Below are 57,671 nucleotides of genomic sequence, written 5' to 3'. Positions count from 1 at the left end.
ATTTTTCAATAGCAAGCATGATATTAAGCCTTTATCTTTTGATTGTCAATACATATGGGTGAAAATAATTCTCATTTCCGTTGACAATGAGAATTAAGTTGAAATACACTAACAACGTATCATTATACATTGAAGGGGAAACGCTGCATGTTATTAAAAACAAATCGAGCAAAATGGATTGGATTATTTGTTGGAATCATTGCAGTCGTTATTTGTATTTGGGGAAGTATTATTTTCGGGTATACAAATACGAGTTGGAAACTAGCATTGGATGCTTTTTTCCATTTTAACGGTTCCAATGAACATATTATTATTCAAAATGTACGTCTGCCTAGGGCGTTAATTGCAGCTAGTGTTGGTGCTAGTTTAGCCATTGCTGGTTGTCTTATGCAAACTTTAACTAAGAATCCACTTGCTTCTCCAGATTTTATTGGATTAAATTCAGGTGCTGCGTTCTTCATAGTTGTAGCAATTGTAATCTTTTCAGTAACATCATTATCAGCTTTCACATGGATTGCCTTTTTAGGAGCGGCGGTTGCAGCTGTACTTGTATTTGCTTCTAGTTCTTTAGGAAAAGAAAGAACTACTCCTCTTAAGTTAACGTTAGCAGGGGTCGCAATTAGTGCGTTATTTTCATCATTAACACAAGGATTACTTGTGTTAAATGAAAAAGCACTTGAAGAGGTATTATTTTGGCTTGCTGGATCTGTGCAAGGGAGAAAGTTAGAAATTTTACAATCTGTATTCCCATATTTATTAATAGGATGGATTGCATCTCTTATGATGGCAGGGAAAGTAAATACATTGATGATGGGAGAAGACGTCGCGAAAGGACTTGGACAACGAACAATTTTAATGAAATCATTCGTGTTACTTATTATTGTACTGTTGTCTGGTGGTTCGGTTGCGGTTGCTGGCCCAATTGGATTTATTGGAATTATTACTCCGCATTTTGCGAGATTTCTTGTTGGAGTTGACCACAGATGGAGAGTGCCTTATAGCGGATTGTTAGGTGCAATACTACTAATATTGGCTGATATAGCAGCAAGATATGTCATTATGCCACAAGAAGTACCAGTAGGAGTTATGACAGCATTTATTGGAGCTCCATTCTTTATTTATATTGCACGTAAGAGAGGGCTTAGCAAATGAAGAAATATATTCCGTTTCGTATAGGAAAAGGTGAGCTCTCGTTTTTAATGTATAAACGAGCTTGTCTCGTCTTGTTAAGTTTACTAGTTGTTTTAATAGGATTATTCTTTGCGAGCGCAGGTATGGGAGACATGAAAATTGCTCCTTATGACGTATGGCAAGCAATTACTGGAAATGGCGATGCGATGTCAAATATGGTTGTGAATAAGTTTCGTATGCCACGTATTTTAATTGCTATCCTCGTAGGAATTGCGCTTGCTGTAGCAGGATGTATTTTACAAGGTCTCGTTCGAAATCCACTTGCTTCTCCGGATATCATCGGGATTACGGGCGGGGCAAGTGTTGCAGTTGTATTGTTTTTAGCTATATTTAGTGATAAAAATAATGCGCTAACTGTAAGTATTCATTATATGCCGTTAGCAGCCTTTGTTGGGGCAACGATTGTGGCGCTTTTTGTATATTTATTTGCATGGAGAAATGACGGGTTATCGCCGATTAGTCTTGTTTTAATTGGTGTGGGGTTTTGGGCATTAACGAAAGCGGCAACGACTTTGTTTATGTTGTTAGCACCAATTTATCAAGCGAGTCAAGCGAATGTATGGATTACAGGTACTGTTTATGGTTCTTCATGGCAAAACGTTATGGTGCTTGCACCGTGGGTTCTCATTTTAACGGTAATATCATTTATAGCTGCTAGACATTTAAATGCGCAAGAGCTAGGGGATGATATTGCGGTAGGACTTGGTGTTCCTTTAACGAAGTCACGCGTATTCATGTTATTACTTAGTACGGCTTTAATTGGGGGAGCAGTTGCCTTCGCCGGAGGAATTGGATTTGTCGGTTTAATGGCACCTCATATTTCACGAAGGCTAGTTGGTTCTTTATACGGTGCATTACTCCCAGTTGCAGCTATTGTTGGTGCAATTCTAGTACTTGCTGCAGATTTAATTGGGCGTACAGTTTTCACACCACTTGAAATTCCAGCAGGGGTATTTACATCAGCAATTGGTGCACCTTATTTTATTTATTTACTTTATAAAAGTCGGAATTCATAAAGGGAGATGAATATGCAAAAAGCATTGGAGACGAAACGTTTGACGTTGTCTTATGGTGAAACAATTATTATCGATGAGTTGAATTTAGAAATTCCAAAAGGTGAAATTACAATCTTTATCGGTTCCAACGGTTGCGGGAAATCAACTTTATTACGTTCACTAGCTAGATTATTAAAGCCAACAACTGGTGACATTTTGTTAGATAATCAAGCTATTCAAAGTATGCAAACGAAGCAAATTGCTCGTCAAATGGCGATTTTACCGCAAGGACCGCAAGCACCTGAAGGGCTTACAGTATTGCAACTTGTAAAACAAGGACGCTATCCATATCAAACATGGCTGAAACAGTGGTCAGAAAAAGATGAGGAAATGGTACAGAAGGCACTTGCAGCAACAGGTATGACAGAATTTGCTGAGCGTGATGTGCATGCTCTTTCAGGTGGACAACGACAACGTGCTTGGATTGCAATGACGCTTGCACAAGATACAGATATTATTTTACTGGATGAGCCTACTACATATTTAGATATGACTCACCAAATTGAAGTGCTAGATTTATTATTCGAATTAAATGAAACAGAACAAAGAACAATTGTTATGGTATTACACGATTTAAATTTAGCATGTCGCTATGCAGATAACATTGTAGCCATTCAAGATAAACAAATATATGCACAAGGTAAACCTGAAGAAGTGGTAGATGAGAAACTAGTACGTGATGTATTCCGAATGGAGTGTCAAATTAGTACGGATCCGTTATTTGGAACACCGCTTTGTATACCTCACGGAAGAGGAAGACGTGTAGTTAAAGAAGTTGCTCAGGCAATGAGATAAAAAAACGATGAGTGATTCATCGTTTTTTTATTTGGTACAAGAAAATAAGAGGAAGAGAGGAATACGTAAGCGACGTTTATACTCTTCTTCATCTTGAAAATAGGTTGGATTTGGTGTAGCTTCTTTTAATGATGTAATGGTAAATCCGGCTTGCTGTAATAATGTGAAATAATCTTCCGTTGTACGATGATATTTAATAACTTCTTGGTCAATCCATGGTTCAACCCGTTTGCCTAGTTTAAAGTAATCATCGACGAGCCAACTCGTTCTTTTACCACTTGTTTGTAAGCTTTCAAACGAAGAAGTAATAATGGGATGTTGAACGCTAAAGGTAAAGGTGCCATTTGTTTTTAAAGTTTGAAACACATTTTGAAAAATGGCATCAAGATGTTCAATATAATGTAAGGCGAGTCTAGATGTTACTAAATCAAAAGTGGAAGAGGGGTAGGTATAATCTTTGAGGTTTAAAAAATGAACAGATCCATTTTTATTTTCTAGTTGTTTTTTAGCTTTTTCATACATAAGTTCGGAGCCTTCAATGCCGGTGTAAGAGTAGCATTCCTTTTCTAATAATTCCGCGCCAAACTTAGCATCACCACAGCCTAAATTGAGAATTTGTCTTCCTCGTACATGACCAATGAGCTGAAAGAATACTGGTTTTTCAATGGATTCATTTGGGCTATTTTCTCGGTATCTTCGTTTCATATATTGTTCGAAAAATGCTGTGTTATTGTATACATCAGATTCTGTAAATGCCATGTTTTAAACCTCCTGAAATATTTTTTTAATTCTATCAAATATGAAAAGTAAATAATAGATTTATTGTAATGAATCATATATAATCTAAAATTGTAAGCGGTTACTTTAAACTATTTTTCTATAATAAATTCTGAAAACGTGTTAAGCTAGTAGAGGGATTATTAGAACTATTAAGACAATAATCCGCTTACATGAACGATGGGAGGCTTCACGATGTCTAGTAAAACACTTGCGAAATTTTTAGAAGAAAATTTAGAGGATTTAAAATCAAAGGGGCTTTATAACGTAATTGATCCGCTTGAGAGTTCAAATGGACCGATCATTACAATTGGCGGAAAAGAATATATTAACTTATCTTCAAACAACTATCTTGGATTAGCAACAGATAGCCGTTTGCAAGAAGCAGCAATTGGTGCTATTCATAAGTACGGTGTTGGAGCAGGGGCTGTTCGTACAATTAACGGTACTTTAGATTTGCATATTAAGTTAGAAGAAACAATTGCAAAGTTTAAACATACAGAAGCAGCAATTGCTTATCAATCAGGATTTAACTGTAATATGGCAGCGATTTCAGCTGTTATGGATAAAAATGATGCAATTCTTTCAGACGAATTAAACCATGCTTCTATTATTGATGGTAGTCGTCTATCAAAAGCAAAAATTATTGTTTATAAACATTCGGATATGGAAGATTTACGCCAAAAAGCAATTGCGGCGAAAGAATCAGGTCTTTACAATAAATTAATGGTAATTACAGACGGTGTCTTTTCAATGGATGGAGATGTTGCAAAACTACCAGAAATTGTTGAGATTGCAGAAGAGTTAGATTTAATGACATACGTAGATGATGCACACGGTTCAGGTGTACTTGGAAAAGGTGCAGGAACTGTAAAGCACTTCGGTCTTTCTGATAAAGTTGATTTCCAGATTGGTACATTATCAAAAGCAATTGGGGTAATTGGTGGATATGTAGCAGGGAAACAAAACTTAATTGACTGGTTAAAAGTTCGTTCACGTCCATTCTTATTCTCTACAGCATTAACACCAGCTGATGCAGCAGCTTGCATGAGATCAATTGAAATCTTAATGGAAAGCACAGAGTTACACGATCGCTTATGGGAAAATGGCCGCTACTTGAAACAAGGATTAAAAGAACTTGGCTTTAACATTGGAGAAAGTGAAACGCCAATTACACCTTGTATCATTGGGGACGAAGTATTAACACAAGAATTTAGTAAACGTCTAAATGAAGAAGGGGTATACGCAAAATCTATCGTGTTCCCAACTGTAGCAAAAGGAACAGGGCGCGTTCGTAATATGCCTACAGCAGCTCATACGAAAGAAATGTTAGATGAAGCAATTCTTAAGTATGAAAAAGTAGGAAAAGAAATGGGCATCATTTAAGTAACGACATCTTTTGAATAGCTTGCAAATGAGGAGTGGGGAAAATGAAAAAAATTCTAGTAACCGGTTCTTTAGGGCAAATTGGTTCTGAACTAGTAATGAAACTTCGTGATGTATACGGCGCATCAAATGTTATTGCAACAGATATTCGTGAAACAGATAGTGAAGTAGTAACGTCTGGTCCATTTGAAACGTTAGATGTAACAGATGGACAAAAACTACATGATATCGCAAAGCGTAATGAAGTAGATACAATTATTCATTTAGCAGCTTTACTTTCAGCAACAGCAGAAAAAAATCCGTTATTCGCATGGAACTTAAATATGGGCGGACTTGTAAATGCATTAGAAGCAGCTCGTGAATTAAACTGTAAATTCTTCACGCCAAGTTCTATCGGTGCATTCGGTCCATCGACGCCAAAAGATAATACACCGCAAGATACAATTCAGCGTCCTACTACGATGTATGGGGTAAACAAAGTGGCAGGAGAATTACTGTGTGATTATTATCATCAAAAATTTGGCGTAGATACGCGCGGTGTCCGTTTCCCAGGTTTAATTTCTTACGTAGCTCCTCCAGGAGGCGGAACGACTGATTATGCAGTTGAAATTTATTATGAGGCGATTAAAAAAGGTGCATACACCTCATACATTGCTGAAGGAACGTACATGGACATGATGTATATGCCTGATGCTTTACAAGCGATCATTTCTTTAATGGAAGCTGATCCAAGTAAGCTAGTGCATAGAAATGCATTTAACATTACAGCAATGAGCTTCGAGCCAGAGCAAATTGCAGCGTCAATTCGTAAACACATTCCGACGTTTACAATGGATTATGCAGTAGATTCAGCTCGTCAAACAATCGCTGATAGCTGGCCAAACTCTATTGACGCAACTGCAGCAATGAAAGAGTGGGGCTTTAAAGCAGAATACGATTTAGACAAAATGACAACTGACATGCTGGCTAAGTTAAAAAAAAAGCTCACAGCTGAGTTAGTGATGAATTAATAGGAAGAGTCGATTCTTAGGAATCGGCTCTTCATTATTTTTGGGAGGAGAGAAGTCTTATGCAAAGAGTTGATGTCGTATACGCACTAATACATGACGAAGAAACAGATAAAATATTAGTGGTACATAATGTAGAACAAAACGTTTGGTCATTGCCAGGTGGGGCTGTGGAAAAAGGTGAAATATTAGAGGAAGCACTAATAAGAGAAGTGAAAGAAGAGACAGGTTTAACCGCCTTGGCTGGGGGGCTTGTTGCGGTCAATGAAAAATTCTTTGAAGAATCAGGGAATCATGCACTATTTTTTACATTCCGAGCGAATGTAGTAAAAGGGGAACTTATTGCGGAAGATGAAGGTGAAATTTCTGCAATAGAGTGGGTAGATCGAACAATTGCGAATGAGCGTTTCCCATACTATGACGGAGGATTTGAATCTTTATTAGAAGTAGCCATTCCATACAAGTTTCAACCAGAAACAAAGTAATTGAACGAAAAAACAGGAGCCACAAGGCTCCTATTTTCTATTCAATCGTCTTCAGTAATAGTTTTTTCAGCAATGGTTTAATCTTCAATCGTAAATCTTCAGCATGATTTGCAACTAAGAAGTGATGGTTATAAATGTTTTTCATCAATTGATAAGTTGCTTCTTTCGCTTCGCCTTCTTCGATGAAGATACCGATTACTTCCATACCACTTTTACGCGCGAGTTTAACAGCTTCATGCGTATCTAAAATTCCGTCTTGTTGATAGTCTAGCGCAGAAGGCTCACCGTCTGTGAAGACTAGTAAGAATTTATGTTTCTCAGGTCTTTTGGCAAGTTTTTCAGAAACGATACGAATAATATATCCGTCGCGGTTATCTTCTTCTTCACGAAGTTGCATAATTTCTGGACCAACGTTTGGCAACGTTGAATTTTTATAATTTACAACTTCATGGATAACGTTCGGCTTATCTTCAGGTTTAGCGCTAGAGGCATCTTCCCAAAATCCGCTAATAGCGTGCGGGATTTTTAAAGACTTTAAAGCTTCATGGAATAGTACAACACTCTTCTTCGTTTCTTCCATTTTGTTATACATAGAACCAGAACAGTCAACTAATAGTTGGAATGCAACATCGAGTTCTTGTGACTCTTGTCCTTTTTTATAAAACATACGCGGTTGTTTTTCGGTATAAATACGAAGGAATTTCTTACGAAGTCTTCCGTAATATTTATCACTATTCGCATTCGTTTTATTTTCAATTGTTTTTTCGATAATTTTCTTTAATTCTTTTACATCTTTATTGACGACTGATTTGATAGCTTGGTAATCTTTTTTCTCATCTGAGTTTGGTTTGCGAGCTTCTTTAAATGTATGAGAAGCACCTACATTATACTTACCGTATGCACCGTCGTGCTGGCTAGAAGCGTGTGAAGCCCTTGCTTCTTCTGTATCAGCGCCATCAAAGTTGGATTGTGTACTTTTTTGTGAGGTACCTTGTACAGAACCAAGTGCTTGGTCGCCATCTTCTGATTCACGGGCAGTATCACCCATCATATTAGTTTTTGTTCCGCTTTCTAATTCAAAGCGTAAAAAGTTCTCGTTTTCGTTATTTTTATTTTCACGATGCCATGTGGAGAAACTTTCATCCATTTTGTTTTTATTTTCATCGTCATCTATAAGCTGCGTATCATCATTTGCTAAATCTTCGACGCGACAGTTCTTTTCGTCTGCAAGGACAGATAAGTAAAGTGGAGCATGTCCGAAATAGTTGTTAAGCATATCGCTTTCAAGAAGCGCCTCTAAGCGATAGCGAATTTTCTCAACGATATACATAATATCTTCTGTATTACGTGCTTGGAATGTTTCATGTAAAATCGCTTCAATTTGCTCAAAATATTCATTATTAAACATTTCGTATTTATCGCTAGTTAATGAAAGATAGCATAGGCAAAATAGACGATCACCGTGATAATTACGAACACGGTTTATTTCATTTTGAGAGCCGAAATAATTGCGGTACATTTCTTTTCGACGTTTAAAAACATGCTTCGTGCCAGGACGTAAGTTCTTTACGATTTCCTCAACGCGTAAATCTTCTAATAGAACAAATAATTGTGTTAAAAACTTTTTTAGGGGCGATTCTTGCAATTCAATCGCATAAGAACGAATTAAAGTCATGTCCGAGTAATGTTTATTACCAAGTGCTTTTAAGAACACTTCGCTTTTTAATCCGATTACTGTATCTTCTTCTTTTCGATCATCCCAAAAGTGACTAATGACAACTTTCTTTTCAATTTCGTCGTAGTATGCTTTATAGCCATATTCAAGATAGGCATCGTCTTCTTTTAGAAGGGCATACATTAAGTTTTCCATTTGTAGAAACAGCGACGCATCAATTTTTTTGTCACTAAAAATTTGTCTCATAAATTATCCCTCAAAGAAATAACTTTCTGCTAATTCACGGACAGTCATTTGTTCTGTTTCATCATTAAGTTTTGCAATTATGCTTCGTTCAATCGCTCGCATAACAGGAATATATACACCTAAATCACATGCGTCGATAATACCACGAATACTTGCTGCTTCTTCACTTACACGTCCATCGCGAGCTAAAGGCATAAGGTCGCTTGCAAATGCAACAAACTTTTCAATTGTTGCAACATCATTTAATTTTGATTCTGCTAATAATAGTTCTTTTAATGTATCACCTTGAATGTAAGGAACTTCAATAATAACGAAACGGTTTTTTAACGCTTCATTTAGTTCACTTGTTCCAACGTAACCTTCGTTAATCGCAGCAATTACACGGTATTCGTCATCACCGTATACAACCTCTTGTGTAAATGGGTTTGTAATCATTTTACGGTAATCTAATGCGCCGTGAAGAAGTGGTAACGTTTCAGGTTTTGCCATATTGATTTCGTCAATATATAGGAAGTGACCGTTCTTCATTGCTTTCATAAGAGGACCGTTAACGAATGAAACTTCAGATGCACCATCTTTCGTTTGTAGTGTGTTGTATCCTAAAATACCCTCTACATCTAAGTCGACAGAGCAGTTAATGCTATGCATTGGTTTTTGGAATAGAGAAGAAAGAGTTTCCGCTAGTACTGTTTTACCACTACCAGTCGGTCCTTTTAATAGAATATTCTTGCCAAGAAGAAGTGCTGTAATCGCATCTTCAATAATGCTATTATCAGACGCTTTATATATTTTCGTTCCGATTAAATGTGCATTTTCACCAGCTTCTTGCTTATTCTTTTCATGAATCGTAGAAAGCTGTTGTTTTAAATCATCATGTATATGAAATTGTTCTAACATGTATTTCCCACCTAACATTATTTTCATAAAGTAATACATCTTATGATAACTTGTTTTAATATGGTATGCAAAGAAAAGGAAGGAGGATAAAGGGAAAAGAAAAAGCAATCAAGATGAAGTTGATTGCCTACAGTAAAGGAGAAATGAGCCTCATGAAAGACTCCAATATGCGTTTTTTTATACTTCTTTTTTGGAAAGAGTTCCATTTAATTTCAGTTGAATGTTTAAAATCTTCTTCAAAATCACGTTTAATGTCGTGAACTGTTTTTGATTCATAAAGCACGCTAATAATTTCGTAATTCAATTCAAAGCTACGTACATCCATGTTCGCTGTTCCAATAGTTGCAATTGTATCATCAACGAGTACAATTTTTGCATGCATAAAACCATCTTTATAACTGTAAATAGAAGCACCAGCTTTTAAAAGCGGAGTGAAATAGGATTGAGATGCTTGATCACTAATGATGCTATCACTTTTACCTGGATATAAAATCCGTACATCTATTCCGGCAATTGCACTTAAGCGTAATAATGTTAAAGTTTCTTGATCTGGAATAAAGTAGGGTGTAGCGATCCAAATGGATTTTTTTGCAGAGCCCATAACAGCTAATAATGTATTACGAATACTTTTATCATCGGAGCTTGGTCCGCTTGCTACGATTTGAACAGCACCTTCTGCATTTGAAATCTCTTTACCTGGGAAGTATTGTCTATTCATAAATTGATCCCAGGAATAAGTATTTAAACCACTAGAGGCATAGAGCCAGTCTTCTAGAAAGATTGCTTGTAATTTATATAATGCTTTTCCTTCTATTTTTAAATGACTATCACGCCAAACAGGAAATTTCTTGGAACGGCCAAGATATTCATCACCGACATTGAGTCCTCCGGTAAAACCAATTTTTCCATCTACAATAACAATTTTTCGATGGTTACGATAATTGACAGTTTCAAGTAACCAAGCTGAAAAAATAGGGTCAAATTCTACAATTTCAATCCCAGCTTCTTTCATAGGTTGCAAAAATCGTCGTCGTAACGTATTACTTCCAAGGCCATCATAAAGGAAGCGTACAATAACACCATCTTTTGCTTTTTGTATTAAAGCATCTCGAACTTTTGTACCAATTTCATCAGATTTATAAATGTAGTATTGAATATGTATATGATGCTTTGCCTGCTCTATAGCTCGCAAAATTTCTGAAAATGTTTGATCTCCGTTTGTTAAAAGTTTTGTAGTTGTTTTATCTGCGGCAGGACCACCTCCAAATTTTTGTATGACTTCTGTTAAATGTATGGAACGTTCATTTAGTGGGACTGTGAGTAATAACTCTAGTCTTCTTCCTTCTAATATTTCACGGAATAATTTTCTTTGTTCTTCTGAACGATGGAGATGTTTTTTTCTTCTCCAGCGGCTGCGTCCGAAAATAGCGTATAAAAGCACACCTATAATAGGAAGAAGTGCTAATACTAAAAACCATGCTAACGTACTTTGTGGAGATCTATTTTCTATAAAAATAACGAATGAAATTCCGACGATTGTGATGGACCATAGAGCACCGACAAATGTATATAACGAAATATACGATGTATTTAATAGGAACAGAACGATAGATACGATTGTAAATATTAATAGTAATTGAACGATAGGCTTTTTCATTTCTATATAATTCCCCTAATCTTTTTTCAATATAGACTTCTTAAATAGAAGATGTAATATGACATCTTTATTATAAGGTGTTTTGCTTTTTTTACAAAATATAGACATATCACCTATACTTTCCGCATTTGTCCTACATACAGTGTACTATCCCATTTTTTATCTCACTCTTAACGCATATGAAAATGAAAAAATCGAAAAGGAGCGGAGAAACATGAATTATATAGAAAACAATGGATTGTACTATCGGAATCATCATCATGGAGGACACAATCATGGTGGGCACAATCATAACGGTGGATATCATCACCATGGAGGACACAATCACTATGATCACCATCATCATCACGGAGGCGGATGGGGCTGGGGTGGTGGTAGTTCATGGGGAGGCGGATTTTTCCCTGGAAGCTTTGCAGGAGGAGTGTTAGGCGGACTGACAGCTGGTGCATTAACAGGTGCAACAAGTGGAGGATATTATCCGGCTCCATATCCAGTAGCTTATCCATCACCATACCCTGTAACGTATCCAATGCCATACCCAGGTTATCAGCAAATACCATATTCGTATTAAATTAAAAAAGAGGCTATCCTCTTTTTTAGTTTAATACAGTATTTATTTATAAAATAATTCCAAAGTTAAGGTAGAAATATGTTAATATTTTGTTATTGTAATTCAAAAACATACACATTAATGTAGATTTTCATATTATTATTCGTGAATAGTTATGTAGTATGATCTAATTTCTATTTCGTTATTAAAAACAAAGAGATCAGATATGAGTGGTATTAGTTGGAAACAAGGCTTGCATAGAGCTACTTAAAAGGATTGCGGTATAATAAGGCGCGAAGTAATTAGAGATATGGGAAGCTACCAGTTATAATTGAAACGGTATAATATTGCTTTTTATTACAAATAATATTATGTTATTTTAATCGGTTTATTTAAAAAGATAATTTATGTAAAGGGCTAGTATTAGAAAATGAAATATCTCTATTTCTATGAAGAGAAACAGGTTGTGTTTTAGTCAGATAGAAGCAAGGAGAGATGCGCATGCTAGAACAGAGAGGTCATGCATTATATGACTCTTCGTTGCGAGATTTAAAGTTAGCATTAGATGAGTCTTCAATTGTTGCAATTACAGATCGAAAAGGTCTTATTACATATGTAAATGATAAATTTTGTGAAATCTCTAAATACAAAAGAGAAGAATTAATTGGAAAAGATCACCGTATTTTAAATTCAGGTCATCATCCGAAAACCTTTTTTCAAAACTTATGGAAACGTATTTTGAATGGGAAAGTATGGACAGGTGAGATTCGGAATCGAGCAAAAGATGGTACATATTATTGGGTCAAAACAACAATTGTTCCATTTTTAAATGAAAAAGGAGAGCCTTACCAGTTTATCGCAATACGAAATGATATTAGTAGTAGAAAAGAAGCGGAACAGAGGTTGCGGCTAAGTGAAAGTCGTTATAGGGAACTTGCCTATCATGATGCTTTAACGAGTTTGCCGAACCGTTTGCAATTAATAACGACCGTTAATAAATTGATTGCAGATAAAAAAGAATTTGGTATGATTTACTTTGATTTGGACCGTTTTAAATTAGTAAATGATACGTTAGGTCATATGATAGGGGACTTACTTTTAAGCGAAGTCGCTTCAAGGTTGCATTATGTACTAGGAGAGAAAGATGTTCTGGCTAGGCTAGGTGGCGACGAATTTGTGCTGTTAACAAAAAATCATAGACAAGATGATATGAGGCAGTTAGCGACATCTGTGTTGTCATGTTTCCAGGCACCATTTATTCTTGAAGGCCATGAAGTATATATTTCAGCTAGTCTAGGACTTTGTTCTTATCCACAAGACGGACAAGACGTGGAAACATTATTGAAAAACTCCGACTTAGCTATGTATAGTGCAAAAGAACAGGGGAGAAATGCTGCATGTTTCTTTACAGATGAGCTACGCGCGAAAATAAATCGTAGAATGAAAGTTGAGTTTGCTTTGCAAAAGGCAATTCGTGATGAAGAGTTAGATGTAGTATTGCAGCCTATTATTGATTTGAAAACGAAGAGATATTCTGGTATAGAAGCTCTAGTACGCTGTATGACAGAAGACGGACCTATTTCACCAAACGAATTTATCCCGGTAGCTGAAGAGTCTGGACTTATTATAAAGCTAGGAGACTGGGTATTAGAAAAATCGTGCCGATTGTTTAAAACATTGCCCAATTATCAAGAAGGACTAAAGTTATCAGTGAATTTATCTATACAACAATTAATGCAGAAACGTTTTATTTTCTCTGTACGTAGCATTTTAAAGAGAACTGGTTTTCCTCCGAACCGTTTAATATTAGAAATAACGGAAAGCATAGCAGTCCGCCATTTTGATTATATTATTGCTACATTACAAGAATTAAGAAATATGGGTGTTTTAATTGCTTTGGATGATTTCGGAACTGGCTATTCTTCCTTATATTATTTAAAACAACTACCACTGGATATTGTAAAAATTGATCGTAATTTTATTCATGAATTTCATTATGATCACGCACAACCAGAACGAACGATTGTAAAATCCGTTATTGAAATTGCTCATAGTTTAAATTTAGCAGTAGTTGCTGAAGGAGTAGAAACAGTAGAGCAAGAGAGTTTGTTACAATCAATGAGCTGTGATTATGTACAGGGATTTTATTATGCGAAACCTTTATCTGTAGGAGAGCTAAAAGAAAAGTTAATTACAGATTTTTAATAAAAAAGAGAAGCCAGCAGCTTCTCTTTATTTAATCCGTTTTTTGTGAGTCTTTCATTAGTACTGGATAAAGAATAAGACCTAATACGAACAATCCAATTCCTAAGAAGAATGTTTTTAAATCAGCAGTTCCCGTTTTGATAACCCAAATAGAGTATACCAACGCTAATGTCGTAATGATTCCATCTTTTACTCGAGATCCGGGCAGTATATCATACGTTTCTCCTGTAATAACTAATTTTAATTGGTACAAGGTAGAAACAAGGTATGGAATTAAATAGGCTAATGTTGCTACGACGATAGCGAAACTATACGCTTCTGAAACAGTACCAGAAATCGTTGAAAATAAGAAAATTTGCGTCATTATATTTGTAATCAATAGTGATTTTGAAGGACTACCTTTTTTATTTGTTTTCCCGAAAAACTTAGGGAAAAGTCCATTTTTTGCTGCCTGGTAAGGTACTTCTGAACTAACAACAATCCAGCCAACTGTAGATCCAAATAAAGATATAAGAGCGAGTAAGGCCATTATATATGCACCTTTATTTCCAATTGCTAAATTTAATGCATCTACTAACGGTTTTTGAGACTCCTTTAAAGCATCTTGCGGAAGAGCTCCCATTGTAAGTAAAGTAATTGACATGTAAATAAGAAGAGCGATAATTAATCCGAAAATCGTAGCTTTTTTTACATCGCGCTGTGATTTTGCACGGTTAGAAAGCATAACCGCTGATTCAATACCGATAAATGCCCAGAGTGTTGCAATAGCAGCTGAATTGATTTGGCCACCTAACGAGATAGATTGTCCTGCTTCATTCATAAAGGTTTGACCGTCTCCGAAATTAGAAGCATTGAAAATGAATAATGTAATTACAATAAACATTGTAAATCCGATAATTTTTGCAATAGTAGCAAGTAGATTCATATTTCCAGCTCGATCAATATTTTGAGAAAGAATATATTGAATTCCCCATAGCATAAGGCTACATACAAGGAAAGTTAACCCTTTTCCGAGTTCTAGTGAAAATCCGTTTATTGAAAAAAGAATTTGCTTACTTTGTAAAACTGGAAAGAATGTTGATAAATATCCAGCAAAGGAAATAATAACAGATGCTGTTGCAGCCCAGTTAGCAGCCCAATATCCCCATGCCATACTATATCCTGCAACTTTACCAGCTTTTTTTGAAGGAAACATCGCTTGAGCATAGCTTTGTGGTCCAGCTTTTAATTCTGGTTTACGAATCGCTAAATTTCCAAATACAAGTGCAATCATAAATACGCCAAGGCCTGTAATACTCCATGCGAGTGTAGAACCCATTGGACCTGATACTTGTGCTAAATTTGCTGGAAGCATAAATACGCCACCGCCAACCATATTCCCGATAACAAATGCTGTTAAAACCCATAATCCCCATTTTTTCGTTTCCATTTTTGTTAACTCCTTTGTAGTAAGTTTTGCTTAAACATCATTTTTTACTAGCTTTTTGACAATAAAAAAAGAGCCATGTAGATAAAAAAATACCTACATGGCTCTTTTGCCAAAGCGTAGGTACAACGGGAATAACCCTTGTACCTACGCGTAATTTTTCCGCTAGGTTTCAAGGGTTACGTATGATGATGATGATGTTTTTGTGCAAATGTAACTACAGTTGTTGTATAAGTAAGCATAGTTCTTTGCTCCCTTTCTCCTCTGATTTTGAAGTTAGTATACTACATGTTTTTTTGAATGAAAAGAAAAATATAAAAATTTTTATAAAAATCCGTTTTAAAGATTAAATATTTACCTATATTTTTCTTGTACTGGAAAATAAGTGAGAGATTGGCAGAAGAGTGAAGCATGTTATAATACATATAGAATTAGAAGGTGACAAGGGGCTATTGTAGATGATGAGTAAGTATGAACAAATTTATACAGAAATCAGTAAATCTATTGATAATAAACAATTAAAAGAGGGATGCAAAATCCCATCAGAAACAGAATTAATGAAGCAGTATGAGGCAAGCCGAGGCACGGTGAGAAAAGCTGTAGATTTACTGCAAGAGCGTGGATATGTGCAAAAAATTCATGGAAAAGGTGTTTTTGTTTTAAAGCGAAAAAATATTGAATTTAATTTTGGCGGTATTGTAAGTTTTCAAGAAGAAAATGAACGTTTAGGACGTCATTGTATTACAGAAGTTGTGGAAATGGACAAAGAAAAAGCCACAAAAGAAATTGCAAAATTATTAAATGTAAAAGAAAAAACAGAGATTGACCATATTAAACGTGTACGAAATATTGATGGAGAAAAAGTAATTTTAGATATAAATCATTTTGTATCTGAGTTTGTTCCAGGATTAACGAAAGAAATTGCAACTGCATCGATTTATAAATACATCGAGAAAGAGCTTGGGCTACATATTAGTTATTCGCAGAGGGTAATTGAAGTACAGCCATGTACAGAGGATGACAGAAAGTATTTAGATTTAAATGGAACAGACTATGTTGTCGTTGTGAAAAACTTTACACATTTGTATGATGGAAGTCAGTTTGAATATACAGAATCACGCCACCGTTTAGATATTTTTCACTTTTCGGATGTGGCACGCAGGAAGTAAAGAGGTGGAACAAAATATTGTTTCATCTCTTTTTTTTATAAAAAAAACACAAACTCGTATATACGAGTGTTGACTAACTTATATATACGAGTTAATATGTAATTGTAAACGGTATCAAAAAAAGAAAAGAGGGACGGGAATATGGGGAAAGACTATCGTAAAACAGCAGAGGAAGTGTTGCAGTATATTGGTGGGAAAGACAATATTGAACAAGCTGCACATTGTGTGACGAGGCTCCGTATCGCTTTAAAAGATGAAAGTAAAATAGATAATGATAAATTACAGTCTGTTTCATTAGTGAAAGGAGCGTTTCATAACGCTGGTATATTTCAAGTTGTAATTGGTCCAGGAGATGTAGATCGTGTTTACGCTGAATTGATAACGCTTGCGGGTATGAAAGAATCGACTGTAGCTGACGTAAAAGACTCTGGAAATCAGAAGTTAAATCCAGCTCAAAAGTTTGTAAAAATATTTTCAGATGTATTTATGCCGATATTACCAGCGATCGTAACGGCTGGTTTACTAATGGGTATTAACAATCTATTAGGCGCAAAGGACTTATTTTTTGATGGGAAAAATTTATTAGATGTTTATCCGAACTTAGGCGGGCTTTGGGATTTAATTAATATGATGGCCAATACAGCATTCGTATTCTTACCAGCACTTGTCGGGTGGTCAGCAACGAAGCGTTTTGGTGGTAGTCCAATACTAGGGATTGTTATGGGATTAATGCTTGTGCACCCGGCCTTATTAAACGCTTGGGACTATGGAAAAGCAGCGACTGGTTTAGACGGACAAAAGATTGAGTACTTCGATATTTTAGGACTGTTCCAAATTGAAAAGGTAGGGTATCAAGGTCAAATCTTGCCGGTTTTAGTAGCTGCATTTGTGTTAAGTAAAGTAGAAATTTTCTTAAAGAAACATGTACCAAATGCAATTCAATTATTAGTTGTACCAATTACAACAATCGTTGTGACAGGTGTGTTAGCATTAGGAATTATTGGTCCGGTTACACGTCATATTGGAGATTTATTAACAGTAGGATTAGTAGGTGTATATGAAACAGTACCAGTAGTTGGAGCAGTATTATTTGGAGCGTTATATGCACCACTTGTAATTACAGGTATGCATCATATGTTTATTGCAATTGATTTACAATTGATTGCACAACATGGCGGTACATTTATTTGGCCGATGATTGCTCTTTCTAACATTGCGCAAGGTAGTGCGGCACTTGCGATGTTCTGGATTTCTAAAAATCAAAATGATAAAAGTATGGCATCAACATCAGCCATTTCAGCATACTTCGGTATTACAGAACCAGCAATGTTTGGTGTGAATTTACGAAATAAGTTCCCGTTTTATGCAGCGATTATAGGGTCTGCTGTGGCAGCGATATTCATTACATTAAATGGTGTATTAGCACCTGCTATCGGAATTGGGGGATTGCCAGCATTTATTTCTATCATTCCGAAATCGATTCCAATGTTTATTGTCGGAATGATTATTGCAGTTGTAATCCCATTTACTTTAACATGGTTATTTGCAAAAAGAGTGAAACAGAAGTAGGAGGAAGTTAAACATGAAGGATTGGCATAAAAGTGTAGTCTATCAAATTTATCCGAAGAGCTTTAATAGTTATTACAATAGAGAAACCGGTGATATAAAAGGGGTTACAGAGAAACTAGATTATTTAAAAGAACTCGGAGTGGATTATATTTGGTTAACACCGATATACCAATCACCACAAAATGATAATGGATATGATGTAAGTGATTATTACAGCATTGATCCATCTTACGGAACGATGGAAGAGTTTGAAGAACTTTTAGCAGAAGCGAAAGTACGTAACATTGAAATTATGCTTGATATTGTTGTAAATCATAGTTCGACTGAACATAAGTGGTTTAAAGAAGCGAAGGAAGATAAAAATAGTCCATATCGTAATTACTATATTTGGCGTGATGAAAAAAATAATTGGCAGTCTAAGTTTGGTGGATCTGCTTGGAAATATGATGAGAAGACGGAGCAATATTATTTACATCTATTTGATGAAACACAAGCTGATTTAAATTGGGAAAATGAAAAACTGCGTGAAGAAGTATATGATATGATGCGCTTTTGGCTGGATAAAGGGGTAACGGGATTCCGATTAGATGTCATTAATTTAATTTCAAAAGACCAATGCTTTTTAAACGATGAAGGTAGTACTGCGACAAGTGATGGACGCAAGTATTATACAGATGGCCCGCGTGTTCATGAATATTTACAAGAGATGAACCGAAATGTTTTTGCAGGAAAAGATGTCATTACAGTTGGAGAAATGTCATCTACGACAATTGATAATTGTATTAAATATTCTAATCCTGAGCGTAATGAATTAAGCATGACGTTTAGTTTCCATCATTTAAAAGTAGATTATCCGAATGGTGATAAGTGGACGAAAGCAGAGTTTGATTTTATTAAATTAAAAGAGATTATGTCTAACTGGCAAATTGAAATGCAAAAGGGCGGAGGATGGAATGCGTTATTTTGGTGTAATCATGACCAGCCTCGCATCGTGTCACGCTTTGGTGATGATGGAAAGTACCGAAACGAATCTGCAAAAATGTTAGCGACAGCCATGCACATGCTGCAAGGAACGCCTTATATTTATCAAGGGGAAGAAATCGGTATGACGAATCCTAAATTTGAGTCCATCGAGCAATATCGTGATGTAGAATCGTTAAATATATACGATATAAAGCTAAAAGAAGGGCTATCAAAAGAAGAGATTATAGGGATTTTAAAGCAAAAATCTCGTGACAACTCTCGCACTCCGATGCAGTGGAATGAAGAGATGAACAGTGGTTTTACAACAAGTACACCTTGGATTTCAGCGGCTGAAAATTTTAAAGAAATAAACGTAGAGAAAGCATTAGAAGATAAAGAGTCCGTATTTTATCATTATAAAAAGTTAATAGAGCTTAGAAAAACGTATGATGTAATTACAGAAGGAGAATATGCTATTTTGGATAAAAATGATCCTAAAATTTGGGCATATACTCGTACTACAGAAAGTGAAGTACTACTTGTTATAAATAACTTCTATGGAGAAGAAATAACGTATTCAGTACCAGCGCACGTTCAGTTAGATGGAATGAAACAAGAAGTACTACTGTCGAATTATAAAGATGCCAGCAAGGATATTGCAAAACTTAACTTAAGACCATATGAATCAATTGTGTATCGATATACGAAATAAAAAGGTTGTATGCCCGAGCGGCATACAACCTTTTTATTTTAAGACACCACTATACAAAATGCTTACTTCTACTTCAGGTTTGAATTTTACTTTTGCATAATCTTTATTCCAATTTTTTTTCTTCCATAAGTTAGGATGATAAGCGATAAGATGTCTTCCAATACCGAAAGCATCACAATTTGCTTTTTGTAGTTTTCGTGTTATTTTTTTCGCTTCTTTCGTGAGTTGTTTAGAAAGTTCTTTATTTAGTTTTTCTCTATCGTCCATTGTATACATATTATCTCTTGGAGATTCAAGTGCTATAACTTTTAATTGGAGCTTAATGTGAGCATAAACATTTCCTTTTTTATCTGTTGTTATTTTTAAGTCGCGTTTTAATTTTCGATTACTAATTTCCATTGTTAAATAATCAGATGTCTTCTCAGATTCATCACTAGTCAGTTTTTGGGTTATACGGGCACTTGTTCCCATTTTTCCGGTTAATAACACGAATAAAACAGATTGTTGCAAAGGTAAATGCCCAGTTAATTTATCATTGTTAAATAAAGCTAACCCGTTTGTAACTACTTCTTTTCCTTTTATTTTTATAGAAGGAAGGGTAAAGTCTTTACCGGGATCTAACATTTTTGTAGCAGCTGTTTCTAAAGTTTCTTTTGGAAATACACTCATATCTTCTAAGCTTTTCACTTTTTTCTTTAGAAAATCTCCAATTAGTAAATTTCCTATTTTCTTTTTTTCGAGTATCTCCGATGATTCACCATCTACTGCAATAAGTTTTACTAAAGCAGTTGGGTTTGTTGGATCTCGAAAGCTGACATCTAAATAGGGGAGTATACCCTTTTTTAGAATTTTGGTTCCGAGTAATTGAACACCATATTTAAAATAGCGAATATTCCCAGTCACATTTTTTTTTAGGGCATCGCCTGTATCCATTATGTTATGCCCGGTTGCTGAATATATTTCATTCTCAAATGAAGATTGCTCTCCGCTTGAACTTTTTACGAGCTCGATTGTTTGCTGGAGTTTATTCTCTTCCGTAATATCAGCTCCAACGCTATAAGCTAAACTTGCCTCCCTTAATGGTTCTTGATCCCAACAGCCAGAAAGGAGGGAACTAGCACATAATATTAAAAGTAATTTAACTCTTTTTGGGAACATACTGTTCTCCTTTCTTCTTTCTTATTATTGAATAAAGTAGAAATAAAAGAGGGAGAACAACGATGAAAATATAGGTGAACTTATCAGTGAAAGTTGAAATTACTTTTAATTCTTCAGGTGTATCTATAAATAAGGCTACACTAAAAGCAATAATACCAACGATTGGAACAGCCTTTTTATGATTAGCAAGGTTGAATATATGTCCAATTCCGATTGAAGCAGCGCAGTAATAACTAGCAATAGAAGCGACAACTGTTATCATCCAAATTGGGATGAAGATTAGGTCCGTTCGATCTATAATTCCAATATGCAAGGAGCGTAATAAGTAAGCAACTGGCTCTGGAATAAGCTCAATTTGCTTTGGACTAAATACGATAAAGCAAATCCAAACGGTAAAAGTATAAAAAAGAGTTACAAATCCATTGGCGATAGAAATGGCCTTCAGTTTTGCAATAGAACTCCCATTTACTTTTGGAAAAGCGATAAGAATAATTTCAAAACCATACATGGCTGTAATTGTTTCCTTGGATGCTTGAATTATATTCCACCATCCGGCTTCTGTAATAGGAAAAATATAAGAGAAATCAGCTCGTGAAAGCCCTAGGGCAATTAAAAGGGCCATTGGAATAATGAGAATAGAGGCCATGACATAAAATCGTACGATGACTTTAAATGTGTTATAAGCTACATAACAACAAGCTACTGTACATAATATGAGAATTGCAGACCACGGAGTTGCGTGTAAAACCCATACTTTAATGACGTTACAAGCATTCAACATAACCGTCATACCGATAAGGGTAAAATAAAAAACATAAGAAAAGCCCAATAGTTTTCCTAACTTATTACCAAATAGCATACAAACACTTTTATACATATCTGCATCAGGAAATCGTTTTAAGAAAAGCCACATAAGTAAAATAATAAGTTGAATGGCAAGCCCCGCAATGAGCGCAGAAATCCAACCACCACCTTTTGCTATCGGATGAAGCCGGTTAGGTAGAGATAGTATACCGACCCCAATTTGGCATTGAATAACGAAAAAGGTAAATTGAACAAGTGAAATTTTACTTTGCGTGTTTGTCACCGTCCTCATCCTCTCTCGTTACATGTTGGCGCTGCATTTTTTTCGGTTTTGGATCATGTGGTCTTTCCCAAAATGACCAAATTGGTAGTCTTATGAAAGAATCTTTCATATCTTTAATCCGCATCGGGGCAACAGGAGAAAGATATGGTGTATGAAATGAATGAAGCTGACATAAGTGAACGAAAGTTATAATGAGACCGAATGATATTCCTACATATCCGAATATGGCAGCAAGGAGCATTAATGGAAAACGAAGAATCCGAACTGCTGAACTCATATCGTTTGATGGAACGAGAAAAGATGAGATTGCAGTTAAAGCTACAACGATGATCATTGTGTAAGAAACGAGTCCAGCTTTTACAATTGCATCCCCAATTACTAAACCACCTACAATACCGATTGTTTGTCCAACGCGGCTCGGCAAGCGAATACCAGCTTCTCGTAATAACTCGAAAATTAACTCCATTAAGAGAGCTTCAAAAATAGGAGGAAGCGGTACTTTCTCTAATGAAGCTTTAATCGTATACACAAGTTCGAGCGGTAACACATCAGGATGAAAAGCAACAGTTGCAATATATAAAGCTGGTAAGAGAAAGGCAATTAAAAAACTTACTAAGCGAATCATTCGGACGAAAGAACCGACAATCCAACGGTTATTATAATCATCTGGTGATTGATAGAAAGCAAATAACGTAACAGGAACGATGAGTGCTGTTGGATCTCCATCAGATAAAATAGCAACACGCCCTTCCATTAAATTAGCAACAGTTCTATCTGGACGCTCTGTATTTAATTGCTGCGGAAATGGGGAGAAAGACGTATCCTCTATAAATTCTTGTATGTATCCTGGTGGCATAAGTGCATCCGTTTTAATGGTTTCCAATCTTCTTTTCACTTCTATAACTAAATCGTCATTCGCTATATTTTGCATATAAGTAATTGCCACTTTCGTGTGCATTTCTTCACCGAGTGTAAAATACTTAACAACTAAATTTGGACTCTTAATGAGTTTACGAATAGAGGTTAAATTAGTTGCTAGATCCTCTACAAAACCAGTATGTGGACCGCGCACAACTCCTTCATTATCAGGCTCTGCTATATCTCTCTTTAAAGATAAGGTTGTTTCGAAAATACAAAAACTGTCGACGTGTTCATGAAAATATAAGGATTTACCTTGTAATAAAAGTTGTATCCCATAATTTAAATTCGTTTCTTTTTTCATATTTAACGTAGAAAAAGATTTATCTAAAGATAAATCTGATCGCGTTAATAATGGCTCAAGGACTAACTGATGAATTAGATTTGGATCTGCTAAAGATTCGATATATAAGATTGCTCCTTTTCCGTTTTGAAAAGGGAGATCTAATTTTTTTATATCATCAGAATGAGAAAGTTTATTTTCAATGTAATTAATGTTCTCCGGAAGTGATGGAAACATATGCTTTTGTTTTTTACTCTCTTGTTGTTCTTTTTGCTCTGTCATAATTTCCACCTCTCTTAAAGTGCAATTGTTTCTGTTAATTTTTGTCGTTTGTGAGAAATTTATGCTTGAATTATTTAAAAAAAAGAGGATTGAAGGTTACGTTACATTGTCTTTTGTGCATTATTCAATTTCATAGCAGTACTTCTAACATTTGTGTCGAATTAAGAAGATATATAGGAGGGATATATATGGAAATAGCTGTAGAACGTGTTTTTACGAAAGAGATTTTAAAAAGAGCAGCGAATTTGTTTCATGTAACAGTGGAAGAAAAGCCACTTGGAGATTTTGAGAATTATATTTTTAAGGCGAAGGGTGATAATGATGAAGATTACGTATTACGTTTAACACATTCTTCTCATCGTTCTAAACAAGAGGTAGAGGCTGAACTAGATTTTTTACGATATGTTGCGGAGAATGGGGCAAAGGTAGCAGGACCTCTTTATTCAACGTCTCGAAATCTCGTAGAAGAAATCGTAGCAGAGGATGGAACGTTCTTTTCCGCTTCTTTATTTACATATGCAAAAGGTGAGCAAGTAAAAGGAGAGGAATCGCCTTATTGGGGCGAGCCTCTCTTTGAAGCATGGGGAAAAGCGATTGGGCAACTGCATCGCCTTACAATGGAATATCCTAAAACAGACTACCGTGATACGTGGGAAGAAGACGAAAGTGGAATTGTTAATGAATTAGAAGATGGTCAAGTGAAAAAGATTGCAGCGGTACTAATGGATGAAATTAAGGCCCTTCCAGTTGAAAGAGAAACGTTCGGTCTTATGCACGGTGATATCCATCAAGGTAATTTTCATTATGATGGTAAAGAGCTAACAATCTTTGATTTTGATGATGCGGCTTATAATTACTTTATACATGATTTAGCGATGGTTCTATACTACTCTGTTCTATTTACAACGTGGACAGCAGAAGAGAAGACAGATTTTGCTCGTAAACAGTTACAAGTGTTACGAAAAGGATATGAGTATGAGCACAGGCTGGCGGATAGTTGGTATGAATCGTTGCCACTATTTTTACGTTTACGTGATATAGGTTTATATGGAACGCTTCAGAAGAAGTTTAAAGGGAAAGATATGCCTGATAACTTCTTGAAATTATCAGAAGAGCTATACGAAAGAATTATTAAAAGAGAAGCAATTGTGAATATATAATACATTTAGTTCAAAACAAAGTATATAAAACAAATATATACTTTGTTTTTTTATACAAAAATATGTTTACTTTATTAAAATAATATTGTCCTAGATTCGGTATGCACTTATAATTTTATATATATTCTGAATATTCTTTATAAAGAAGGAGGGGGAATGTTGGAAACTTTCGTAAATTGGTTAAATAATATTGTTTGGAGTCCAGCACTTGTTTATTTATGTTTAGGAGTAGGTTTATATTTTTCTATTCGAACGAAGTTTTTACAAGTAAGGCATGTAGGAGAAATGGTGAAGCTGACATTTCAAGGAGAAAAATCAGAGGCTGGTGTTTCTTCATTCCAAGCGTTAGCACTTTCGTTATCAGGACGTGTTGGGACAGGGAATATCGCTGGGGTAGCAACAGCGGTTGCATTTGGTGGACCAGGAGCTGTATTTTGGATGTGGGCAGTAGCCTTTTTAGGGGCAGGATCAGCTTATGTAGAATCAACACTCGCGCAAATATATAAGACGAAACATCAAGGGCAGTTTCGTGGTGGACCTGCTTATTACATCGAAAAAGGTCTAGGAGTTAAATGGTATGCTTTAGTATTCGTTGCAGCGACAATTCTTGCAACAGGACTTTTACTACCAGGCGTACAAGCAAATAGTATTGCTGTAAGTTTAGAAACGGCTTTTGGTATTAATACTACCGCATCAGGGGCTATATTAGTTGTTGTATTAGCTCTTATCATTTTCGGTGGAGTAAAGCGAATTGTTAACGTAGCGCAAGTTGTCGTACCTTTTATGGCAATAGGCTATATTTTAGTAGCTTGCGTCATTGTTGCTATGAATATTGAAAAATTGCCAGAAGCATTTATGTTAATTATAAGAAGTGCATTTGCATTAGAAGCTGCTTTCGGTGGTATTATCGGTTTAGCAATCTCTTGGGGGGTAAAACGTGGTATTTATTCCAATGAAGCAGGACAAGGGACTGGACCACACGCAGCAGCAGCAGCCGAAGTATCACATCCAGCTAAGCAAGGTTTAGTGCAAGCATTTTCCGTTTACATTGATACATTATTTGTTTGTTCAGCAACAGCATTTATGATGATTATTACAGGTATGTATAACGTATTTGATGCAAGCGGAAAAAACTTTATCGTTAATAAACTAAATGGTGCTCAGCCAGGACCAGGATATACACAGGCGGCGGTAGAATCTGTTTTCCCTGGATTTGGAAACGGTTTCGTTGCAATCTCGTTATTATTCTTCGCGTTTACAACAATTATGGCGTATTACTACATTGCAGAAACGAATATTGCGTACTTAAATCGTGATAAAGACCGTCCTTGGATGTCTATGGTACTAAAGTTTGTATTTTTAGGAGCTGTATTCTATGGATGTATAAAAACAGCAGCAACGGCTTGGGCTTTAGGCGACATTGGGGTAGGAATTATGGCATGGGTAAATATCATTGCGATTTTACTATTACAAAAACCTGCATTAGTCGCATTAAAGGATTATGAAAAACAGAAAAAAGAAGGAAAAGATCCAGTATTCGATCCAGGGCCATTAGGAATTAAAAATGCTGATTTTTGGGAGCATGAATACGGGAAAGATAAGAAAGAAGAAGTATCTTAACAGAATAGAAATGAAGAAGCAAAGGGGAAACTCTTTGCTTTTTTTTATGGACAAATTGAAGCTAAAAGTTATTTTTGGGACTATTTTTGAATATAAAAAGAATGTACATGCATTGTTAGGGGAAGGGGGAGTATGTTGATAGAATTTCGTAATGTAAATAAATATTATGGTAACTTTCAAGTTTTGAAAAATATTAATGTGCAAGTGAAAAAAGGCGAAGTGGTAGTAGTTGTCGGGCCTTCAGGATCAGGAAAAAGTACATTGCTTCGATGTATAAATCAATTAGAGGCAATTACAGATGGAGAATTAATTGTACAAAATACAGAGGTACACAATAAAAAAACGGACATGAATGAATTGCGGCGAAATATTGGGATGGTCTTTCAACATTTTTATTTATATCCACATAAAACGGTTCTTCAAAATATTACATTAGCACCGATTAAAGTAAATAAAGTTTCCAAAGAAGAAGCAGAGAAAACAGCAATGCTTTATTTAGAGAAAGTAGGAATCCCAGAGAAGGCTAACGTATATCCACATCAATTATCCGGAGGACAACAGCAACGGGTGGCAATTGCTAGAGGACTTGCAATGCAGCCGGAAATTATGCTATTCGATGAGCCTACGTCTGCTCTTGATCCAGAGATGATTGGAGAGGTACTTGATGTTATGAAAGCACTGGCTAAAGAAGGGATGACAATGGTCGTTGTCACGCATGAAATGGGATTTGCTAGAGAGGTAGCAGATAGGATCTTATTTATGGATGATGGTCAAATTATTGAAGATACAACACCGGCGCACTTTTTTGCAAACCCTGAACAAGAAAGAGCTCGTTTATTTTTAAGTCGGGTGCTAAATCATTAGAGGAGGAATTTTATGCTTAAAATGAAAAAATTATTTACTTTAATCGTATTTTCATGTTTATTCGTGCTTGTTGTTGCTGGTTGCGGAAGTAAGAAAGATGAGGCAAAGGAAACAAATACGAAGCAAGGCGGGGCTGTTGAACAAATTAAGAAACGAGGGAAATTAGTAGTCGGGGTAAAGAATGATACGAATTTATTTGGATTAAAAAATCCTTCAACAGGGCAGGTAGAAGGATTCGATGTTGATGTCGCGAAGGCACTTGCGAAAAAGATTCTTGGAGATGAAAAGAAGCTAGAGCTGAAAGAAGTAACGTCTAAAACACGTATTCCAATGCTGAAAAATGGTGATATTGATGCAATTATTGCAACAATGACAATTACGGAAGAACGCAAAAAAGAAGTGGATTTTTCAGATGTATATTTTAAAGCAGGACAATCGTTACTTGTGAAAAAAGGAAGCAATATTAAGAGTGTCGATGATATAAAACAAGGCGTTAAAGTATTAGCTGTAAAAGGGTCAACATCTACAAATAACATTCGTCAAAAGTCACCAGAAGCGACTGTATTAGAGTTTGAAAATTATAGTGAGGCATTTACAGCGTTAAAGGCAGGTAAAGGTGATGTGTTAACGACAGATAATGCGATCCTTTACGGAATGGCAAAACAAGATTCTAATTATGAAGTAGTAGGAAAAATTTTCACAGATGAACCGTATGGAATTGCAGTGCAAAAAGGGGCAGATGATTTAACGAAAGAGATTAATACTTTAATTAAAGACATGAAAGCAAGCGGAGAGTATGACAAATTATATGAGAAATGGATTGGACAAAAACCAGAAAAGTAGATAGTAAAAGTGAGAGGATGAGAGTACTCATCCTCTTCTTGTAAAGAAAGAGGGGAGAATATGTGCCTGATTTTTCTATATTAACGAATAACATTGATATGTATTTAGAAGGATTTAAATATACAGTTATGTCTAGTGTAATTGCATTGATAGGTAGTTTTATTTTAGGAGTAATTTTGGCAGTAATGCGTATTGCACCTATTAGTATTTTAAATTGGATAGGATCAGCTTTTGTGGAGTTTGTAAGAAATATTCCACTCGTATTAATTGCATTTATATTCTATTTTGCTTTACCTGTAATAGGAATTACTTTAAATGGTTTTGTAGCAGGAACAGTTACGCTTACGGTATATACGGCAGCTTTTATTGCAGAAGTAATTCGCGCTGGTATTTTATCAGTTGCGAAAGGGCAAATGGAAGCTGCTCGCTCTTCAGGGCTAACGTATGTGCAGGCGATGTATTATGTTGTCTTACCACAAGCTGTGAAAATTGTAATTCCCCCTTTAGGAAACCAGTTTCTCAATTTAGTTAAAAACTCCTCAATACTTGGAATCATTGCTGGTGCTGATTTAATGTATCAAGGAGATTTAATTTCAACGAAGACGTTTGTTACGTTTGATGTTTATATATTTGTCGGGATGTTTTATTTAATATTAACAATTCCGCTCAGTATGCTAGTGCGTTATTTAGAAAAACGCTTAGCAAAGGAGGCGGTGTAAATGGATTTCAAGGGAGCAATTACAGGAGATCATATTCTATTTTTATTAAAAGGATTACTTATAACATTAGAGGTAGCGCTCATAGCAATTGTACTTAGTTTTATTATTGGAAGTGTAATCGGTATATTGCGCTACACGAAAATACCTGTCGTCTCACAAATATTAGGAGTTATAGTTGAAGTGATTCGAAACTTACCACTACTGTTAATTATATTTTTCACGTATTTTGCACTTCCAGAAGCAGGCTTGAAATTAGAAATTATAACAGCTGCAATTGTTGCTTTAACAATATTTGAGGCAGCAATGATATCTGAAATTGTTAGAAGTGGTTTATTGTCTATTGAAAAAGGGCAGGTTGAAGCCGCAAGATCTTCGGGATTAACTTATGTGCAAGCGCTGTGGCATATTATTTTGCCACAAGCATTAAGGAGAATGGTTCCGCCGCTTGTCAGTCAATTTATTTCATTGCTGAAGGATACGTCGCTAGCGGTTGTTATATCACTCCCTGAGCTTATGCATAATGCTCAAATTATTAGCGGGCAAAATGTGAATTACATGATTCCAACATTTATATTAGTAGCTTGTATGTACTTTATCGTAAATTATAGTTTATCAATTTTATCGAGAAGATTAGAACTTCGTTGACTCTTACAATATATGTAAGAGTTTTTTCCTTGTTTCTCCTTATTTTCCTCTAAATAGAATCTAAATCTTGCAATAATTCGATTTTTATATTATTTTATCAGAAAAGTTTTAATTTTATATAGAAAATGTAATCGCTTTCGTGTATATTTTTATTATCAGAAAATTTTAACAAGATATAGGGGTATTGGTAGGGGGAGGATTTAGATGCAGCAACCAACGAATGAGAAATTACATCGCACGATGAAGAGTAGACATTTATTTATGATCGCACTTGGTGGTGTAATCGGAACTGGTTTTTTCTTAGGTTCAGGTTACACTATTAATCAGGCTGGACCAGGGGGAGCCATCCTTTCATATTTAGTAGGCGGATTTATTATGTATTTAACAATGCTTTGTCTTGGAGAGTTAACGGTAGCTATGCCGGTTTCAGGATCTTTCCAAAAGTATGCAACGAAGTTTATTGGACCAGGAACGGGCTTTATGATTGGCTGGTTATACTGGCTTGGCTGGGCAGTAACAGTGGGGCTAGAATTAACGTCAATCGGTTTAATGATGAAAAGATGGTTTCCAAATGTTGATGTTTGGGTATGGTGCCTTGTATTCGGTGTTATTTTATATGCTTCAAACGCAATTTCGGCAAAAAGTTATGCTGAATTAGAATTTTGGTTTTCTAGTATTAAAGTAATTACAATCCTTGCATTTGTCGTTCTTGGTGGTAGTGCATTATTAGGATTTATATCATATGACGGAAAAGAAGCAGCACCTCTTTTCTCTAACTTTGTAAGCGATGGTGGGCTTTTCCCGAATGGACTAGCTGCCGTACTACTTACAATGATTACAGTTAACTTCTCATTCCAAGGAACAGAGTTAATCGGAATTGCAGCGGGAGAAAGTGAAAATCCAGAAAAAACAATTCCACGTGCGATCCGTAATACAGTATGGCGCATTATGTTATTCTTCATTTTAACAATGACGATTTTAGTAGGGTTAATTTCTTGGAAAGAAGCTGGCGTAATTGAAAGTCCATTCGTAGTCGTATTTGATAAAATCGGTATTCCGTATGCAGCTGATATTATGAATTTCGTTATTATTACAGCGTTACTATCTGTAGCGAATTCAGGATTATATGCGGCAACTCGTATACTATGGTCACTTGCAAATGAAGGAATGGCACCAAAGTCTTTCCAAAAAGTAAATAAACGTGGTATTCCAATTACAGCGTTAGTTGTAACAATTGCTGTAGCTGCTTTATCTTTATTAACAAGCTTCCTTGCAGAAGATACAGTATACATGTATTTATTATCGATAGCTGGTTTATCGGCTGTTTCAAGTTGGATCATTATTGCTCTATCGCAACTTCGCTTTAGAAGTCAGTATATAAAAGGCGGGGGAAAGTTAGAGGACTTAAAGTATAGAACACCACTATACCCGATTGTTCCAATTTTAGCTTTAATTACAAATAGCATCGTTGTTATTAGTTTAGCGTTTATTCCTGAACAAAGAATGGCGTTATACTGTGGTATTCCATTTATCATTTTCTGCTATATATATTATTATATTAGTAAGAAACGGCAGAAACCGATGAAAGTGGAGATGGAAAAAACAAATGAAACTAACAATCAAACACGATGATATAGAAGCAGATTTATTGTATGGTCAATTAGCGATTGGAAAAGAAAACGGTTATTCACCGTTACAATTACTCGTTTCTTCTATCGCAGGGTGTAGTGCAATTGTCTTTCGAACGATTTTAGAAAAGAAACGTATTCCATACGATACGTTTACAATCGAAACTGAAATTGGTAGAAGTGAAGCGTTATCGAAGCCAGTTGAAAGTGTTCATTTGCACTATAAAATTAAAGCGCAAAATATTACAGAAGAGCAGCTGGACAAGGCGCTGCAACTTGCAGTGAAAAATTGTACGATTGTTCAATCTGTAAAAGATAGTATAAAGGTTACGGAAACAATTGAACTAATAAAATGAAACATAAAAACGTGAGAATACGGCTCTCACGTTTTTATGTTTTTAATAAAGGAAGAAAGTATGATGGAATGTTTAGGTTGTAAATTAGCAAACGAAGAGGAAAAAATATATAAAATATATAAAGATGACTATGTAACTTGCTTTTTAGATCATGCGCCTTTCTACCCAGGACATACTTTAATTGTGCCAAAGCAACATGTTGTAGAAGTAGATGAATTAAATGATGTTGTAGCAAAATCCGTTATGGATGCTTCTAAGCTTATTGCAAAAGCGATTAAGATAGTATATAAACCTGACGGAGTTACAGTTTGTCAAAATGGTGGAGTATTTAACGAGTTAACACATTATCATATGCATGTCGTACCAAGATATAAAGAGCGTTCGTTTGCTGAGTTTTATATGGTACAACCGGGACAAAAGAAGAATCATAATTTGGAAGAAATAAAGACGTTGTTAAAAGAAGAGATAGAGAAAATACTGCACACTAAAAAGGCGTAAGAGAATTTCTCTTACGCCTTTTTAGTCTTCATACATATGTAAAACTTCTTTCGCACGCATACGTAAACCATCTATCAATTCTATCGGTTCTAAAACTTTTGCATCTTTTCCGAGTCTATAAAATAAAGGGGTAATAAAATTGATTTCTCCTTTATCAATTGTTGAATGTATATATCCTGTCCCGTTTTCGTTTGTTACAACGAATTCTTCAAGGTAAGGCACGCTTTTACATTGGCGTACGCCTTCTGTTGACAGTAAAACATGTAACTGAGTAGGATTATGTACTACGTGAGAGTTAGAGGCAAACCACTCTTCTAAATTCATGAATGTATCTTCATTTTCTTCCGTTGATAATATAGAAAGAATACGATCGACGCGATACAGTAATGTTTTTTCTACATTAAAATCATAAGCAGGTAAATACCATAAACCATCATGCGCATATACACCGATAGGATGAACGTGTTTTGTTTTGATCCTTGATTTAGATTCGTATTGAAAGTGTAAATTTTTATTTTCAATAGCCGCTGTTAACACTTCGTTTAAAAGTGGTGTCTCAATTGTTCTTTTCGGATTCCAAAAGGCGATATAAGAACGTATTTTGTCAACTTTAGCTTTCGCATCATGTTGTAGGGAGCTATATAGTTTATGTGTAACGGAATTTATTTCTGTGTTAAAAGGCAAGTCTCTGTAGTAGCTTAAAGATTGAAAGGCAAAAAAGATAGAGACTGCTTCTTCTTCGGTAAATAAAATAGGTGGAATTACTCTATTCGTTAATACTTTATATCCTCCGTTGCGACCTTGTTCAGCGTAAATGGGTAATCCCATATCACTTAAATCTAAAATGTATCTATGGACAGTACGAACAGAAATATTAAATTCATCGGCTATTTCTTGAGCTGTAAATGCTTTTTTCGCAGAAGCAAATATAAGAATATCTAATAAGCGTTTAGCTTTTGACAAATGTATCACCTTTTTTCTTTTTAAACATGACATAAATTGTCGTGTTTTATTGTTAGTATATTGTTTACATCATAATGTTATCAAGATGAGGTATAAGGAGGAAAAAATATGTCACGTGAAATAGTTTTATTTATTGCGGCGAGCTTAGATGGATATATTGCGAAAGAAGATGATGATTTACAGTGGTTAATGGAAACCGAAGGAGAGGGAGATAACGGTTATACAGAAATGTACGAAACTATTGATACAATAATTATGGGAAAAAGAACGTATGATTATGTAGTAGAGCATATAGAACCATTCCCGTATTTAGATAAAAAATGTTATGTTTTTTCTAACTCAGAAAAAGGTTCAAACGAACACGTGGAGTTTGTAAATGAAGATGTAGTGGAGTTTACAAAAAGGTTAAAAGCACAAGAAGGATCTAAAATATGGATGGTCGGTGGAGGGAGTCTCTTAAGAGAGTTCTTTAAGAATAATCTAATTGATGAATATGTTGTTACGATTACACCTCACATATTAGGTTCTGGAGTTCCGTTATTTCAAGACAAGAACCCGGAAATTAATTTAACTTTAACGGATACGAAACGTTTTGGGCAATTTGTAAATTTATATTATAAAGTAAAGTGATAAAAAACACGACTATTGATGATAGTCGTGTTTCTTTATGGATGGTAATGAAATTATAAAGCAAGACCCATAATCGACTTCGCTCGTTACAGTAATATTTCCGCCGTGTAGTTCTACAATTTCTTTTACGATAGATAGTCCTAAACCAGTTCCGCCTGTAGCTCGTGTTCTCGCTTTATCAACTCGATAAAAACGATCGAAAATGTGAGGGAGGTCTTCAGGCGGAATACCTTCGCCTTCATCTTCAATTGTAATGAAAATACGTCTATGTTCTTCTGTAACAGAAATGTTTATATGAGAATGTTCTTTTGAATGCCTATAAGCGTTATTTAAAATGTTTATTATAACTTGTTCAAATCGCTGTTCATCTAAGTTTACTACCAGTGTAGGAGGACAAGAGAAAGAAACTTTAATGTACCTTTCTTTATACATAGCGTTAACTTTTTCGGCTATGCGAGTAAGGAAGGTGTGTAAATGTACTTCCTTTACTTGAATAGAAAAGTTATGTTGTTCCATTTGTGCGAGTGAAAATAAATCTTGAACTAAGTTTGTAATGTAATCAGACTCATCTTTTATAATAGATAAATATCGCAAACGTTGCTCAGGAGATGTGGTCTCTTTTAAAGCAATGTCAGCGTAACCTCTTACGTATGTTAATGGTGTTCGTAATTCGTGAGCAACACTTGCTAGAAATTCACTTCGCTCTGTTTTCATATAATGTAAATCATTTGCGAGCGTTTGAATAGATGATGCTAGTTCACCAATTTCATCATTTCGAGTAGTCGTTAATGAAACGGACAAATCGCCTTTACTCATTTTTTCAGTTGCATGTTTCATGTGTAACAATGGTTTTGTTAATAAACGTGATAATAGGAAAATTGTGATGACTGTGAGTAGAAACGTGATGGCGCCAGCAATAATGAATTGTTTCGTTAATCCATTTACCAACTTTTCAATGGATTTTGTTCCAAGAAACATATACACATACCCTTCATGTTTTCCAGCTACTATGATAGGACTAACTGTACATATATAATTAGATGTTTTCCAATGATTTTCTATAATCGCTCCGTTATGGTCTGTTCGAGTCTGCATGCTACTAATGTGATTTTTTATAGTCGTGTTTATTTCGTTAGATTTAGCTAGCACTTCTTTATTTGTATTTGTAATAACGACAGTTGTTTCAGCTTCAGATTCCATTAATGCTACGTGAGAGATGGTTTGCTCATCGTAATATTTTTCAAGTACATCTCGATGACTATTTCCTCGCTTTAATAAAGCTGTCATTTCTTCATTTACTCTAGTGTTTACGAGACTATAATAGAGCAAAATAAAGAGAACACTTTCAATTAAAAGTGTAACAATTAAAAAATAAAATCCGAATTGAATTGAAATTCGTTTCATCGTTTTGCCCCTTACTGTTCAGTATCAACCCATCGATAACCTACTCCATACACGGTTTTTAAATGATGATCAATAGGGAAATTTGCTTTTCGCAATTTATCACGTAAATTACGAATATGCGAATCGACTGTGCGATCTTCTGTATTTGTGTTTAATCCCCAAATTCGTTCGATGAGCTGATCACGGTTTAGTACGTAGTTCACATGGCGTAAAAATAATCCGAGTAAAGAAAATTCAATTGGTGTGAGAAGGAGTTCTTCACTATGGACAGAAACGAAGTGTTTTGTTTCATCCCATACAATACCGTGATATTGGATTTGTTTATGTTCATTTGTACGTCTTAAAACGGCTTCAATTCTTGCGAAAAGTTCTTCTTCATGGAAAGGTTTCGTTACGTAATCATCGGCTCCAAGTTTTAATCCTTGAACGACATCTACTGTTTGATCACGAGCTGTAACCATAATAATAGGAATGTTACTAAAAGATCGGATTTTTTTGCACGTTTCCCATCCGTCCATCTTTGGCATCATAATATCGAGTAAAACAAATTTAAAGTTTCGATTTTCTATATGTAAAATAGCTTCTTCTCCTGAAGTCGCACATACGCAGTTATATCCAATTGGGGTAAGATAAAGCGTTAATAATTCAAGCATTCTCGGTTCATCGTCTACGAGCAGTATATCAATCATAGAGAGCCCTCCATATTTATAATCGTTACTTAAAGTGTAATGCAAAATCATGAAGAAATGGTGCAGATTATGATGCGTCTGCATAATTTCTTCAGAATTGCTTGTTATTGTGGAGTTGAAATTACATTTTAGGTAATCATATTGGCTCAAAAATGATTAATACGGAGGCGGTATAGTGAAAAAAATGACCCAAATTTTTGGGATAACAATAATTACAGCAGTTGGTCTTGCTGCATGCGGACAAACGAATACAGACCATAAAAACCATGAATCTACAAAAGAGAAGAAAACAGAGCAAAAGAAAATGAATCAGGAGGTAACGGCGCCAAAAGAAATGAACGAAGGTGCATCTAATGATTTATTAACGACAAGTCTAAAAAATGTGACGAGGTTAAATACAAATGACCCCCTAAAAATGGCAGTATTAACTTCGCAAACGATATGGCCAGCAACTCATAAGGAGAACCAGCCAGGTGCTGTTATTTTAGTACCAGCAAGCGAGTGGCAATTAGGTATTGCGAGTGCAGACCTTATTCATCATCCGAATAACGGGCCGATTTTATTTATAGAAAAAGAAAAGATACCGGAAATGACGTTAAAAGAAATAAAACGATTAAATCCAATCGGAACGAAAGACGGAACACAAATTATGGTGATGGGAGATGTAGGTACTAGCGCGCTTGAACAATTAAAAGGTTATAAAGTAAAACAAATAAAAGAAACGGACCCAGCTATATTTGCGAAGGATGTTGATAAGGAGTATGCCGATATAACAGGAAGCTACCCAAATAGTGTTATTATTGGTTCGTCTGCAGAAGAAGGCCGTTTATATACAACACCCGCTGTAAATTGGATTTCTCATATGCCGGAACCACTACTCTATACAGAAAAGAATAAAGTGCCAGAAGCGACAATAGAGGCATTAAAAATGAGAAAAGACAAAGCAAATATATATGTATTAGGGCCAGAAAAAATTGTTTCAAAAGAAGTGGAAAAAGAGCTGAGCAAATACGGGAAAGTAACGCGTATTAGTGGAGAGACTCCAACAGAAAATTCGGTTGCGTTTGCGAAATTTAAAGATGAAAAAACAAAATTTGGCTGGGGATTCACAAAACCTGGTCACGGTTTATCATTTGTTTCAAGCAAAACACCAGATTTAGCAGTTGCTGGGGCACCTTTTTCACATATGGGTAAACACGCACCTGCTGTCTTGTTAGAAGAAGGGAAAGCTTCACAACCAGTGTATGACTTCCTTGCAAGCATTCAGCCGAAGTTTAAAGATGATCCAACACTTGGACCATATAATCATGGCTTCTTATTAGGAAGTACGAGTGATATTTCATTTGAAACACAAGGAATACTAGATGAGAGGTTAGAAATTGTTCAGGAAAGTGGTCAAGGACACGGTGGACATTAATGAAATGAGCAAAGACGCTACTGATATAGCGTCTTTTTTTATTTTCCTCGACAAAATATGACAAAAAAGTTGTAACTGTTTCTGTTATGATAGTTTCGGAAATCTTACATTTTACATAATCGGAGGAAAAGAAATGTATAAAAAATTGGGTACTATTGCTTTAACAGGTGCACTTGCTTTTAGTTTATCTGCTTGTGGTGAAACTGAAGTTAAAGAAGTGAGTAAAAACGATGCTCCTAAACAGGCTGAAAAGAAAGATAAAAAGGAAAAAGCTGAAAGCAAGATTTATAAAATTGGAGATACGGTAGAAGTTAATGGCTTACAACTTACTTTCAGTTCAGCTAAATTCGTTGAGCCTAACGAATACGTAAAAGCTGAAAAAGGGAAAGTACTAGAAATCGCTTTTAATGCTAAAAATAATGGCAAAAAAGATATATATTTTGGAACTTCTGAATTAAAAATTGCTGATACTAACGGCAACCAATTCAAAGAGTACTTTGGTGGGGAAAATACGTTTATAAACGAAAATATTGCGCCAGGTAACCAAATTACAAACAAAATGTTATTTGATGTACCAGAAGGCGATAAGTTTGTTGGTACATTTAAACCTACATTTACATTTGACGAGAAATCAGTGAAATTTGAATTTGAAGTTGCTAAATAAGGAGAGATTAAAATGAAGAGAACAGCTGAATTTGTATTAGGTCTTATTGGAGGTATTTTTGGTATTATTTGTGCATTTGTTGCTTTATTGATCGGCGGTATGGGAGCTGCTTTTGAAGCTGATGGAGCGAATACTGTTATTGGTTTAGGTTGGGGAGCTGTGGCTCTATCAATCTTAGGAATTGTTGGATCTGTTATGGTAAGAAGTAAAGCGAAGGTTGGCGGTATTATGATGACTGTGGCTGCTATCGGTGGATTTATTTGTATTTCTATAATTTACTTATTACCAGGCGTATTATTATTAATCGGTGGGTTAATGGGCATATTCCGTAAGGATAAAGCAACTGTATCTGCATAAAATGAGCACTCGAAAGAGTGCTTTTACTAATTTCATTAAATTAGCATAAACTCCTCTAATCCTAAACCCTCAAAACTAAACCTCATATATGAAGTGGAAATATCTATAGAACTGTAAATGAATTTCCTTGGTAGCTAATATCTTGATCCTTGGACTATTCAATTAAATGAGCTGAATTACATGTGCATTTTGCATCCATCCAAACAAAGTTCTCTTCATTTGACATACGGTAGAATCCGAAATCATTGTACGATAAGTCAACAATAGGTAATAGTATATTTAAAGTCTTCCTGATATTCTCAGAAAAGAAGCTACGAAGGTAATATCTTTTTTAGGAAACTTTTACATAGTAAAAAATCTTCTACTCGTTATATAATAGCTTTCGTGCAGTCGGCTGATTTTCTTATGGAGAAAATCAAATGATAAAGGAGTAGAGGAGTGGTATTTTGTTTCAAACGATAAAAAATGATTGGTTTTCTAATGTGAGAGGGGACGTGTTATCAGGAATTGTCGTTGCTTTAGCATTAATTCCTGAAGCGATAGCCTTCTCTGTTATCGCTGGTGTGGATCCGACCGTTGGACTATACGCAGCCTTTTGTATTGCAGTTACCATTTCATTTGTTGGCGGAAGAACTGGGATGATTTCAGCTGCAACAGGTGCAATGGCATTATTAATGGTGACGCTCGTTAAAGATCATGGTTTGCAATATTTATTTGCTACAACAATATTAACAGGTATTGTCCAAATTATTTTTGGCGTGTTCAAACTGAGTTCATTTATGAAGTTTGTCCCTAAGTCAGTTATGAGTGGTTTTTTAAATGCCCTTGGAATTTTAGTTTTTACAGCGCAATTACCGCATTTTAAAAATGCAAATTGGCAAATGTATGCACTTGTCGCATTAGGTCTTGTAATTATATATGTATTTCCACGTGTTACGACGGCTGTCCCGTCTACACTGATTTCCATTATTATTGTGACGAGTATTGCACTTATGAGCGGATTACAGTTGAAAACAGTAGGGGATATGGGAAGCTTGCCGAAAGAATTACCATTCTTTAGCATTCCTGACGTGCCTTTTACAGTTGAGACATTAGGGATTATTTTACCGTATGCAGTTATGCTTGCAATTATCGGTTTACTAGAATCATTATTAACAGCTTCAGTTTTAGATGATATGACGCATACGGAAAGTAATAAGCATAAAGAGGCACGCGGTCAAGGAATCGCAAACATTGTTGCTGGTTTCTTCGGAGGAATGGCAGGTTGTGCAATGATCGGTCAATCTGTTATTAATATTAAATCAGGTGGACGAGGTCGCCTATCAACATTTGTAGCGGGCGGATTTTTAATCGTATTACTATTTGTTTTAGGAGATTATGTCGTTCATATTCCGATGGCAGCTTTAGTTGCAGTTATGATTATGGTTTCAATCGGAACGTTTGATTGGAACTCTGTAACAACAATTCATAAAGTACCAAAAGGAAACGCATTTGTTATGATCGTAACAGTTGTGATTGTCCTAATTACACATAATTTAGCATTAGGTGTAATTATCGGAACAGTAATTAGTGCGGTTTTATTTGCATTCAATATGGCAAAGATTCACGTGAAACATTTATATATTGAAAATAAGAAAATATACGAAATTCACGGTCAACTTTTTTTTGCATCTACAGCCGACTTTATAAATAATTTTTCATTTAATGAAGATGTAAAAGAAATCGAAATGAACTTTACTCATGCGCACGTATGGGATGATTCGGCAGTGGCATCAATTGATAAAGTTATCATGAAGTATGAACAAAGTGGTGTGAAAGTAACTATAACAGGATTAAATGAACGTAGTTCAAAACTTGTTGCAAATTTAGCTACTTATAATAAAAGAATTGCTAGTTAAAAGCCTCCTTTTTAGGGGGCTTTATTATATAATACGAATAGGATAACGAAAAGGGGATTCAGCATATGTACAAACAAATTATATTAGCATGTGACGGTTCTGAACATGCACTTCGAGCAGCGGAGCATGCAACCTATATTGCGAAATGTAGCGAAGAAACAAATGTTGAAGTTGTGTACGTAGTAGATAATAGAACGGCAAAATCAGATATTATACAAGGTCAAACAGATTTAGAAACAATATCGGCTAGTCGAAAAGATAAATTAAAAGAGATTGAAGGTTTATTAAAGAAAGAGAACATTTCTTATACAATTACGATATTACATGGTGATCCTGGAGATACAATTGTTCAATATGTAAATACAGGAGATATAGATCTTGTCATTGCTGGAAGTAGAGGGCTCAATACACTGCAAGAAATGGTGCTGGGAAGTGTAAGTCATAAAATAGCAAAGCGTGTGAAATGTCCAGTGATGATTGTAAAATGAAATAGAATGTAACGAAGACCTTAGTATAACTGAGGTCTTTTTTTATGTATAAATGACTCTTATTTGTGGAAATACTAGATATATAAGTTGAAAAGATGTTAACTTACAAATTTGTAAGTTAGTTGTTAGAGAAATCGATGTTATGAAATTTTTCCCATTGGTAAAATAAAAGTATCAAAGGGGAGATAGGGAGGATGGAAGCAATGAAATCATTTCAAAATTTGTCATATAGCCAAGGTGTCAGTCTTATTTGTTTAGGGGGATTTGCTGCATCTGTTACGTTAGCTGTTTTAATAAAGGTGTTTCATCAAATCTTTTAATCTTATAGTAGGGAAGGAATTGGTTGTTATCATTAGTAGGAACAGCAATGAAAATAAAAAATAGCTCTTAGCATGTATGTAAATGCTAAGAGCTATTTTTATGCTTGTTATATATTATTTAAGCTTGCTTTTGTTTTACTGACCCTGTATTTAAAGTAAGAGCAAGGAAGAACATTGCAAGTACACAAGATGCAAGTAATAAGATGAATCCGCCATCCCATCCGAATGCATCCACGATAAAGCCCATAGCTGCACTAGCGAAAGCGGCTCCGCCTAAGTAACCGAAGAATCCAGTTAAGCCTGCTGCAGTTCCAGCAGCTTTCTTTGGTGCTAAATCTAGAGCGTGTAGACCAATTAACATAACCGGTCCGTAAATTAAAAATCCAATTGCGACAAGTGCGATACTATCAACCATTGGATTACCAGGAGGGTTTAACCAGTAAACAAGAACTGCGATAAATACACCGACCATAAATAAAATACCAGCAGGTGCACGACGTCCTTTAAATAGTTTATCACTCATCCATCCGCAAAGAAGTGTACCTGGAATACCAGCCCATTCATATAGAGCGTAAGCAGTACGTGAGCTACTATGAGTAAAGCTTTTTTCTTCTACTAAATAAGTAGGAGCCCAGTCTACAACTCCGTAACGTACGAAATATACGAAAACGTTCGCAATAGCGATGTACCATAAAAACTTATTGTTTAATACGTATTTAAATAAAATTTCCTTTACTGAAAGCTCGCGTTCGCGATCTTTTACTTTTTCATCTGGTGGATATTCCCCAGTATGTTCTTCAATAGAAGGTAACCCACAAGATTGAGGCGTATCTTTCATCGTAATTAATACATAAATACCAACTAAAATTGAAAGAATACCTGGGAAGTAAAAAATACTTTTCCAGTCATCTGCGAAGAAGTATAAGCCTAATGTTACAAGTGAAGGCATAAGCGCTCCGCCAACATTATGAGCGACGTTCCAAATAGACATTTTTGTACCACGTTCGCTAATAGAGAACCAGTGAACCATCGTACGACCACAAGGAGGCCATCCCATACCTTGTACCCATCCATTTAAAAACTGAAGTACAAACATAAGTATAATGCTCGTTGTAATGAAAGAAAATGAGCCGAAAATAATATTAATGATACCTGATAAAAATAGCCCAGCTGCTAAAAAGTAGCGAGGATTACAACGATCGGATACGATACCCATAAGAAATTTACTTAATCCGTAAGCGATAGAAACTGCTGAAAGGATAACCCCAAGTTCCCCTTTACTAAAGCCTTGCTCGATTAAGTATGGCATTGCTAGTGAAAAGTTTTTTCGAACAAAGTAGTAACCTGCATAACCGATGAAGATACCTAAGAATACTTGTAAACGTAATTTACGGTATTCGCTATCAACGCGATCAGCTGGTAAGCGTTCCGCATGGGGCGCAGGTTTAAATAATTGTGTGAAAAACATAAAATGAAAATCCTCCCCTAATTAATTCGAAGCGTTTTAAGACAGAGAACATAAAAAGGCCATGAAATATAAAAAAGTTTCCTCTTTTATGATTCATAGCCGTGTACTCCGTTTCTCCGTGACTGTCAATATTAACTTCGTCGAAAATTATACAACTTTGTGACAAAAATGTAAACGTTTTTATGAATAAAAGTATTGACGGATTTTGTTCGTGGGATTAATATTTAAATACATTAAATATTTTATTGTTTAAATAAGAGGTGGATAACATGCCAAATGATATGACGCATATCGATAAAATTCAAGCTCTTGCCTTTTCGATTGGAAAGAAAATGCAGACGGAGTTATTAGAACAAATGCAAGCGACAGGACTTACACCACCGCAGTTTTATATTTTAAAGATTTTAGATCATTATGGGGCTTCAAGAGCGACAACATTAGCGAAAAAGATGTATGTGAAGCCTAGCGCGATTACAGTGATGATTGATCGTCTAATCGATCAAGAACTTGTAGAACGCTATCACGACAAAGATGACCGTCGCGTTGTCATCATCGAGTTAACAAAAAAGGGGAAAGCTAGAGTAGAAGAGGCAATGACAGCTCGTAACGAGCATATTGCAAAATACTTTTCACATTTAGAGTTGCAAGAAAGAGAAGATTTATTACGTCTCTTTGAGAAGTTAGAAACCATTATTTGCGGGACACAAGAGAAAAAAGAGAATAACTAAGAGGAATTGAGGAGATTACATGGGGCAACAAGAAAATCAAAATAGAAAGTTGTTGTTAATCGGTTTAATTATCGCGATGCTATTTGCTGCATTAGATGGAACAATTGTTGGTACAGCAATGCCACGTATCGTCGGTGACCTAGGTGGATTAAGTTTAATGACATGGTTAACAACAGCTTATATGTTAACATCAACGACAGTTGTACCAATTGCAGGTAAATTAGCGGATTTACTTGGTCGTCGTAACGTATATATAACAGGGCTAGTTATTTTCATGATTGGTTCGGCGTTATGTGGTATGGCAAATGGTATGACAGAATTAATTATTTTCCGTGGTATTCAAGGTCTTGGTGGCGGTATTATGATGCCAATGGCTATGATTATTATTGGAGATATGTTCACGGGGAAAGAACGTGCAAAATGGCAAGGTATTTTTGGTGCGTTATACGGCCTTGCTTCTGTAATTGGACCACAAGTTGGTGGTTGGATTGTAGATGCAGTGAACTGGAGATGGGTATTCTACATTAACTTACCGGTTGGTATTTTAGCAACAATCTTTATTGCAATGGGATTAAAATCGCATAAACAAACAGGACCAATTAAAATTGATATCGCTGGAATCTTTACGATGATTCTCGGTGTTGTAAGTTTATTACTTGCGCTAACGTTTGGCGGAAAAGATTATGCATGGGATTCTTGGCAAATTATCGGTTTATTTGCACTAGCTGTAATTGGTATCGTTAGCTTTGTTATCGTTGAAACGAAAGCTGAAGAGCCAATTTTACCAATGCATTTCTTTAAAAATCGCACATTTACAATACTGAATGCGATTGGATTCTTTATGAGTATTGGAATGTTCGGCGCGATTATGTTCGTACCATTCTTCATGCAAGGTATTGTAGGAGTAAGTGCTGCTGAATCAGGAACAATTATGACTCCAATGATGATTACAATGATTGTGATGAGTATTATCGGTGGGCAACTTGTATTAAAAGTTGGTGTAAAACCACAAATTATCGCAGGTATGCTTATTATGGCCGGTGGTTTCTGGTTATTAACAACGATGGATATGCACACAACGAAGCTTACAGCTACTTCTTATATGATGGTTATCGGTTTAGGAATGGGTCTTGTAATGCCGACATTAACATTAGCGTTACAAGAAAGCTTCCCGAAAAAAGACCTTGGTGTTGTAACATCATCAAGTCAGTTCTTCCGACAAATCGGTGGTACATTTGGTATTACAATTTTAGGATCAATTATGAATAACACTTCAGGTACGACATTAACAAAGAATTTAGTACCTGTATTAGATACATTCCCGAAAGAAGCGGGACAAATGGTAACGAAATTTAAAGATATGATTCACACAGATCCACAAGGTTTATATTCAATGCTATTTAGCCCAGAGGCATTAAAACAAATGCCAGAAGCGTTCGCTAACAGTATTGTACCTATTTTGAAAAACTCTTTAGTAGACTCGCTTCATACTGTATTCTTAACAGGATTAGTATTTATCGTAGTAGGTGCTATCTTTACGATTTTCTTACAAAAAATTAAATTATCAGATCGTAAAAAAGATGCTAAAGAGCCTGTTGTAGAAGAAAAAGAAAAAACTGTATCATACTCGTAATGAAGAAGCATCGCCTTATGGCGGTGCTTTTTTGAGTATAACCTTAAAAGCTTTTTAGTGAGAAATGATTGACGTATTTTTAGAAATACGTTATATTATTTTCTGTAAACGGTTACATGAAATGAGGAGAAAAGAGAATGAGTACGATCAAAGACGTTGCGAAATTAGCGGGAGTATCTGTTGCGACCGTTTCCAGAGTTCTAAATAAAAATGGATATGTTCACGAAGATACATTAAAAAAGGTAGAACGTGCAATTGAGATGTTAGATTATAAGCCTAGTACAGTAGCGCGTTCACTGTATAATAAAAAGTCTCGTTTAATTGGCTTAGTTGTTCCAAATATCGTGAATCCATTCTTTCCGGAAGTTGCACGTGCCGTAGAAGATGTAGCACATAAACAAGGTTACACAGTTGTCCTTTGTAACTCTGATGAAAGTTTAGAAAAAGAGAAACAATATATTGATGTGCTTAGACAAAATAATGTAGATGGATTTATTGTAGCAACGAATCCACAAAATAGTGTTAATTACATGAATGTATCTGTTCCAGTTGTTGCGATTGACCGTATGTTTAATGAGCGTATTCCTACTGTATATGCAGATAACTATGCAGGAAGTCAGGCTGCGACAAAGTTGTTACTAGATAAAGGATGTAAACATATTGCACATATTCGCGGTCCACGTGATGTGAGTACTGCAAATGAACGCTTTGAAGGTTTTGTAGACGTTATTACGCAAAATAATCTTTCGTATATGATTGCAGAGAGTACGTTTGATCCAGCAAATAGTGAGCTTGTAGCGATGGAATTATTAGAAGAATACCCGCATATTGATGGTATTGTTGCTGGGAATGATTTAATTGCGATCGGTATTGTAAAGGCTGCACTTCAAAAGGGGATTGTCATTCCAAATGATTTACAAATTATCGGATTTGATGGCATTTCTTTAACGGAAATGATGTATCCATCTATTACAACAGTTGCACAACCGATATATGAAATGGGGAAAATTGCAACAGAGTTGTTGTTAGAGCAAATGGAAGGAAATACATTAGAAGAGAAACATTATCGTTTGCCGATTGAAATTATAGAACGAAATACAACGAAGTAAGGAGATGAAACAGATGCCAAATATTGCAGTAGTAGGGAGCATTTCAATGGACTTAGTGGCTGTTTCAAAAAAACGGCCGAAAGCAGGAGAAACAGTAATTGGTGAAGCGTTTCATACAATTCCAGGAGGGAAAGGAGCAAACCAAGCAGTTGCTGCAGCTAGATTAGGAGCAAATGTAGCAATGGTTGGAGCGGTAGGAAATGATGATTATGGAACAGTAGTTAGAAAAAATCTAGAGAACGAACGCATTTTTATCGATTATGTGGTACCGGTTACAGATAGAACGACAGGAATTGCTCATATCGTTTTAGCAGAAGAAGATAACAGTATTGTTGTCGTACAAGGGGCGAATGCTCTTGTAAATAAGTCAGTTGTAGATCGCTCCAAAGACCTTCTTGTAAAAGCGGATATGGTTGTTCTTCAACTAGAAATTCCACTTGAAACAGTAAAATATGTATTGGCTATTTGTGAGGAACATAATATTCCTGTTATGTTGAATCCAGCGCCAGCACAAGTTTTATCAGAAGAAATTTTAGAAAAAGCGACTTATATTACGCCAAATGAACATGAGTGCCGCATCGTATTAGATGATTTTACATCACCAATTGAAGATTTATTGGCGAAGTATCCCAATAAATTATTGATGACAGAAGGTTCTAACGGTGTTCGTTTCCATAATGGCACGGAGATTGTACATGTTCCTAGCATTGCTGTTGATGTAGTGGATACAACTGGAGCTGGTGATACATTTAATGGTGCGTTAGCAGTTGCACTTTCTGAAGGAGAGACACTTCAAAAAGCAATTCGTTTCGCGAATATTGCCGGTGGTCTTTCTGTAACGAAACTTGGGGCGCAAGGCGGCATGCCAACGAGAGATAAAGTACGTGAAGTGCAGGTGATTGTTGGATGAAGAAACACGGCGTATTAAACAGTGAGATTGCATCAATCCTTGCTTTACTTGGGCATACGGATACGATTGTAATTGCTGATTGCGGTTTACCAATTCCTGACGGAGTAAAAAGAATTGATTTAGCTGTTGAAATTGGAAAACCTAGCTTTTTAGATGTATTGCAAGTGGTAGCTGATGATATGGCAATCGAAAAAGTGACGTTAGCAGAAGAAGTCATTATAAATAATGCGGAAGTAAATAAAGAAATAGAGCAGAAATTAATAGAGCCAGCATTTGAGTATGTATCTCATGAGCAATTTAAAGAGCATACAAAGAAAGCGAAGGCGATTATTCGTACAGGCGAGGCTACGCCTTATGCAAATGTAATTTTACATGCAGGCGTGATTTTTTAATAAAGGGAAGTGATGGGAATGCATATTGAAATGAAAAACATTTCAAAGGCGTTCAATGGAAATCCTGTTTTGAAGAATGCACAGTTTATGATTGAAACAGGAGAAGTCCATGCATTGATGGGGGAAAATGGAGCGGGTAAATCAACGCTCATGAAGATTTTAACAGGTGTATACAAAAAAGATGGTGGGACAATCACAATTGATGGGCAAGAGCGCACCTTTAAAAATGCGAAAGAAGCTGAAGAGTACGGCATCGCATTTATACATCAAGAACTAAACATATTGCCGAATTTAACAGTAGCTGAAAATATGTTTCTCGGTAAAGAGTTAATGTATGGGAAAACAGGTATTTTACGCACTCGACAAATGAATGCGATTGCGCAGCAGCAACTAGCGGAGTTAGGGTTGCATGTAAGAGGCGCTATGTTAGCAGAGGAATTATCGGTTGGACAACAGCAAATTATCGAAATTGCGAAAGCATTAATGACAAACGCGAGCGTTATTATTATGGATGAGCCTACTGCGGCACTGACGGATCGTGAAATCGAAACGCTCTTTACAGTAATCAATAAGTTACGTAAAGAAGGTGTTTCATTCGTGTACATTTCGCATCGTATGGAAGAGATTTTCTCAATATGTGATGCTATTACGATTTTGCGTGATGGAGAATACGTCGGAAAGAGATTAATTCCAGAAACATCATTTGATGAAGTAGTGAGTATGATGGTGGGGCGCAGCATTGGTGAACGTTATCCAGAGCGAAATAGTCAAATTGGTGATGTCATTTTTGAAATGCGTAACGGAACGAAGAAAGGGAAATTTGAAAATGTTTCGTTTCAAGTGAGGAAAGGTGAAATCCTTGGTGTAGCTGGTTTGATGGGGGCTGGTCGCACTGATATTATGAAAGCGATATTTGGTTATGAACCTTTAGACTCTGGACAAATTTTTATAAATGGACAAGAAGTAAAGATTGATAGTCCAATAGATGCAATTAGACAAAGAATTGCTTTTATTACAGAAGATAGAAAGTCTGAAGGATTAGTGTTAGATTTTTCAATTCGAGAAAATTTAGCTTTACCGAATTTAGAAAGTCTTTCAAAGGGAAGTATTCTAAGCAACGAGCTAGAACAACAGTTTACAGAGGATATGATGAAGCTTCTTAATGTGAAAGCATCTAGCGGAGAGCAGGCAGTGAAATCTCTTTCTGGTGGAAATCAGCAAAAGATTGTAATCGCAAAATGGCTAGGCATTCATCCGCAATTACTCATTTTAGATGAGCCAACAAGAGGTGTTGATGTTGGAGCGAAAAAAGAAATTTACTCTATTATGAATAAGCTTACAGAGCAAGGCGATGCCGTTATTATGGTATCATCTGAGCTTCCGGAAGTTTTAGGGATGAGTGATCGAGTTCTTGTTATTCATGAAGGAAAAGTCGGCGGAATTTTAGGGAAAGATGAGGCATCACAAGAGTCTATTATGGCACTAGCTACAGGAGGAGAGTAAGGATGGCTAAGAAGGGGAATGTATTACAACAACTCGGTTCTTTAATCGGTTTAGTATTAATTATCGTCGTAATTACAGCTTTAAATCCAGCGTTTATTGAAATTCCAAATTTATTTAATATACTGCGTCAAGTATCGATTAATGCGCTTATTGCATTCGGAATGACCTTCGTAATTTTAACAGGGGGTATTGACTTATCGGTAGGTTCTATTTTAGCATTATCAAGTGCACTTGTTGCTGGAATGATGGCAAGTGGCATGGATCCGTTCCTTGCAATGGCAGTTGGATTATTAGCAGGTCTTGTAATGGGAATTGTAAACGGTATCATCATTGCGAAAGGAAAAGTAGCTCCATTTATTGCAACTTTGGCAACAATGACTATTTTTCGTGGGTTGACGCTTGTTTATATGGACGGACGTCCGATCACTGGTCTTGGTGATCATTTAATGTTCCAAATGTTTGGCCGCGGTTATTTTCTTGGTATTCCGGTACCAGCTGTTACAATGATGATCGCTTTCGCAGTACTGTACTTCATTTTGAAGAAAACGACATTTGGTCGCCGTACATTTGCAATTGGTGGAAATGAAGAAGCAGCAGCACTATCAGGTATTAATGTTACGAGAATTAAAGTAATGATTTACGGTCTTTCCGGAATTTTGGCAGCGCTTGCAGGTATTGTCTTAACATCACGATTAGATTCTGCACAGCCGACTGCAGGTACTTCTTATGAATTAGATGCAATTGCAGCAGTTGTATTAGGTGGAACAAGTCTTTCTGGGGGAAGAGGATGGATTGTTGGTACATTCATCGGTGTACTTATTATCGGTGTATTAAATAACGGTTTAAATTTATTAGGTGTATCTTCTTTCTTCCAACAAGTTGTAAAAGGACTTGTAATCTTACTAGCTGTATTAATTGATCGCAGAAAAGAAGCGTAATGGAGGGACAGTTCATGAAGAAATGGTTACTTATACTCGTTGCATGTATTATGGTCATTACTGCTGGTTGTTCAATGGAACCGCCAGAATGGGCAAAGGATTCTAGCGATAAAGGTCGAAATAAAACTATTAAAGTTGGATTCTCTGTTTCAACTTTAAATAATCCCTTTTTTGTAACTTTGAAAAAGGGTGCAGAAAAGAAAGCGAAAGATAGTGGCATTGAATTAATTGCTGTTGATGCACAAAATGATGCAGCAAAGCAAACGAACGATGTTGAAGATTTAATTCAAAAGGGTGTCGATGTAGTTGTTATTAATCCGACCGATTCAGATGCTGTTGCTTCAGCAGTAAGTGCGGCAAATGCAGCAAATGTTCCTGTTATTACAGTAGACCGCGTTGCGAATTCAGGTAAGGTTGTTTCTCACATTGCTTCTAACAATATCGAAGGTGGTCAAATGGCTAGTGATTACATTCGTGAATTAGTTGGCGAAGGAGCAAACGTTGCTGAGTTAGAAGGAATCCCTGGATCTTCCGCTGCTCGTGAACGTGGGAAAGGATTCCATAACGTAGCCGATAAGTCTTTAAAAGTAGTTGCAAAACAAGCAGCTGATTTTGATAGAGCGAAAGGATTATCTGTTATGGAAAACATTTTGCAAGCAAATGGTGATATTAAAGCCGTGTTTGCGCATAACGATGAGATGGCATTAGGTGCACTTGAAGCATTGAAGTCTGCTGGAAAAACAGATGTAGTCGTTGTTGGATTTGATGCAACAGACGATGCAGTGAAAGCGGTTAACGATGGGCGTATGGCTGCAACAGTTGCTCAAAAACCGGAATTAATCGGGGAGAAGGCGATGCAAACAGCAAAAGAGATAACACAAGGTAAAAAAGTGGACAAATCTATTCCGATTGAATTAGAGCTTATTAAGAAAAATAAATAAATATAAAATGAAAATTAGGAAGGAAGAACAACAAATGAAATTCTTTATTGATACAGCAAACGTTAACGAAATTAAAGAGGCAAATGAATTAGGTGTATTAGCTGGAGTAACGACAAATCCATCACTTGTAGCAAAAGAAGGCGTAGATTTCCACGAACGCATTCGTGAAATTTGCAACGTTGTAGAAGGACCTGTAAGTGCAGAAGTAATTAGCTTAGAAGCTGATAAGATGATTGAAGAAGGAAAAGAACTAGCGAAGATTGCTCCAAACGTTGTAGTAAAAGTTCCAATGACAACAGAAGGTTTAAAAGCAGTAAAAGCGTTCTCTGATTTAGGAATTCGTACAAACGTTACATTAGTGTTCTCAGCAGTTCAAGCATTACTTGCGGCTCGTGCTGGTGCAACATACGTTTCACCATTCTTAGGTCGCTTAGACGATATCGGTCATAACGGTATGGATTTAATTCGTCAAATCGCAGAAATCTTTGCAATTCATGGCATCGAAACAGAAATCATTGCAGCATCTGTACGTCACAGTGTTCACGTAACTGATGCAGCATTAAACGGTGCACATATTGCAACAATCCCAGCAAACGTAATTGCTTCATTAGTGAAGCACCCATTAACAGATCAAGGAATTGAGAAATTCTTAGCTGATTGGGAAAAAACACAAGAGAAATAATAGAAAAGCAAGAATCCTAGTTTAATTGACTAGGATTCTTTTTTTTATTTAAAAGAATTTTCATGCAATTTTGCATATTGTCTTTTAAATTTGTTATATAAGATATTTAATATATATCACATAACTCTTTATTTTTCATATTTCGACATAAAGTGAAACTTTAATCAGTGGGGGCTTTGTTCATCCCCCCACTGATTATTAATTGAACCAAGGGATAAAAAGATAGAGGGTCTGACCAGAAAACTGGAGGGCATGATTCTATAACAAAAAGCTTAATGTTTATAGAATTATGTCTTTTTATATAGGGAGGGTAGTAAACAGAGATTTTGACAAAAATGCACCAATTTATCTGAATTTTAAGTTTTATAAAAGGGGAGAAATGGAATGAGAAGAAAAGCACCATTTAAAGTGTTGTCATCATTAGCAATTGCGGCAATTATCGGATGTACATCTGTAATGAGTGCTCCGTTAGCATATGCAGAAACGGCAGCAAAAAAGAAAGATAATGTATCTACAACACCAATTGATTACAATTTAATTCAAGAAGATCGTTTAGCGGAAGCACTGAAAGAAAGAGGAACAATTAATCCATCATCTTCTAAAGAAGAGACGAAAAAAGCTGTTGAGCAATATATTGAAAAGAAACAAGGAGATCAGGCGAATAAAGAAATTCTTCCAGATGCTCACTCACAAGAAACGTCTGATTTCACAAAAAAAGTAAAAGAGAAAAAGATGGAAGAAAAGGAAAATGTAAAAAAGGCTGAAAAAAATGTTAGCCTTGAGCAAAAGCCAGAACCAAATAAAAATCAATTGAATGGGCAAGTTCCAACTTCAAAAGCAAAGCAAGCTCCATATAAGGGATCTGTTCGATCGGATAAAGTATTAGTGCTACTCGTTGAATTTAGTGATTATAAACATAATAATATTGATCAAACACCAGGTTATATGTATTCGAAAGACTTTAGTAGAGAACATTATCAAAAGATGTTGTTCGGTAATGAGCCTTATACTTTATTTGATGGTTCAAAAGTAAAAACGTTTAAACAATACTATGAAGAGCAGTCTGGTGGTAGTTATACGACAGATGGATATGTAACGGAGTGGCTAACTGTTCCAGGAAAAGCATCTGATTATGGAGCTGATGGTAGCAGTGGTCACGATAATAAAGGTCCGAAAGGTGCACGTGATTTAGTGAAAGAAGCTTTGCATGCAGCTGCTGAGAAAGGACTAGATTTATCCCAGTTTGATCAATTTGATAGATATGATACAAACGGGGACGGGAATCAAAATGAACCTGACGGTGTAATTGATCATTTAATGGTAATCCATGCTGGTGTTGGTCAAGAAGCTGGTGGCGGTAAATTAGGTGATGATGCGATCTGGTCACATCGTTCAAAATTAGCAGTAGATCCAGTAGCGATTGAAGGTACGAAATCAAAGGTAGATTACTTTGGTGGTAAAGTAGCAGCACATGATTACACAATTGAACCAGAAGATGGAGCTGTAGGTGTGTTTGCACATGAATTTGGACATGATCTTGGATTACCAGATGAATATGACACGAAATATACTGGAAATGGTTCACCAGTCGAAGCTTGGTCATTAATGAGTGGAGGTAGTTGGACAGGGAAAATCGCAGGAACAGAGCCGACTAGTTTTTCACCACAAAATAAAGACTTCTTACAAAAGAATATGGGTGGCAACTGGGCAAAAATATTAGAAGTAGATTACGATAAAATTAAGAGTGGTGTGGGAGTTCCTACCTATATTGATCAAAGTGTTACGAAATCAAATCGTCCAGGCGTTGTACGTGTTAACTTACCAGGTAAAAGTGTTGAAACGATTAAACCGGAGTTTGGAAAGCATGCATATTATAGTACAAGAGGCGATGATATGCATACAACGTTAGAGACACCATTCTTTGATTTAACAAAGGGAACAAATGCAAAATTCGATTATAAAGCAAATTATGAGTTAGAAGCAGAGTGCGATTTCGTCGAAGTACATGCAGTAACAGAAGATGGAACGAAGACGTTAATTGATAGACTTGGAGAAAAAGTAGTCCAAGGAGATAAAGATACAACAGATGGGAAATGGATTGATAAATCATATGATTTAAGTCAATTTAAAGGCAAAAAAGTGAAACTACAATTCAACTATATTACAGATCCGGCTGTAACATATAAAGGTTTTGCGATGGATAATGTAAATGTAACTGTTGATGGACAAGTTGTATTTTCTGATGATGCAGAAGGAAATCCTAAAATGAATTTAAATGGTTTTGTTGTTTCTGATGGGACAGAGAAGAAAGCTCATTATTACTACTTAGAATGGAGAAACTATGCGGGATCAGATAATGGATTAAAAGCAGGAAAAGGTCCAGTGTACAATACAGGTCTTGTCGTTTGGTATGCAGATGATAGCTTTAAAGATAACTGGGTTGGGATGCATCCAGGTGAAGGATTCCTTGGTGTTGTTGACTCTCATCCAGAAGCGCTAGTTGGTAATTTAAACGGGAAACCAGCATACGGTAATACGGGCATGCAAATTGCAGATGCTGCATTTTCATTTGATAAAACACCAGCATGGAGTGTAAATTCATTAACACGTGGTCAGTTTAACTATTCTGGATTACAAGGTGTTACAACTTTTGATGATTCAAAAGTATATAGTAACAAGCAAATTGCAGACGCAGGAAGAAAAGTTCCAAACCTTGGACTTAAATTCCAAGTTGTTGGACAGGCAGAAGATAAATCGGCAGGTGCTGTTTGGATTAAACGTTAATAACATAAAAGCACATTCTTCATATGAAGAGTGTGCTTTTTAATTTGTACAGTAAGTTATTATTTTAGTTTATGTAATACAAGTTTTTATTCATGTGTAGTGTATCAAATTATGTGGGGAAAGGAAATATTTCCGAGGAAATTGTCGAAGTATCGTCAGTATTTATAAACTTTCTGTTTAAAAGAAGAGATGTATTATTGCCTTTACGGCTCAATTTATTTACATTGTTATTTGGTTATACACAAAAGTAATATATTCGGCAGTAAAAGAGCGCTATTGGATAGTGTTCTTTTTGTAGATAGAAAGGAGTTGAGTTAAATGAAAGAAATAATTGAATGTCCACAGTGTGAAGGAGAGATTACTGCGCAACATATTATTGATCTCCCACATCCTTTTTCATTCAGATGTCCACACTGCAAGGTGAGGTTAAAAGAAATGAGGATCACACCGTGCTTAATATTAGCAGCAATTTGTATCATTCCACTGTTTATTATAATTGGAGAGAGTATTAAGGAATTACTAGTAAAATATTTTTCTATTATAGATGATGTACCAACTGTACTTATTTTCTTCTTATTTTGTTATCCATTGTATTATTTCTATGAAAAATATAATGCTATATTGTTTATTAAATACGGCTTATTGAAAGTTAAAAGTTGAATTGAATAGGAGATTATCATAATGCTTTGGAAAATATATTTAGTTATTGTAGCAATGTTAGCTATTATTTCGTTAGTAAGGGGCATGTTTCAAACACCAATTCAAAAGTTTGACTTTGTAGTTTCTATTATTACGTGGATAGGGCTCTTTGGTTTTGTATTTGATATACAAATATTAACCTCAATTGTTTGGAAATGTATCTTCTTGTTTAGCGTCATTTGGACTTTAACTGCAGTTTTTGTTTTTCGTTTATATGAAGAGCGAGATGAGCCGTTACCTTTTATATTTAAATTAATTGGCATTATTCCAACGCTTCCATTATATTACGGATTATATCAATATGCATTTTAAAAAAGACAATGATGGATTATCCCATCATTGTCTTTTTTACTTTGCTTCTTACATAAATCATCCCAGCAAATGTTAATAAAAATGCTGTCCCGATAATGAAGCTGATGCTAGGTGATGCTCCGATTGCGCCGACTGTAAAGGAGCCAGCAACAACTCCTAATGAGAAGAAGGCATAAAATAATCCGAATGCCTTTCCGCGATTATCGTCTGTAGTATTTTCAACAAGTAAAGCGTTAATAGACGGGAAGAGGATTGCGAATCCAATTCCATAAATCATCATTACGATAAAGAGCATACCTTTTGTAGCAAATAATCCGAGTAAAGATAATGCGAATGCCATAACTGCAATTCCGATTAGCATTAGTTTCGAACGATTAAATCGATCGTAAATACGATTTGTTGGAAGCAAGAAGAAGAGGATAGCAGTTATACCAAATACACTTAACATCATGCCTGTTGTGGATGCTTTAAGCGCTAATGCCTCAACTTTTACTGGTAACATATAAGTGACAATTCCTTGTGAAAACATTAATGTGAAAGCACCAATATATGCTTGTAATAACGGTTCTGATTTTAAAAGTTCAACCATATCTTCTTTGTTCATTATTTGCGTTCTTGATGTATCTTTTCTTGATACGTTATTTGGTAAGAAGAATAGAGATACGATCGTACCAAGAGCCATTAAAATAGAAATAGTAATGAAGACCCATTCTACGCCAGCTGTTGCTTTCATAATACCGCTGAAAGCCGGTCCTACGATTGCGGCTGTTCCAACAGCAGCACCAGACAGAGCCATTGCTTTTCCTTGTCTTTTTGCATTTGTTTGTTTTGATAAAAATGTAAAGGCAGCAGGAATTAAAAAGCCATCACTAAATCCATGCATAAAGCGAACAACTAATAGTTGTTCACCACTTTGAACAACGGTGTATAACAAGACTATGAAACTCGTAATTCCCATGCTTATATAAAGGATTTTTTTTGCACCAAATTTATCGACAGCTGCTCCAGCAATAATATTCCCGATCATATTAGCGAATGAGTACATACCGACAACTAGCCCGATAATAAGAGGGGTTCCTCCAAGGCTTTGAGCGAAAGTACTCATAATAGGTAATTGTGAAAATGTATCTAAAAATGCCACGATAACGATAAAGTAAATAAAATATTTCAAGCGATATTCACCTCTCCTATGCTATTATGGCACAATGCTAATTTCACCTGCAATGAAATTGAATTAACAGATGTGGAAAAAAGTACAAAGTGACAAAATATTGAACGTTATTTGTAAAAAATTAGTAGAGATACGATTGTTTTTTTGAAATATATGGATAGAAGTATTATAATAGAATTGTAAACTTCACCAGGTTAAGTATATACATAGAGAGGGATGTATAAAATGAAAGCACTACTTTGGCATAATCAACGTGATGTACGAGTAGAAGAAGTACCAGAACCAACAGTAAAACCAGGAACAGTGAAAATCAAAGTTAAATGGTGTGGTATTTGTGGGACAGACTTGCATGAATATTTAGCAGGGCCTATTTTTATTCCAACAGAAGAACATCCATTAACACATGTGAAAGCACCTGTTATTTTAGGTCATGAGTTTAGTGGTGAGGTAATAGAGATTGGTGAAGGAGTTACATCTCATAAAGTGGGAGACCGCGTTGTTGTAGAACCAATTTATTCTTGTGGTAAATGTGAAGCTTGTAAACATGGACATTACAATGTTTGTGAACAACTTGTTTTCCACGGTCTTGGCGGAGAAGGCGGCGGTTTCTCTGAATATACAGTAGTACCAGAAGATATGGTTCATCACATTCCAGATGAAATGACGTATGAACAAGGTGCGCTTGTAGAACCAGCAGCAGTAGCAGTTCATGCAGTACGTCAAAGTAAATTAAAAGAAGGGGAAGCTGTAGCAGTATTTGGTTGCGGTCCAATTGGACTTCTTGTTATCCAAGCAGCTAAAGCAGCAGGAGCAACTCCTGTTATTGCAGTTGAACTTTCTAAAGAACGTCAAGAGTTAGCGAAATTAGCAGGTGCGGATTATGTATTAAATCCAGCAACTCAAGATGTGTTAGCTGAAATTCGTAACTTAACAAATGGTTTAGGTGTAAATGTTAGCTTTGAAGTAACAGGTGTTGAAGTTGTACTACGCCAAGCGATTGAAAGTACAAGCTTCGAAGGACAAACTGTAATTGTTAGTGTATGGGAAAAAGACGCAACAATTACTCCAAATAACTTAGTATTAAAAGAAAAAGAAGTTATTGGTATTTTAGGATACCGTCACATCTTCCCAGCTGTTATTAAATTAATTAGCTCTGGTCAAATTCAAGCAGAGAAATTAATTACGAAAAAAATTACAGTCGATCAAGTTGTTGAAGAAGGATTTGAAGCACTTGTAAAAGATAAAACACAAGTGAAAATTCTTGTTTCACCTAAATAAGATAGAATTGAATAGAGTAGCCCTTTTCTAGAAATAGAAGAGGGCTACTTTTTTTCTATACTGAAAGGTGATAGACTTTCCTTTGACTAAATGTATTTTTGTTTGGAAGGGAGAATCTAATGCTTTCATTTTTGTTAACTTTAAAGCGAATGTTAAGAGCCTGTTTACGAGCGTGGAAAGATAAAGAATTTCAAGTATTATTCGTATTAACAATTTTGACTTTAATATCGGGTACGATTTTTTATAGTACAGTTGAAGAATTACGTCCTATTGACGCTTTATATTTTAGTGTGGTCACGTTGACGACTGTCGGTGATGGGAATTTTAGTCCGCAAACTGATTTCGGAAAGATATTTACAATCTTATACATATTTATTGGGATTGGATTAGTGTTTGGATTTATTCATAAGTTAGCAGTTAATGTACAATTGCCAAGTATATTATCGAATAGAAAAAAAGAGTAAAGC

General features: G+C 35.7%; 54 protein-coding genes. 41 read left to right on the top strand and 13 right to left on the bottom strand.

Annotated features, from left to right (window positions below; translation table 11 throughout):
* Positions 1-147 precede the first annotated feature (147 nt).
* The 3 genes from ACQGS6_RS01960 to ACQGS6_RS01950 are packed head-to-tail and all read left to right on the top strand — an operon-like array spanning position 148 to position 3,041.
* Positions 148-1,152 carry a FecCD family ABC transporter permease gene (locus tag ACQGS6_RS01960; protein ID WP_426964862.1) on the top strand — a complete coding sequence of 335 codons (1,005 nt, stop codon included), beginning with the start codon at positions 148-150 and terminating at the stop codon, positions 1,150-1,152.
* Positions 1,149-2,207, top strand: coding sequence for a FecCD family ABC transporter permease (locus ACQGS6_RS01955; RefSeq protein WP_000760054.1), 1,059 nt, complete (start codon positions 1,149-1,151; stop codon positions 2,205-2,207). Before ACQGS6_RS01960 ends, ACQGS6_RS01955 begins: the two co-directional genes overlap by 4 nt.
* Positions 2,208-2,219: 12 nt before the next feature.
* Positions 2,220-3,041: an ABC transporter ATP-binding protein gene (locus tag ACQGS6_RS01950; protein WP_001167962.1), complete on the top strand. Its 822-nt coding sequence runs from the start codon at positions 2,220-2,222 to the stop codon at positions 3,039-3,041.
* Between the two features lie 27 nt (positions 3,042-3,068).
* On the opposite strand, the gene ACQGS6_RS01945 is transcribed toward ACQGS6_RS01950, so the two are convergent.
* Positions 3,069-3,800, bottom strand: coding sequence for a class I SAM-dependent DNA methyltransferase (locus ACQGS6_RS01945; RefSeq protein ID WP_426964861.1), 732 nt, complete (start codon positions 3,798-3,800; stop codon positions 3,069-3,071).
* A gap of 213 nt (positions 3,801-4,013) precedes the next feature.
* Here ACQGS6_RS01945 and ACQGS6_RS01940 point away from each other — a divergent pair, with 213 nt between their 5' ends.
* From ACQGS6_RS01940 to ACQGS6_RS01930, 3 genes are read left to right on the top strand one after another with little or no spacing between them, the layout of a single operon-like run.
* Positions 4,014-5,204: a glycine C-acetyltransferase gene (locus tag ACQGS6_RS01940; RefSeq protein WP_000095905.1), complete on the top strand. Its 1,191-nt coding sequence runs from the start codon at positions 4,014-4,016 to the stop codon at positions 5,202-5,204.
* Between the two features lie 44 nt (positions 5,205-5,248).
* On the top strand, positions 5,249-6,214 hold the full coding sequence (locus ACQGS6_RS01935; protein ID WP_000723129.1) for an L-threonine 3-dehydrogenase: 966 nt from the start codon (positions 5,249-5,251) through the stop codon (positions 6,212-6,214).
* A gap of 59 nt (positions 6,215-6,273) precedes the next feature.
* Positions 6,274-6,696 (top strand): NUDIX hydrolase, encoded by a 423-nt coding sequence (locus ACQGS6_RS01930; protein ID WP_426964860.1) that lies wholly within the window; start codon positions 6,274-6,276, stop codon positions 6,694-6,696.
* 37 nt (positions 6,697-6,733) lie between these two features.
* Here ACQGS6_RS01930 and ACQGS6_RS01925 read toward each other — a convergent pair whose 3' ends face one another.
* The 3 genes from ACQGS6_RS01925 to ACQGS6_RS01915 all read right to left on the bottom strand — a co-directional run bounded on the left by ACQGS6_RS01925 (position 6,734) and on the right by ACQGS6_RS01915 (position 11,171).
* Positions 6,734-8,617 carry a vWA domain-containing protein gene (locus tag ACQGS6_RS01925; protein ID WP_001248851.1) on the bottom strand — a complete coding sequence of 628 codons (1,884 nt, stop codon included), beginning with the start codon at positions 8,615-8,617 and terminating at the stop codon, positions 6,734-6,736.
* A gap of 3 nt (positions 8,618-8,620) precedes the next feature.
* Positions 8,621-9,514, bottom strand: coding sequence for an ATP-binding protein (locus ACQGS6_RS01920; RefSeq protein ID WP_000892985.1), 894 nt, complete (start codon positions 9,512-9,514; stop codon positions 8,621-8,623).
* Between the two features lie 127 nt (positions 9,515-9,641).
* Positions 9,642-11,171 (bottom strand): cardiolipin synthase, encoded by a 1,530-nt coding sequence (locus ACQGS6_RS01915; protein WP_000743031.1) that lies wholly within the window; start codon positions 11,169-11,171, stop codon positions 9,642-9,644.
* Positions 11,172-11,385: 214 nt separating this feature from the next.
* On the opposite strand from ACQGS6_RS01915, the gene ACQGS6_RS01910 reads away from it, so the two are divergent.
* Entirely contained in the window at positions 11,386-11,742 is a 357-nt protein-coding gene (locus ACQGS6_RS01910) for a cobalt transporter (RefSeq protein ID WP_426964859.1), read from the top strand.
* Positions 11,743-12,222: 480 nt separating this feature from the next.
* Positions 12,223-13,926: a putative bifunctional diguanylate cyclase/phosphodiesterase gene (locus ACQGS6_RS01905; RefSeq protein WP_098293924.1), complete on the top strand. Its 1,704-nt coding sequence runs from the start codon at positions 12,223-12,225 to the stop codon at positions 13,924-13,926.
* 31 nt (positions 13,927-13,957) lie between these two features.
* Here ACQGS6_RS01905 and ACQGS6_RS01900 read toward each other — a convergent pair whose 3' ends face one another.
* Positions 13,958-15,355, bottom strand: coding sequence for an amino acid permease (locus tag ACQGS6_RS01900; RefSeq protein ID WP_000448444.1), 1,398 nt, complete (start codon positions 15,353-15,355; stop codon positions 13,958-13,960).
* Between the two features lie 455 nt (positions 15,356-15,810).
* Between ACQGS6_RS01900 and treR the strand changes: the two genes are divergently transcribed.
* The 3 genes from treR to treC all read left to right on the top strand — a co-directional run bounded on the left by treR (position 15,811) and on the right by treC (position 19,765).
* The gene (treR, locus tag ACQGS6_RS01895) at positions 15,811-16,521 is read left to right on the top strand and encodes a trehalose operon repressor (protein WP_000987244.1); all 711 of its coding nucleotides are present in this window, start codon (positions 15,811-15,813) and stop codon (positions 16,519-16,521) included.
* Between the two features lie 141 nt (positions 16,522-16,662).
* Entirely contained in the window at positions 16,663-18,090 is a 1,428-nt protein-coding gene (gene treP, locus ACQGS6_RS01890; RefSeq protein ID WP_000513940.1) for a PTS system trehalose-specific EIIBC component, read from the top strand.
* 13 nt (positions 18,091-18,103) lie between these two features.
* Positions 18,104-19,765 carry an alpha,alpha-phosphotrehalase gene (gene treC, locus ACQGS6_RS01885; RefSeq protein ID WP_000656144.1) on the top strand — a complete coding sequence of 554 codons (1,662 nt, stop codon included), beginning with the start codon at positions 18,104-18,106 and terminating at the stop codon, positions 19,763-19,765.
* Positions 19,766-19,798: 33 nt separating this feature from the next.
* On the opposite strand, the gene ACQGS6_RS01880 is transcribed toward treC, so the two are convergent.
* Genes ACQGS6_RS01880 through gerKA form a run of 3 tightly spaced genes read right to left on the bottom strand, consistent with a single transcriptional unit; the run spans position 19,799 to position 23,493 of the window.
* Complete coding sequence (locus ACQGS6_RS01880; protein ID WP_000484124.1) at positions 19,799-20,923, bottom strand: Ger(x)C family spore germination protein; 1,125 nt, start codon at positions 20,921-20,923, stop codon at positions 19,799-19,801.
* Complete coding sequence (locus ACQGS6_RS01875; protein ID WP_000185796.1) at positions 20,904-22,010, bottom strand: GerAB/ArcD/ProY family transporter; 1,107 nt, start codon at positions 22,008-22,010, stop codon at positions 20,904-20,906. The genes ACQGS6_RS01880 and ACQGS6_RS01875 overlap by 20 nt, the downstream gene beginning before the upstream one ends.
* Entirely contained in the window at positions 21,991-23,493 is a 1,503-nt protein-coding gene (gene gerKA / locus ACQGS6_RS01870; RefSeq protein WP_426964858.1) for a spore germination protein GerKA, read from the bottom strand. The genes ACQGS6_RS01875 and gerKA overlap by 20 nt, the downstream gene beginning before the upstream one ends.
* Before the next feature lie 188 nt (positions 23,494-23,681).
* Here gerKA and ACQGS6_RS01865 point away from each other — a divergent pair, with 188 nt between their 5' ends.
* The 9 genes from ACQGS6_RS01865 to ACQGS6_RS01825 all read left to right on the top strand — a co-directional run bounded on the left by ACQGS6_RS01865 (position 23,682) and on the right by ACQGS6_RS01825 (position 31,826).
* Complete coding sequence (locus ACQGS6_RS01865) at positions 23,682-24,653, top strand: phosphotransferase enzyme family protein (RefSeq protein WP_000401648.1); 972 nt, start codon at positions 23,682-23,684, stop codon at positions 24,651-24,653.
* Positions 24,654-24,812: 159 nt separating this feature from the next.
* Positions 24,813-26,273 carry an alanine/glycine:cation symporter family protein gene (locus tag ACQGS6_RS01860; RefSeq protein ID WP_000447396.1) on the top strand — a complete coding sequence of 487 codons (1,461 nt, stop codon included), beginning with the start codon at positions 24,813-24,815 and terminating at the stop codon, positions 26,271-26,273.
* A 132-nt stretch (positions 26,274-26,405) separates the two neighbouring features.
* Positions 26,406-27,137: an amino acid ABC transporter ATP-binding protein gene (locus ACQGS6_RS01855; RefSeq protein ID WP_044584131.1), complete on the top strand. Its 732-nt coding sequence runs from the start codon at positions 26,406-26,408 to the stop codon at positions 27,135-27,137.
* A gap of 12 nt (positions 27,138-27,149) precedes the next feature.
* Positions 27,150-27,980 carry a glutamine ABC transporter substrate-binding protein GlnH gene (gene glnH, locus ACQGS6_RS01850; protein WP_000916491.1) on the top strand — a complete coding sequence of 277 codons (831 nt, stop codon included), beginning with the start codon at positions 27,150-27,152 and terminating at the stop codon, positions 27,978-27,980.
* Between the two features lie 62 nt (positions 27,981-28,042).
* Complete coding sequence (locus tag ACQGS6_RS01845; RefSeq protein WP_044584132.1) at positions 28,043-28,699, top strand: amino acid ABC transporter permease; 657 nt, start codon at positions 28,043-28,045, stop codon at positions 28,697-28,699.
* Positions 28,700-29,344: an amino acid ABC transporter permease gene (locus tag ACQGS6_RS01840; protein WP_000345955.1), complete on the top strand. Its 645-nt coding sequence runs from the start codon at positions 28,700-28,702 to the stop codon at positions 29,342-29,344.
* Between the two features lie 204 nt (positions 29,345-29,548).
* Positions 29,549-30,976: an amino acid permease gene (locus ACQGS6_RS01835; protein WP_001187092.1), complete on the top strand. Its 1,428-nt coding sequence runs from the start codon at positions 29,549-29,551 to the stop codon at positions 30,974-30,976.
* The gene (locus ACQGS6_RS01830) at positions 30,951-31,328 is read left to right on the top strand and encodes an OsmC family protein (protein ID WP_000778818.1); all 378 of its coding nucleotides are present in this window, start codon (positions 30,951-30,953) and stop codon (positions 31,326-31,328) included. The genes ACQGS6_RS01835 and ACQGS6_RS01830 overlap by 26 nt, the downstream gene beginning before the upstream one ends.
* A gap of 36 nt (positions 31,329-31,364) precedes the next feature.
* A complete protein-coding gene (locus ACQGS6_RS01825; protein ID WP_165365604.1) occupies positions 31,365-31,826 on the top strand; it encodes an HIT family protein in 462 nt (153 codons plus the stop codon).
* A 21-nt stretch (positions 31,827-31,847) separates the two neighbouring features.
* Here ACQGS6_RS01825 and ACQGS6_RS01820 read toward each other — a convergent pair whose 3' ends face one another.
* Positions 31,848-32,822, bottom strand: a complete 975-nt coding sequence (locus tag ACQGS6_RS01820; RefSeq protein WP_113710808.1) for a helix-turn-helix transcriptional regulator — start codon at positions 32,820-32,822, stop codon at positions 31,848-31,850.
* Between the two features lie 75 nt (positions 32,823-32,897).
* Here ACQGS6_RS01820 and ACQGS6_RS01815 point away from each other — a divergent pair, with 75 nt between their 5' ends.
* Complete coding sequence (locus ACQGS6_RS01815; RefSeq protein ID WP_000085764.1) at positions 32,898-33,419, top strand: dihydrofolate reductase family protein; 522 nt, start codon at positions 32,898-32,900, stop codon at positions 33,417-33,419.
* Between the two features lie 12 nt (positions 33,420-33,431).
* On the opposite strand, the gene ACQGS6_RS01810 is transcribed toward ACQGS6_RS01815, so the two are convergent.
* Together ACQGS6_RS01810 and ACQGS6_RS01805 are read right to left on the bottom strand one after the other, a co-directional pair.
* Positions 33,432-34,823 carry a sensor histidine kinase gene (locus tag ACQGS6_RS01810; protein WP_000822532.1) on the bottom strand — a complete coding sequence of 464 codons (1,392 nt, stop codon included), beginning with the start codon at positions 34,821-34,823 and terminating at the stop codon, positions 33,432-33,434.
* A gap of 11 nt (positions 34,824-34,834) precedes the next feature.
* Positions 34,835-35,512 carry a response regulator transcription factor gene (locus ACQGS6_RS01805; RefSeq protein ID WP_000565484.1) on the bottom strand — a complete coding sequence of 226 codons (678 nt, stop codon included), beginning with the start codon at positions 35,510-35,512 and terminating at the stop codon, positions 34,835-34,837.
* 175 nt (positions 35,513-35,687) lie between these two features.
* Here ACQGS6_RS01805 and ACQGS6_RS01800 point away from each other — a divergent pair, with 175 nt between their 5' ends.
* The 6 genes from ACQGS6_RS01800 (at position 35,688) to ACQGS6_RS01775 (ending at position 40,656) form a co-directional block, all read left to right on the top strand.
* Entirely contained in the window at positions 35,688-36,929 is a 1,242-nt protein-coding gene (locus tag ACQGS6_RS01800; protein WP_426964857.1) for a cell wall-binding repeat-containing protein, read from the top strand.
* Between the two features lie 133 nt (positions 36,930-37,062).
* Positions 37,063-37,593 carry a DUF4352 domain-containing protein gene (locus ACQGS6_RS01795; RefSeq protein ID WP_000277062.1) on the top strand — a complete coding sequence of 177 codons (531 nt, stop codon included), beginning with the start codon at positions 37,063-37,065 and terminating at the stop codon, positions 37,591-37,593.
* 12 nt (positions 37,594-37,605) lie between these two features.
* Positions 37,606-37,950, top strand: a complete 345-nt coding sequence (locus ACQGS6_RS01790; RefSeq protein ID WP_000831286.1) for a DUF4064 domain-containing protein — start codon at positions 37,606-37,608, stop codon at positions 37,948-37,950.
* Positions 37,951-38,396: 446 nt separating this feature from the next.
* Positions 38,397-39,848: a SulP family inorganic anion transporter gene (locus tag ACQGS6_RS01785; protein WP_025966741.1), complete on the top strand. Its 1,452-nt coding sequence runs from the start codon at positions 38,397-38,399 to the stop codon at positions 39,846-39,848.
* A 65-nt stretch (positions 39,849-39,913) separates the two neighbouring features.
* A complete protein-coding gene (locus ACQGS6_RS01780; RefSeq protein ID WP_000277999.1) occupies positions 39,914-40,336 on the top strand; it encodes a universal stress protein in 423 nt (140 codons plus the stop codon).
* 203 nt (positions 40,337-40,539) lie between these two features.
* The gene (locus ACQGS6_RS01775) at positions 40,540-40,656 is read left to right on the top strand and encodes a DUF4027 family protein (protein ID WP_000834733.1); all 117 of its coding nucleotides are present in this window, start codon (positions 40,540-40,542) and stop codon (positions 40,654-40,656) included.
* Between the two features lie 118 nt (positions 40,657-40,774).
* Here ACQGS6_RS01775 and glpT read toward each other — a convergent pair whose 3' ends face one another.
* Positions 40,775-42,124 (bottom strand): glycerol-3-phosphate transporter, encoded by a 1,350-nt coding sequence (gene glpT / locus ACQGS6_RS01770; RefSeq protein WP_000466384.1) that lies wholly within the window; start codon positions 42,122-42,124, stop codon positions 40,775-40,777.
* 269 nt (positions 42,125-42,393) lie between these two features.
* On the opposite strand from glpT, the gene ACQGS6_RS01765 reads away from it, so the two are divergent.
* The 12 genes from ACQGS6_RS01765 to ACQGS6_RS01710 all read left to right on the top strand — a co-directional run bounded on the left by ACQGS6_RS01765 (position 42,394) and on the right by ACQGS6_RS01710 (position 54,755).
* Positions 42,394-42,852, top strand: coding sequence for a MarR family winged helix-turn-helix transcriptional regulator (locus ACQGS6_RS01765; protein ID WP_001132365.1), 459 nt, complete (start codon positions 42,394-42,396; stop codon positions 42,850-42,852).
* 19 nt (positions 42,853-42,871) lie between these two features.
* Positions 42,872-44,485, top strand: coding sequence for an MDR family MFS transporter (locus ACQGS6_RS01760; RefSeq protein ID WP_426964856.1), 1,614 nt, complete (start codon positions 42,872-42,874; stop codon positions 44,483-44,485).
* A 137-nt stretch (positions 44,486-44,622) separates the two neighbouring features.
* Entirely contained in the window at positions 44,623-45,594 is a 972-nt protein-coding gene (rbsR, locus tag ACQGS6_RS01755) for a ribose operon transcriptional repressor RbsR (RefSeq protein WP_000104056.1), read from the top strand.
* Positions 45,595-45,607: 13 nt separating this feature from the next.
* Complete coding sequence (gene rbsK / locus ACQGS6_RS01750; protein WP_001132864.1) at positions 45,608-46,504, top strand: ribokinase; 897 nt, start codon at positions 45,608-45,610, stop codon at positions 46,502-46,504.
* A complete protein-coding gene (gene rbsD, locus ACQGS6_RS01745; protein WP_000716154.1) occupies positions 46,501-46,896 on the top strand; it encodes a D-ribose pyranase in 396 nt (131 codons plus the stop codon). The genes rbsK and rbsD overlap by 4 nt, the downstream gene beginning before the upstream one ends.
* 18 nt (positions 46,897-46,914) lie before the next feature.
* On the top strand, positions 46,915-48,399 hold the full coding sequence (gene rbsA, locus ACQGS6_RS01740; RefSeq protein ID WP_001986250.1) for a ribose ABC transporter ATP-binding protein RbsA: 1,485 nt from the start codon (positions 46,915-46,917) through the stop codon (positions 48,397-48,399).
* 2 nt (positions 48,400-48,401) lie between these two features.
* Positions 48,402-49,337 (top strand): ABC transporter permease subunit, encoded by a 936-nt coding sequence (locus ACQGS6_RS01735; protein WP_001074641.1) that lies wholly within the window; start codon positions 48,402-48,404, stop codon positions 49,335-49,337.
* 14 nt (positions 49,338-49,351) lie between these two features.
* The gene (gene rbsB, locus ACQGS6_RS01730; protein WP_000758974.1) at positions 49,352-50,278 is read left to right on the top strand and encodes a ribose ABC transporter substrate-binding protein RbsB; all 927 of its coding nucleotides are present in this window, start codon (positions 49,352-49,354) and stop codon (positions 50,276-50,278) included.
* Positions 50,279-50,312: 34 nt separating this feature from the next.
* Positions 50,313-50,960, top strand: a complete 648-nt coding sequence (fsa, locus tag ACQGS6_RS01725) for a fructose-6-phosphate aldolase (protein WP_000667698.1) — start codon at positions 50,313-50,315, stop codon at positions 50,958-50,960.
* A gap of 384 nt (positions 50,961-51,344) precedes the next feature.
* Positions 51,345-53,744, top strand: a complete 2,400-nt coding sequence (inhA2, locus tag ACQGS6_RS01720; RefSeq protein WP_098939035.1) for a M6 family metalloprotease immune inhibitor InhA2 — start codon at positions 51,345-51,347, stop codon at positions 53,742-53,744.
* A gap of 318 nt (positions 53,745-54,062) precedes the next feature.
* The gene (locus ACQGS6_RS01715) at positions 54,063-54,404 is read left to right on the top strand and encodes a hypothetical protein (protein ID WP_000658667.1); all 342 of its coding nucleotides are present in this window, start codon (positions 54,063-54,065) and stop codon (positions 54,402-54,404) included.
* A 21-nt stretch (positions 54,405-54,425) separates the two neighbouring features.
* A complete protein-coding gene (locus tag ACQGS6_RS01710) occupies positions 54,426-54,755 on the top strand; it encodes a hypothetical protein (RefSeq protein ID WP_000964465.1) in 330 nt (109 codons plus the stop codon).
* A 16-nt stretch (positions 54,756-54,771) separates the two neighbouring features.
* Here ACQGS6_RS01710 and ACQGS6_RS01705 read toward each other — a convergent pair whose 3' ends face one another.
* Positions 54,772-55,926 (bottom strand): MFS transporter, encoded by a 1,155-nt coding sequence (locus tag ACQGS6_RS01705; protein ID WP_048568077.1) that lies wholly within the window; start codon positions 55,924-55,926, stop codon positions 54,772-54,774.
* 225 nt (positions 55,927-56,151) lie between these two features.
* Here ACQGS6_RS01705 and bdhA point away from each other — a divergent pair, with 225 nt between their 5' ends.
* Together bdhA and ACQGS6_RS01695 are read left to right on the top strand one after the other, a co-directional pair.
* Complete coding sequence (gene bdhA, locus ACQGS6_RS01700; protein ID WP_000645827.1) at positions 56,152-57,204, top strand: (R,R)-butanediol dehydrogenase; 1,053 nt, start codon at positions 56,152-56,154, stop codon at positions 57,202-57,204.
* Between the two features lie 119 nt (positions 57,205-57,323).
* On the top strand, positions 57,324-57,668 hold the full coding sequence (locus ACQGS6_RS01695; protein ID WP_000948209.1) for a potassium channel family protein: 345 nt from the start codon (positions 57,324-57,326) through the stop codon (positions 57,666-57,668).
* Positions 57,669-57,671 lie beyond the last annotated feature (3 nt).

The sequence above is a fragment of the Bacillus sp. GMs2/2 genome, assembly GCF_050172095.1.
Taxonomy (GTDB): domain Bacteria; phylum Bacillota; class Bacilli; order Bacillales; family Bacillaceae_G; genus Bacillus_A; species Bacillus_A cereus.
The sequence above is the reverse complement of the archived record's forward strand: the minus strand, read 5'-3'. Positions and strand labels throughout refer to the sequence as shown.

Excerpts from the sequence above, each read along its gene's own strand:
- ACQGS6_RS01960 (WP_426964862.1), top strand. The coding sequence starts at position 148 with ATGTTATTAAAAACAAATCGAGCAAAATGGATTGGATTATTTGTTGGA.
- ACQGS6_RS01775 (WP_000834733.1), top strand. The coding sequence starts at position 40,540 with ATGAAATCATTTCAAAATTTGTCATATAGCCAAGGTGTCAGTCTTATT.
- ACQGS6_RS01835 (WP_001187092.1), top strand. The coding sequence starts at position 29,549 with ATGCAGCAACCAACGAATGAGAAATTACATCGCACGATGAAGAGTAGA.
- ACQGS6_RS01735 (WP_001074641.1), top strand. The coding sequence starts at position 48,402 with ATGGCTAAGAAGGGGAATGTATTACAACAACTCGGTTCTTTAATCGGT.
- treP (WP_000513940.1), top strand. The coding sequence starts at position 16,663 with ATGGGGAAAGACTATCGTAAAACAGCAGAGGAAGTGTTGCAGTATATT.
- fsa (WP_000667698.1), top strand. The coding sequence starts at position 50,313 with ATGAAATTCTTTATTGATACAGCAAACGTTAACGAAATTAAAGAGGCA.
- glpT (WP_000466384.1), bottom strand. The coding sequence starts at position 42,124 with ATGTTTTTCACACAATTATTTAAACCTGCGCCCCATGCGGAACGCTTA.
- ACQGS6_RS01880 (WP_000484124.1), bottom strand. The coding sequence starts at position 20,923 with ATGTTCCCAAAAAGAGTTAAATTACTTTTAATATTATGTGCTAGTTCC.
- ACQGS6_RS01695 (WP_000948209.1), top strand. The coding sequence starts at position 57,324 with ATGCTTTCATTTTTGTTAACTTTAAAGCGAATGTTAAGAGCCTGTTTA.
- ACQGS6_RS01820 (WP_113710808.1), bottom strand. The coding sequence starts at position 32,822 with ATGTCATGTTTAAAAAGAAAAAAGGTGATACATTTGTCAAAAGCTAAA.
- glnH (WP_000916491.1), top strand. The coding sequence starts at position 27,150 with ATGCTTAAAATGAAAAAATTATTTACTTTAATCGTATTTTCATGTTTA.
- ACQGS6_RS01900 (WP_000448444.1), bottom strand. The coding sequence starts at position 15,355 with ATGGAAACGAAAAAATGGGGATTATGGGTTTTAACAGCATTTGTTATC.
- rbsD (WP_000716154.1), top strand. The coding sequence starts at position 46,501 with ATGAAGAAACACGGCGTATTAAACAGTGAGATTGCATCAATCCTTGCT.
- ACQGS6_RS01840 (WP_000345955.1), top strand. The coding sequence starts at position 28,700 with ATGGATTTCAAGGGAGCAATTACAGGAGATCATATTCTATTTTTATTA.
- rbsB (WP_000758974.1), top strand. The coding sequence starts at position 49,352 with ATGAAGAAATGGTTACTTATACTCGTTGCATGTATTATGGTCATTACT.
- ACQGS6_RS01920 (WP_000892985.1), bottom strand. The coding sequence starts at position 9,514 with ATGTTAGAACAATTTCATATACATGATGATTTAAAACAACAGCTTTCT.
- ACQGS6_RS01945 (WP_426964861.1), bottom strand. The coding sequence starts at position 3,800 with ATGGCATTTACAGAATCTGATGTATACAATAACACAGCATTTTTCGAA.
- ACQGS6_RS01765 (WP_001132365.1), top strand. The coding sequence starts at position 42,394 with ATGCCAAATGATATGACGCATATCGATAAAATTCAAGCTCTTGCCTTT.
- ACQGS6_RS01865 (WP_000401648.1), top strand. The coding sequence starts at position 23,682 with ATGGAAATAGCTGTAGAACGTGTTTTTACGAAAGAGATTTTAAAAAGA.
- ACQGS6_RS01830 (WP_000778818.1), top strand. The coding sequence starts at position 30,951 with ATGAAACTAACAATCAAACACGATGATATAGAAGCAGATTTATTGTAT.
- ACQGS6_RS01810 (WP_000822532.1), bottom strand. The coding sequence starts at position 34,823 with ATGAAACGAATTTCAATTCAATTCGGATTTTATTTTTTAATTGTTACA.
- ACQGS6_RS01760 (WP_426964856.1), top strand. The coding sequence starts at position 42,872 with ATGGGGCAACAAGAAAATCAAAATAGAAAGTTGTTGTTAATCGGTTTA.
- ACQGS6_RS01910 (WP_426964859.1), top strand. The coding sequence starts at position 11,386 with ATGAATTATATAGAAAACAATGGATTGTACTATCGGAATCATCATCAT.
- ACQGS6_RS01815 (WP_000085764.1), top strand. The coding sequence starts at position 32,898 with ATGTCACGTGAAATAGTTTTATTTATTGCGGCGAGCTTAGATGGATAT.
- ACQGS6_RS01935 (WP_000723129.1), top strand. The coding sequence starts at position 5,249 with ATGAAAAAAATTCTAGTAACCGGTTCTTTAGGGCAAATTGGTTCTGAA.
- ACQGS6_RS01825 (WP_165365604.1), top strand. The coding sequence starts at position 31,365 with ATGTTTTTAATAAAGGAAGAAAGTATGATGGAATGTTTAGGTTGTAAA.
- ACQGS6_RS01955 (WP_000760054.1), top strand. The coding sequence starts at position 1,149 with ATGAAGAAATATATTCCGTTTCGTATAGGAAAAGGTGAGCTCTCGTTT.
- ACQGS6_RS01940 (WP_000095905.1), top strand. The coding sequence starts at position 4,014 with ATGTCTAGTAAAACACTTGCGAAATTTTTAGAAGAAAATTTAGAGGAT.
- ACQGS6_RS01855 (WP_044584131.1), top strand. The coding sequence starts at position 26,406 with ATGTTGATAGAATTTCGTAATGTAAATAAATATTATGGTAACTTTCAA.
- ACQGS6_RS01710 (WP_000964465.1), top strand. The coding sequence starts at position 54,426 with ATGCTTTGGAAAATATATTTAGTTATTGTAGCAATGTTAGCTATTATT.
- ACQGS6_RS01930 (WP_426964860.1), top strand. The coding sequence starts at position 6,274 with ATGCAAAGAGTTGATGTCGTATACGCACTAATACATGACGAAGAAACA.
- bdhA (WP_000645827.1), top strand. The coding sequence starts at position 56,152 with ATGAAAGCACTACTTTGGCATAATCAACGTGATGTACGAGTAGAAGAA.
- ACQGS6_RS01715 (WP_000658667.1), top strand. The coding sequence starts at position 54,063 with ATGAAAGAAATAATTGAATGTCCACAGTGTGAAGGAGAGATTACTGCG.
- ACQGS6_RS01905 (WP_098293924.1), top strand. The coding sequence starts at position 12,223 with ATGCTAGAACAGAGAGGTCATGCATTATATGACTCTTCGTTGCGAGAT.
- ACQGS6_RS01780 (WP_000277999.1), top strand. The coding sequence starts at position 39,914 with ATGTACAAACAAATTATATTAGCATGTGACGGTTCTGAACATGCACTT.
- rbsK (WP_001132864.1), top strand. The coding sequence starts at position 45,608 with ATGCCAAATATTGCAGTAGTAGGGAGCATTTCAATGGACTTAGTGGCT.
- treR (WP_000987244.1), top strand. The coding sequence starts at position 15,811 with ATGATGAGTAAGTATGAACAAATTTATACAGAAATCAGTAAATCTATT.
- ACQGS6_RS01805 (WP_000565484.1), bottom strand. The coding sequence starts at position 35,512 with ATGATTGATATACTGCTCGTAGACGATGAACCGAGAATGCTTGAATTA.
- rbsR (WP_000104056.1), top strand. The coding sequence starts at position 44,623 with ATGAGTACGATCAAAGACGTTGCGAAATTAGCGGGAGTATCTGTTGCG.
- ACQGS6_RS01790 (WP_000831286.1), top strand. The coding sequence starts at position 37,606 with ATGAAGAGAACAGCTGAATTTGTATTAGGTCTTATTGGAGGTATTTTT.
- ACQGS6_RS01915 (WP_000743031.1), bottom strand. The coding sequence starts at position 11,171 with ATGAAAAAGCCTATCGTTCAATTACTATTAATATTTACAATCGTATCT.
- treC (WP_000656144.1), top strand. The coding sequence starts at position 18,104 with ATGAAGGATTGGCATAAAAGTGTAGTCTATCAAATTTATCCGAAGAGC.
- gerKA (WP_426964858.1), bottom strand. The coding sequence starts at position 23,493 with ATGACAGAGCAAAAAGAACAACAAGAGAGTAAAAAACAAAAGCATATG.
- ACQGS6_RS01795 (WP_000277062.1), top strand. The coding sequence starts at position 37,063 with ATGTATAAAAAATTGGGTACTATTGCTTTAACAGGTGCACTTGCTTTT.
- rbsA (WP_001986250.1), top strand. The coding sequence starts at position 46,915 with ATGCATATTGAAATGAAAAACATTTCAAAGGCGTTCAATGGAAATCCT.
- inhA2 (WP_098939035.1), top strand. The coding sequence starts at position 51,345 with ATGAGAAGAAAAGCACCATTTAAAGTGTTGTCATCATTAGCAATTGCG.
- ACQGS6_RS01925 (WP_001248851.1), bottom strand. The coding sequence starts at position 8,617 with ATGAGACAAATTTTTAGTGACAAAAAAATTGATGCGTCGCTGTTTCTA.
- ACQGS6_RS01950 (WP_001167962.1), top strand. The coding sequence starts at position 2,220 with ATGCAAAAAGCATTGGAGACGAAACGTTTGACGTTGTCTTATGGTGAA.